Genomic DNA, 56,814 nt, shown 5'->3' on the forward strand with positions numbered 1-56,814 from the left:
CCCTACAATAGCCCCATGCAGATTGGCCCCTACACCATCGCACCGAACGTGGTGCTCGCGCCCATGGCCGGCGTCACCGACAAGCCGTTCCGGCAGCTGTGCAAGCGCCTGGGCGCGGGCCTGGCCGCCTCGGAGATGACCATCTCCGATCCGCGCTTCTGGACCACCCGCAAGTCGATCCACCGCATGGACCACGCCGGTGAACCGGCGCCGATCAGCGTGCAGATCGCCGGTACCGAGCCTGCGCAGCTGGCCGAGGCGGCACGCTACAACGTCGACCACGGCGCGCAGATCATCGACATCAACATGGGCTGCCCGGCCAAGAAGGTCTGCAACGCCTGGGCCGGCTCGGCGCTGATGCGCGACGAGGCGCTGGTGGCGCGCATCCTGCAAGCGGTGGTGGCCGCGGTGGACGTGCCGGTGACGCTGAAGATCCGCACCGGCTGGTGCGCGCAGGTGCGCAACGCCCCGGCCATCGCCCGCATCGCGCAGGACAGCGGCATCAAAGCGCTGGCCATCCACGGCCGCACCCGCGACCAGCACTACATCGGCACGGCCGAGTACGACACCATCGCCGCGATCAAGGCGATGCTGGACATCCCGGTGCTGGCCAATGGCGATGTGGATTCGCCGCGCAAGGCCGAGCAGGTGCTCAAACACACAGGCGCCGATGCGGTGATGGTTGGCCGCGCCGCGCAGGGCCGGCCGTGGATCTTCCGCGAGATCGCCCACTACCTGGCCACCGGCCAGGAGCTGCCGCCGCCCTCATTGACCGAGGTCCGCGGCATCCTGCTGGGGCATCTCACCGACCTGCATGCTTTCTATGGCGAACAACAGGGCGTGCGCATCGCCCGCAAGCATCTGGGCTGGTATGCCAGGGACCGCCCGGAGAACACGGCCTTCCGCGCGGTGGTCAACGCCGCCGAGACCGCCGATGCACAGCTGCGCCTGACCGGCGACTATTTCGACGCGCTGATTGCCGGCGAGCGGCCGGCCCTGTCGCCAGCGGCCTGATCCGGCGCAGACCACGTCAGCGCGGGGCGCCAGAGGTTCACCCATGAAAAAGCCCGCCAGCAGGACTGGCGGGCTTCCGGCAGGGACATCAGCGCGCGGGGGAGAGAAACGCGCTGCGGTCGATCAGCCGAACACCTTGAAGCGGGCTTCGTCCTCGATATAGCTCTTCTCGCCGAACGCGGCTTCATGGGAGCCGAACGGCATCTGCGCACGCAGGGTCCAGCTGGCCGGAATGCCCCAGTGCTCGCGCACCGCCTCGTTCACCAGCGGGTTGTAGTGCTGCAGGCTGGCGCCGATACCGGCGTCGGCCAGCGCGGTCCACACCGCGAACTGGGCCATGCCGTTGGACTGCTCGCCCCAGATCGGGAAGTTCTCGGCATACAGCGGGTACTGCGCCTGCAGGCCCTTGACCACGTCGCTGTCGACGAAGAACAGCACGGTACCGGCACCGGCGGCGAAGCTGTCGATCTTGTTGCTGGTGCCCTCGAAGGCCTCGGCCGGCACGATCTTGCGCAGCTCGTCCCGGGTCAGGTCCCAGAACTTCTGGCTTTCGGCACCGAACAGGATCACCGCCCGCGCCGACTGCGCATTGAACGCCGACGGCGCTTCACGCACGGCGTGCTTGATCAGGCTGGCGGTGTCGTTCTGGCTCATCGGCAGGGTCTTGCCGAGGGCGTATTGCGAGCGGCGCTTCTTGTACAGGGAGATGGCTTGGCTGTTCATGGTCGGTTCCTTGGGAGAAGCGGACCGGCACCATCGCCGATTCCTGCTTGATGGCCCCCATTTTATTTGCCAGCAAAATCAGAACAATCACCCTGAAAGGCATAATTTGTTTCAAATTCAGAACGCGAGCCAGTGAGTGGCTACCTGACACGCTCCGCCACCCCGGGGCCAGCCGCTTCCGCCACCGGTGGAGCCGTCCAGATCCGCTGCCACGCCTCGCCCAGTCGCTGTTTCAGCAGCGCACGCCCGCCCTGCTCCCGGTAGACGGGCCTGAGCTGGCGTGGCGCGATCGCCTGCCAGTCCTCCCCATCAATCCGGGCCACGGCGAACGTGAAGTTGTAGTCCGGCTCCAGGCCCATGCGCAGATCGCTGAGCACCAGCTCCCCGCCCTGCACCTGCGCGCGCATGAAGCCGCGGTTGAACCAGTTCAGGCGCTGCACCGCCGGCACCTCGCCGGCCTGGCGCAAAGCCTGCACGTTGGAGGGGTAACCGCTGAACTGCATCGGCCCGTGGTCGGCCCACAGCGAGCGGTCACCGACCACATAGCCGCCTGGGGTCATCGCCACCACCCGCCACAGCAGGGTGTTGAACGGCATCGGTACCGAGAACCTGGGCGCATCGGCGAGACCTATCGCCGCCAGCGCCTGATCTGCGGCCCGGTCCACCTGCGCCTTGGCCACCAGCGACCAGCCCAGATAACCGGTGCTGAGCAGCACCCCCGCCACCAGTGCCCGCTGTGCCAGCGGCCGCACCTGCGCGAACCAGGCGATCACGCAGGCCAGCAGCAGCCACACGGTGTACAGCGGATCGATGATGAACACGCTCGACCACATCGCCGGTGCCGGCGTCAGCGGCCACCACAACTGGGTGCCGTAGACGGTGAAGGCATCCAGCAGCGGATGGGTGACCAGCGCCAGCACGATCGCCCACCACCAGCGCACCGGGGCGACGGCCACCCGGCCCTGGCCGAAACGGCGGTACAACCACCAGATCAGCGTGCCCAGCAGTGGCAGCACCAGCAGCGAATGGCTGAAACTGCGGTGGACCGTCATCAATGTGACCGGATTGTCGGTGAACGCCGCGATGAACAGACCATCGAGGTCGGGCAAGGTGCCCAGTGCGGCACCGGCCAACAAGGCCGCGCGGCGATGGCCGGCGGGCGCGAGAGAGGCAGCGACAGCGCCGCCGAGAACGATCTGACTGAGCGAATCCATGTGCCGATCCTAGCAGCCGGTCACGGCCTATCATTCTCCCGGACACGCTGGCTTAACCACCGGCAACATCACACCCCGCACAATGCACAGGGCGGGCATGCCGTGTATCATGCGCGCCCATCTCTCCATCCGAATCAAGGGATATTGCCTCGATGTCCAGCTACCTGTTCACCTCCGAATCGGTCTCCGAAGGCCATCCGGACAAGATTGCCGACCAGATCTCCGACGCGGTGCTGGACGCAATCCTGACCCAGGACAAGCGCGCCCGCGTGGCCTGCGAAACCATGGTCAAGACCGGTGCGGCCATCGTCGCCGGCGAAGTCACCACCTCGGCGTGGGTCGATATCGAAGAACTGACCCGCAAGGTCATCAACGACATCGGCTACAACAATTCCGACGTCGGCTTCGACGGCCACACCTGCGCGATCATCAACATGCTCGGCAAGCAGTCGCCGGACATCGCCGCCGGCGTGGACGGTTCGGGCAAGAAGACCAAGAAGCCGGAAGAACAGGGCGCCGGCGACCAGGGCCTGATGTTCGGCTATGCCTGCAACGAGGCGCCGGAATTCATGCCGGCCCCGATCTACTACTCGCACCGTCTGGTCGAGCAGCAGGCCAAGGTCCGCAACAAGAAGAACTCGCCGCTGCCGTGGCTGCGCCCGGACGCCAAGAGCCAGGTCACCCTGCGCTATGGCGACAACGGCAAGATCGAAGGCCTGGACGCGGTGGTGCTGTCCACCCAGCACGACCCGGGCGTGAAGCAGAAGGACCTGATCGAGGCCGTGCGCGAGCACATCCTCAAGCCGGTGCTGCCCAAGGCGTGGCTGGACGCGCTGCCGAAGAACAAGATCCACATCAACCCGACCGGCATCTTCGTCATCGGCGGCCCGGTGGGTGATTGCGGCCTGACCGGCCGCAAGATCATCGTCGACACCTACGGCGGCATGGCCCGTCACGGTGGCGGTGCGTTCTCGGGCAAGGATCCGTCCAAGGTTGACCGTTCGGCCGCCTACGCCGCCCGCTACGTGGCCAAGAACGTCGTGGCTGCCGGCCTGGCGGACAAGTGCGAAGTGCAGGTCTCCTACGCCATCGGCGTGGCCGAGCCGACTTCGATCTCGGTCACCACCTTCGGCACCGGCAAGATCGCCGACGCGCAGATCGAGAAGCTGATCCGTGCGCACTTCGACCTGCGTCCGTACGGCATCATCAAGATGCTGGATCTGATCCACCCGATGTACCAGCAGACCGCCGCCTACGGCCACTTCGGGCGCAAGCCGAAGGAATTCAGCTACGTCGATGGCGAGGGCAAGAGCCAGACCGCGACCGCCTTCTCCTGGGAGAAGACCGACCGCGCCGAGGCGCTGCGCAAGGCCGCCAAGCTGAAGTAATAAACTGGCACTGCCAGTGACCGGAACGGGCCGCGCAAGCGGCCCGTTTTTTTGGCCCGCAACTGAACTGCCGTACAGGATCCCCCCGTGAGCGAATGCACCGACCCGCACCACCCGCCGACCACGCTGCCGCCCGCCAGCGATAGCGCCGTTCCCGACACGGACGGACTGCTGGCTGTGCTGGAAACCGTCGCCGAGGACCGTACCGTGCTTGATGCATGGCCGGCCGAGCAGCGCGCGCGGCTGTACAAGGCCGTGGCCAGCATCGCCAACCCGGCGCCGAAGTTCCGTCGCCAGAAGGCCAAGCTCGAACAGCGCGCGCAGCATGCCGAGAAATTGCGCAAGGCCGATGCCCTGCTGGAACAGACCGGCATCCGCACCCTGCGCAGCAAACCGGTGTTCAGCACGCCAAACTATTTCCCGCCGCAGAATTTCGACCAGCAGAACCGGCTGGCGCACGATCCGCGCGAGCCCGAGCGCGAGCCGCTGGAATCCCCGGAGCTGCGCCACTGCTATGTGTGCAAGCAGAAGTACACGCGGCTGCACCACTTCTACGACCAGATGTGCACACGCTGCGCGGACTTCAATTTCGCCAAGCGCACCGAGCTGGCCGATCTGGGCGGGCGCGTGGCGCTGCTCACCGGTGGCCGGGTCAAGATCGGCTTCCAGGCGGGTCTGAAGCTGCTGCGTGCCGGCGCGCACCTGATCGTCACCACCCGGTTCCCGCGCGATTCGGCCGCCCGCTATGCGCAGGAACCGGATTTCGCGGTGTGGGGCCATCGCCTGGAGGTGTTCGGGCTGGATCTGCGCCATACCCCCAGCGTGGAAGCGTTCTGCAGTGAAGTGGCCGGCAAGTATTCGCGGCTGGATTTCATCATCAACAACGCCTGCCAGACCGTGCGCCGCCCGCCGGAGTTCTACGCGCACATGATGGAGGCCGAAACCGCCAGCATGGCGCAGACGCCCGAACACGTGCGCAAGCTGCTGGGCAATTTCGAAGGGCTGCGCAGCCACGACCTGCTGCCCGAAGCCACCGCCCTGAGCTCGGCCGCGCTGCACGGCCTGTCCGACGCCCCGGGGCTGACCCACGCACCGGCGCTGTCGCAGGTGCCCTTGCTGGCCGAGGAACTGCTGGGCCAGAAGCACCTGTTCCCGGAAGGCCGGCTGGACAAGGACCTGCAGCAGGTCGATCTGCGCGGACGCAACTCCTGGCGCCTGCAGATGCACGAGGTCCCGGCGGTGGAACTGCTGGAAACCCAGCTGGTCAACGCAGTGGCGCCGTTCATCCTCAATGCGCGGCTGAAGCCGCTGATGCTGCGCACGCCCAATCGCGACAAGCACATCGTCAACGTCTCGGCGATGGAAGGCCAGTTCTACCGCAACTTCAAGACCACCAAGCATCCGCATACCAACATGGCCAAGGCCGCGTTGAACATGATGACGCGCACCGCGGCGGCCGATTACCACGGCGACGGCATCCATATGAACAGCGTGGATACCGGCTGGGTGACCGACGAGGATCCGATCGAGCTGGCCACCCGCAAGACCGCCGAGGAGCGCTTCCATCCGCCGCTGGATATCGTCGATGGCGCCGCGCGCATCGTCGACCCGATCATCCACGGCTTCAACACCGGCGAGCACGTGTGGGGCCAGTTCCTGAAGGACTACCAGCCCACGCACTGGTAAGCGGCCGCCGGCGCCACCGGCAATGGCCGTCGGGCACGCGGTCGCTGCGGATCGTGCAGCGCGGCGTCCCTGGCGGGTCGGCGCTCAAGCGCAGCCTCGACGCCAGGCACCGGAGACAGAGGATCGAAGGCCCGGGCGGCATGCTGGACCGGCGGGACCCGCTGCGGTTCGCCACGCCGGGGGCTTCCACGGGGTGCGCCGCCACTTCCAGTGACGGTGGCCGCTGCGTCGGGACAGGGGCAGTGACACCGCCCTCTTTCCGCGCCGGATTACCCGTCCCGCGCCCGGGTGGAGTAGCCTGCGGGCCCTGTCGTCGCGGTGCCCACCATGTCCGAACCCACCTCCCACCAGTTGTCGATGACCGTGCTGATGACCCCGGAGATGGCCAACTTCTCCGGCAAGGTGCACGGCGGCGCGGTATTGCGCCTGCTCGACCAGGTCGCCTATGCCTGCGCCAGCCGCTATGCCGGCAACTACGTGGTCACCCTGTCGGTGGACCAGGTGACGTTCCGCCAGCCCATTGCCGTCGGCGAACTGGTGACCTTCCTGGCCTCGGTGAACTACACCGGCACCTCGTCGATGGAGGTGGGCATCAAGGTGGTGGCCGAGGACATCCGCAAGGCCAGCGTGCGCCATGCCAACAGCTGCTTCTTCACGATGGTGGCGGTCGATGACCAGGGCCGGCCGACGCCGGTACCGCCGCTGCAGGTGCAAACCAGTGACGAGAAGCGTCGCTTCGCCGCCGCACAGCTCCGCCGCCAGCTGCGCCAGGAGATGGAACAGCGCCACCTGGAGCTGCTCAAACACAATCCGTCCGGCGCCGCCGATCTGGCGGTGGACGCGTAAAACCGGAACGCCGGCCGGAACTGCCGCCCGGCCGGCGCCTTCCGGCGATCGATCAGCCGGTGTTCTGCACGCCCTGCGAAACGCCGTTGACGCAGGCCACCAGCGCGCGCAACAGCGCCTCGTCCTCGCGCCCGCTCTCGCGCCAGCGCCTGAGCAGATCCACCTGCAAGGCGCTGATCGGGTCGATGTAGGGATTGCGCAGGCGGATCGACAGGGCCAGCCGCGGATCGTGCTCGAGCAGTTCCTGCTGTCCGCTCAGGCGCTTGACCCAGTGCGCGGTCAACGCCAGCTCCTCGCGGATCAGCGGGAAGAAGTGCCCGTGCAGCGGCCCGGCCAGCTGCGAGAACTGCTCGGCGATATGGATATCACCCTTGCTCAGCACCATCGCCATGTCATCGAGGAAGGTCTCGAAGAACGGCCAGTCGTGCGCCATCTCGCGCAGCCGCTCCTCATGGCCGGCATCAGCGGCGGCCTGCAGCCCGCTGCCCACGCCGAACCAGCCGGGAATCACCGCGCGCGCCTGGCTCCAGGCGAACACCCACGGAATCGCGCGCAGGTTGGACAGCGCCGCGTCCTGGCCCAGCCGCCGCGACGGCCGCGAGCCCAGCGTCATCCGCTCGATCACATCGATCGGCGTCGCATTGCGGAAGTAGTCCATGAAGCGCGCATCGCCAACGAAGGCGCGGTAGGCGCGCGAACTTTCAGCCGCGACGGTCTCCATCACCGGGATCCACTGCGCCTCGCGCGGTTCGGCCGCACGCGGGCGCAGGCTGGCGCGCAGCACCGCGCCGGCCGACTGCTCCAGCGAACGCAGCGCCAGCGCGCGGATGCCGTACTTGCGATGGATCACCTCGCCCTGCTCGGTCACCCGCAGGCGGCCATCGATGCTGCCGCGGGGCGAGGCGTTGACCGCATGCGTGGTCCTGGTGCCGCCGCGGCTGATCGAACCCCCACGGCCGTGGAAGAAAGTCAGCTTCACGCCGTAGGCGGCGGCCGCTTCGAGCAGGTCCACCTGTGCCTGTTGCAGGCCCCAGCGCGAGGCGGCGATGCCGCCGTCCTTGCCGCTGTCCGAATAGCCCAGCATCACCATCTGCACGTCATCACGTGCGGCCAGATGGGCGCGATAGACCGGATCGGCCAGCAGGTCGCGCAGTGTCGCGGTCCCGCGCTGCAGATCGTCCACGGTCTCGAACAGCGGCGCGATATCCAGCGGCACCGCATCTTCCGCATCGACCAGACCGCCGCGCCGGGCCAGTGCCAGCACCGCCAGCACGTCGCCGCGGTCGTGCGCCATGGAGATGATGTAGCTGCCCAGCGCATCGGCGCCATGGCGACGGCGCGCATCGGCCAGCGCGGCGAACACCTTGTCCAGACGCTGCCCGGCCTCATCACCGCCGCGCTCCAGTGAGGCACTGCCAGCCGCATACGGCGAGAGCAGCGCCGCGCGCGCGGCATCGTCCAGCGCATCGAAACGGTCTTGACCACCGAGCACGTCGGCCAGCGCGCGCGCATGCACGCTCGATTCCTGGCGCACATCCAGCCGAGCCAGATGGAAGCCGAAGGTGCGCACCCGCCACAGCAGCCGGCGCACCGAGAACCAGCCGGCGTGCTTGCCCTTGTTGGCCTCCAGACTATCCAGGATCAGCTGCAGGTCGGCGGCAAATTCCGCCGGCGACGCATAGGCGCCGGGTGCATCTTCCAGCGTGGCCTGCAGCCGCGCCCGCATGCGGTCGTTGAGCAGCCGGTACGGCATGTCGGCATGGCGCGGGCGCGACTGCACCTGCGGCAGCAGCTGGCGGTACTGCTCGACACGGGCCAGCACGTCGGCGCTGACGCCGACCAAGTCGGTGGACTGGCTGAGCAGGCTGGCCAGCGCCAGCATGTCCTTCAGATACAGGCCGAGCACGGCGCTGCGCTGCGCGTTCAAGGTGGCGGTGATGGTGGTCGCATCCACATTGGGATTGCCGTCCATATCGCCGCCGACCCAGGTGCCGAAGCGCACCAGCCGCGGCAGCGGCACCGTGCGGCCCCAGGTGTCCAGCAGCGCCTGTTCCAGGGATTCGTAGAACACCGGCATCACCCGGTACAACACCCGGGTGAGATAGAAGCCGACATGCTCGCGCTCGTCATCCACGCTCGGCCGCACCGGCGAGGAATCGGCGGTCTGCCACGAGGCGGTCAGCGCCATGCGGAAGCGCGCGGCATCGGCGGCCTGCTCGCCGGGCGTGCGCTGGCCATCGAGGTTGTCCACCAGCGCGGCCACCATCAGCTGTTCTTTTTCCAGCAGCGCGCGGCGCACCGCCTCGGTCGGATGCGCGGTGAACACCGGCTCGATATCGATCCGCGGCAACCACTGCGCCAGCTCCTCCAGCGACACGCCCTGCGCCTTGAGCTGCAGCAGCGCATCGTGCAGGCCATCGGGCTGCGGACGCTTGGTGCCGGCACGCTGGTAGTCGCGGCGGCGGCGGATGCGGTGTACGCGCTCGGCGATGTTCACCACCTGGAAGTAGGTACTGAACGCACGTACCAGCGCCTCGGCCTCGCGCGGTGCGCGGCCCTCCAGCTGCGTGCTCAGTGTTGCCAGCGGGCCCTGGCTTTCACGACGCGCGATCGCCGCCGTGCGCACCGCTTCCACTTCATCAAGAAAGTCCGGCGATACCTGCTCGGACAGAAGGTCGCCGACCAGGGCACCGAGGCGGCGCACATCGTCGCGCAACGGCAGATCGGGGGTGGCGAAGACAACGCTGCTGCGGTACTCGTTCATCCTGGGACGTGGAGCCTTGAGAGCGGAAACGCCCCAAGCCTACCCCAAAAAATCACCGGTTTTTGCAGTGCATCATGGCTGAAACAGTTGCATCTGCACCTTGTCCAGCCACTGTCCCGGCAGACAGCACAACGGGGCGCAAGCGCCCCGTTGTGGACATACCCTGTCGCTGGAACGTCAGCGTTTCTTGCCACCGGTACTGGCCGGCGCGGCCAGCCACTTGTCCAGCAACTCCTCGCTTTCCGCCAGCATGGTCATGATCGATTCGCGCGCGCGGTAGGCGTGCGATTCGTTGGGCAGCATCACCAGCCGCGAGGTGCCACCCAGCCCCTTCACCGCGGCGAACATGCGCTCGCTCTGCAGCGGGAAGGTGCCGGAGTTGTTGTCCTCGGCCCCATGGATGAACAGGATCGGGTCCTTGATCTGTTGCGCGTAGTTGAACGGCGACATCTTCAGATACACCTCCTGCGCCTGCCAGTAGTTGCGCTCTTCGGCTTGGAAACCGAACGGGGTCAGCGTACGGTTGTAGGCGCCCGAGCGAGCGATACCGGCCTTGAACAGGCGCGTGTGCGCGAGCAGATTGGCGGTCATGAACGCGCCATAGGAATGCCCACCGACAGCGATGCGTTCGCGATCGGCGACACCGCGTTTGACCACCTCGTCCACCGCCGCCTGCGCGCTGGCGACCAGCTGCTCGATATAGGTGTCGTTGGGTTCGGCATCGCCCTCGCCGATGATCGGCATGGTCGGTGCGCTGAGCACCACGTAGCCCTTGGCCAGGAACGCCTGCGGCCCCCAGTAGCTGACCGCGTTGAAGCGGTGCGGCGAGCCGGTGACCTGGCTGGCGTCCTCAGCCGATTTGAACTCGGCCGGGTAGGCCCACATCAGCAGCGGCCGCGGGCCATCCTTCTTCGGGTCGTAGCCCGGCGGCAGCAGCAGGTCGCCGGTCAGTGCCACCCCGTCGTTGCGCTGGTAGCGGATCTGCTCCTTCTTCACCCCCCGCAGGGCCGGCAGCGGGTGCGCGAAGCGGGTCAGCTGCCGCGGCGTGGCATCGGCGTCCAGGCCACGGGCGAACAGGTTGGCCGGCACGTCGTTGGATTCGCGGTAGCTCAGCACACGCGGGCTTTCACCGTCGATCAGCGCCAGCGGCATCTCGTAGTACGGCGCCTGCGAGTGGAACAGACGCTCGGCCTTGCCGCTATGCAGGTCCACCTTGTCCAGGAACGGGCGATCGCCCTCGGCCGAGGCGCCGGCACCGATGCGGTAGAAACTGTTGCCATCGGCGCTGAGCTGCAGCCGCGAGCGGCCGGCCGCATCGGCCTGCAGCACCGGCTCGCCCGGATCGCCATAGCGGTCATCGTCCGAACGCGCCGACAGCAGCACCGGGGCCTGTTCGGGATGGTCCGGGGCGATCTTCCACTGCTTGACCTGGCGGGTCTTCCACCACGATTCGTCCAGCAATGCCAGGTCGCCACGGCCCCAGGTGATACCGGCATAGCGCGAGCCCAGCTGCGCCAGCGTCACCGGCGGCTTGTCGAACGGCGCGGCCTGCATCAGCACCGCATCGCGGATCGCCGTGTCACGCGACGGATCACCGCCGTCCTGCGCCTCGGCCCACACCAGCGTGGCCGCCGCATCGGCGCGCCAGCTGATCGAGCGCACGCCGGTGGGCACCGCGTCATTGCCGGTGGGCAGGCCATCGACCAGTGGCAGCCGCGCCACGGTATGCACCAGCTTGCCCTGCGCATCGAGCACTTCGATGTTGCGCGGGAACCGGCTCACCGGCACCGCATAGGAGAACGGCCGCTGCACCCGCTGGCTGAGCAGGTAGTTGCCGTCCGGCGAGGCCGCCAGGCCCAGATAGATGCCCACCGCGCCGACCGGGGTGGCCTGGCCGTTGATCGCCACCCGCGTCGGCTGCGCCTGCAGGTAATACTCGAACAGGCGCGCGTCGTCCTCGTTCTTGAGCAGGTCCTGGTAGGTGCGCACCGAGCGCACGCCCTGCCCGGCCTCGGTCTGCTGCACCGCCGGGCCGGTCGGAACGCCATCACTGGCCGGCGGCGCGCCGCGCCCGGCCGGACGCTGCATCACCAGCAGTTCCGTGCCACCCGGCAACCACGCATAGCCGTTGCCGACGATGCTGTTCAGATCCTGCGCCACCCGGCGCGCGCTGGCCGTGCCGACATCCACCAGCCACAGCTCGTTGGCACCGCTGGCCGGATCGACCTGGTTGAACGCCAGATACTTCTGGTCCGGCGACCACGCCAGCGAGGCCACCGACAGCGGCTGCGGCAGACCACTGATCTGGCGCTCGGCGCCGTCCACGGTGGAGATCAGCCACAGCTTGCTGCCGAACGAGAAGCGGCTGTCAGACACCGTCTTCGGATTGATCCGCAGCCCGGCCAGCTTCAGCTCCGGGGCCGCCACCTGGGCGATGGACGGCAACGGCGGGGTCTGCAGCATCGCCGCCAGATCGCGCCTGGGCGACAGGCTCAGGGTCGGCGCACGCGGGGCATCCACCACCGCCTGCAAGGCGGCCGACGGGAGCCGGTAGCCCTCGCCCTGGGTGGCCTTCTGCGCCGGCGGAGGGGCCAACGCCATTACCGGCGGTACCGAGAGCAGCAGGCCGGCGCACAGCACCAGCACAGCCGAAGCGCGCTTGGCGCGGCGGGCGGGGGATTTGGTCATGACAATCCTTAACAACAGAGGCGATCAGACAACTTAACAATCTCTGTCGCCGTTCTCCCCTGCCTTTGGTTGGGCTGCCGGCGCGACGACCGCGCCGCGATATAATCGCCACCCCCGCTCCGAGGGGCGCTGCGACCGTACCGACCCCACCGGGGCTCGCGTCACGGCCAGGCTCGGGCGGCTTCCATGCAACAACGGCGCCCGGCGAACGCGAGCCTGCTCGCACCACACCGGAGCTCTAAATGAACGCTGTTGCCAAGACCTTCTCACAGGAAGGCGATTACAAGATTGCCGATATCGCGCTGGCCGACTGGGGCCGCAAGGAGCTGGATATCGCCGAGCACGAGATGCCGGGCCTGATGTCCATCCGCCGCAAGCACGCCACTACCAAGCCGCTGGCCGGCGTGCGCGTGACCGGCTCGCTGCACATGACCATCCAGACCGCGGTGCTGATCGAGACCCTGAAGGACATCGGCGCCGACGTGCGCTGGGCCTCGTGCAACATCTTCTCCACCCAGGACCAGGCCGCCGCGGCGATTGCCGCCACCGGCACCCCGGTGTTCGCGTGGAAGGGCGAAACCCTGGAAGAGTACTGGGACTGCACCCTGGACGCGCTGACCTTCACCCTGCCCGACGGCACCCTGACCGGCCCGCAGCTGGTGGTGGACGACGGTGGCGACGTCACCCTGCTCATCCACAAGGGCTATGAGCTGGAACAGGGCGATGACAGCTGGGTCAACTCGGCCTCGGGCAGCCACGAGGAACAGGTGATCAAGAACCTGCTCAAGCGCGTGGCCGTCGAGCGCCCGGGCTACTGGACCCGCGTGGTCGCCGACTGGAAGGGCGTCTCCGAAGAGACCACCACCGGTGTGCACCGCCTGTACCAGCTGGCCGAACAGGGCAAGCTGCTGATCCCGGCGATCAACGTCAACGACTCGGTCACCAAGAGCAAGTTCGACAACCTGTACGGCTGCCGCGAGTCGCTGGCCGATGGCCTGAAGCGTGCGATGGACGTGATGCTGGCCGGCAAGGTGGCCGTGGTGTGCGGCTACGGTGATGTCGGCAAGGGCTCGGCCGCCTCGCTGCGCAACTACGGCGCGCGCGTCATCGTCACCGAGATCGATCCGATCTGCGCACTGCAGGCGGCGATGGAAGGCTACGAAGTCAATACGGTCGAATCCACCCTGGGCCGTGCCGACATCTACGTCACCACCACCGGCAACAAGGACATCATCACCGCCGCGCACATGCAGGCGATGAAGGACCAGGCCATCGTCTGCAACATCGGCCACTTCGACAACGAGATCCAGGTCGATGCGCTCAAGGCCCTGCCGGGGCTGGTGCACACCAACATCAAGCCGCAGGTGGACAAGTACACCTTCGCCAATGGCAACAGCATCTTCCTGCTGGCCGAAGGCCGTCTGGTGAACCTGGGCTGCGCCACCGGCCACCCGAGCTTCGTGATGTCCAACAGCTTCGCCAACCAGACCCTGGCGCAGATCGACCTGTGGGCCAACAAGGACAGCTACGAAAACAAGGTCTACATCCTGCCCAAGCACCTGGACGAGGAAGTGGCGCGCCTGCACCTGGAAAAGATCGGCGTGAAGCTGACCACCCTGACCAGGGACCAGGCCGACTACCTGGGCGTGCCGGTCGAAGGCCCGTACAAGCCGGACCACTACCGCTACTGATCGGCCTGCCGGTCACTGCGTGAAACACGAAACGGGCGCCGTCAGGCGCCCGTTTTTTGTGCCTGTTTACCCGAACCGCGTCCCTGCCGGCGCCAGCTCAGGCGCCCCCGCAACGGACCGGTCAACCGCCGGACGCCGGACGCCGGACGCCGGACGCCGTTTCACTCTGCGCCCGTGCGTTGCCCCCAGACGCCGGGTCACCCGGGATGGCGCAGAAGTTCGAGCCGCTCCGCATCAAACGAACCGCGCTGCGCACAGCAGCACCCGCCACTTCCCAACCCGCCACGGCGTGGGGATACTCGAAGCCAGACCGTTCCGTCACCGACTGGGGAGTTTTGATGGCAAGGCGTGCTCGATATCTGCTGGCGGCGGCCTTGGTCGCTTTTTCATCCACGGCGTTCGCACAGAGTGACGCGTACAAAGCCGGTTACAGCGTTGGCCGGCAACTGGGGCGTTTCATGGGACTGGCCTTGCCCGGGGCGGCAGGCGCTGTCGGCGTCGTTGTCGCGCTGCTGGTCTTGCGCGCATGGCGCAAACGCCGCACTGCCGGTGACAGGCGGGCCTGACATCCCCCCGCCTGGATGGCGCATCCGCCACGGCAGCTATCGGCATGAGTACCGACCGCGACTTCATCGACTATGTCGCCGAGCAGATCGGCCTGGGCAGCCGCCTGAGCCACAGGAAGATGTTTGGCGAGTACGCGCTGTATGTCGATGGCAAGGTGGTGGCCTTCGCCTGCGACAACAGCCTGTTCGTCAAACCCTCCGCTGCCGCCACCGGACTGGCACCGCCGCTGCCGCAACGCCCACCGTATCCCGGCGCCAAGGACTATCCGGTGGCCGATGAGCTGCTTGATGACAGCGAGGCGCTGCGCCGGCTGATCCTGCAGACCGCCGAGCTGATGCCGCTGCCGAAGCCCAGGAAAGTCGCCGCCAGGCGTACGCCCCGCTCCGCAAAGCCCTGACGGCTCCCATCAGCGCACGGTGGATGGCCGCCACCACCAGCCGTCACACCGCCGCGTGGCTACCGTTTGAACAACGCCAGCCCTCCGGCCACCACCGCGCAGCCGATGGCGTAGCAGGCGATATCGGCCCACGAGAACGTGTTGCCGATCAGCGTGTGCATCACATCGCCGCGCACATAGCCCAGCCGTTCGGCCAGCGCGAAGTACTGGGCCACTTCCATCGCGCAGGCCAACCCGAACACGCCCAGCAGCAGCGCATGGTCATCGACCCGCACCACGCTGCGGATCGCCGCGTACAACAGCACCACCACCAGCACATCGCCCAGATAGGCGCGTATCCACGTCACCTGCGACAGCTGCGTGGCGATCACCACTTCCAGCAGGAACAGGGCGATGGCCAGCAGCATGTGCCACGGGCTGAACGCGAACACGCCCCACCCGGCACGCGCCTTCAGATAAAGGCTCATCGCCAGTTGGCGTTGTTGTCCCAGAACGCCACCGCGCGCGCATAGGCGGCACGGTCGATGGCCACGCCCGAGCCGCCCTCCTCCACGCCGAGTGCGTTGCGCATCATCGTGATCGGCGCCATCGGCACTTCCTCGGGCTCGGCGGTGTAGAGACAGCCGACCACGCCCCAGTCGGCCTCGATCGGCGCGCCCTCCCTGGCCAGCTGCTCGGCGCTGTACAGGATCACCACCAGGTACTCGGCCACCGGCGGCTCCACGCCCTCGAACCAGCGCACCAGCACCGGCAGCTCCTCGCGGGTGCGCGCCTCGTAGCCCGAGCGCAGCAGATGGCGGTTGTCCTCGGTTATCGGCACGGTCAGGCAGCGGGTGGAGGTCCAGTTGCGGTGCACATGCAGCTTGCAGAACGGCGCGTAGCCGTCGAGCACCTTGTACGGCGCATGGGCGTTGAGGTGCTGCTCGAACTGCTCCGGCGTGCAGTCCTGGATGGTGTTGGCGCGCGGCGTGCGCGGGAACAGCCGGGTGCGGGCGAAGGGGGTGAGATAGATCGACATCAGACCGCTCTTAACAAAGTTGAGCGCGCATTCTCCGCTATCGGCGCCACGCCGCGCCCGGCTTCCACGGCAGCGCGGGTCCTCGGCGGCGTGGGTGGCGCCGGACGGGCGGCCACCGGCCGGCACCGCGACGGGCACGGCGTTGGCCGGTATTCCCTGTCGGGGCGGGCAACTGCGACGGACATATCGCAGCGTTACCCCACGATTGAATACGTTTTCAGGACAATCGAGCAAAAAACGGTCGACGTCGAACATAAATCGCTCGTGCGTGACCAAAAATCGCTCGATGACGACCGGAAACTGGTCGGCACCGGCCGGAAACAGATCGTTGCGGGACAACTTGTGGCATCGGCCAGCGCAAAACGCTCGCCATCGACCGGGAAACGCTGATCGGCGCTCGTGCCCCGCGCCTGGCGATCAGCGGCAGCCGCTGCTCATCCACCGCCGCGCGCCTGCCGCCCGCGCTGTCGAACTCCCGCCCGCCGCGCGCCCGATCACGGCCCAGCGTCGGCCACCGACAATCTTCAGACCCGGACCGGCACAGCATTCCCCTCGATTCCACGTCAGGGCCACGCCCTGCCCGGTCCGACACGGAGAAGGCCATGCACCTGCGCGATAACACCCCCCGGGCACTGGCCAAGGTGCCGGCGCTCACCTTCGGCTTCTGGGTGATCAAGGTGCTGGCCACCACGCTGGGCGAAACCGGCGGCGATACGGTATCGATGTCGCTGGGGCTGGGCTATGCGGTCGGCACCGTGATCTTCATGGCGGTATTCCTGCTCGCGGTCGCCGCGCAGATCCGCACCAGCCGCTTCCGGCCGGCGCTGTACTGGCTGACCGTCATCGCCTCCACCACCGTGGGCACCACCCTGGCCGACTTCGCCGACCGCTCGCTGGGCATCGGCTATACCGGCGGCAGCACGCTGCTGCTGGGTTTGCTGCTGGCCACGCTGTTTACCTGGCACCGCACGCTGGGCTCGATCGATATCGGCACCGTGGCCAGCCCACGTGCGGAGGGGTTCTATTGGCTGACCATCATGTGCTCGCAGACGCTGGGCACGGCGCTGGGCGACTGGACGGCCGACAGCGCCGGAATGGGCTACCTCGGCGCGGCGGCGGTCTTCGGCGGTGTGTTGCTGCTGGTGGCCGCCGCCTGGCACTGGAGCCCGATCTCACGCGGAACGCTGTTCTGGACGGCCTTCGTGCTGACCCGGCCGCTGGGCGCGGTGGTCGGCGACTTCCTGGACAAACCGCTGGATCACGGCGGACTGGCCGTGAGCCGCTACGGCGCCAGCGTGGTGCTGCTGGTGGCCATCGGCGTATGCGTGGCGGTATTCCCACAGCGCGCGGCCGCGCGGCCGCACTGAACCCGGGGCGGCAGCGCGAGGGCGGGCTGTTGGTGGCCGGCCCGCCTCAAGGCCGGGCCACGGCATGGTCACAGGCGAAACTCTTGAACATCCATCTTGATGAAGAGATATAATGGCCCGTATTCCAGCATGCCCGGCGCCCCATGACCGCGATCAGCTTCGAGTTCTATCCCCCCAAGACCGATGACCAGCGTGCCCAGCTGGACCGCACCGCGGCCAGGCTCAAGACCTACGCGCCGGAGTACGTGTCGTGCACCTTCGGCGCGGGCGGTTCGACCCTGAGCTACACCTCCGAGACGGTGCGCCATCTGAACCAGCACCACGGCCTGCAGGCTGCGCCGCACCTGTCGTGCGTCGGCGGCACCCGCGAGGAGATCCGCGAGCTGCTCAAGCTGTACCGGGCCATCGGGGTCAAGCGCATCGTAGCCCTGCGCGGCGACCTGCCCTCGGGCATGGGCTTTCCCGGCGATATGCGCTATGCCTCGGAGCTGATCGCCTTCATCCGCGCCGAACATGGCGACGCCTTCCGCATCGAGGTCGGCGCGTATCCGGAAACCCACCCGCAGGCGTCCTGCGCGCTGGCCGACCTGCGCCACTTCAAGACCAAGATCGATGCCGGCGCCGATGCGGCGATCACCCAGTACTTCTACAACGCCGACGCCTATTTCCACTTCGTCGAGGCGGTGCGCAAGCTGGGCGTGGAGGTGCCGATCATTCCCGGGATCATGCCGATCTCCAACTTCAGCCAGCTGCGCCGGTTCTCCGAGCAGTGCGGCGCGGAGATCCCGCGCTGGATCAGCAAGCGCATGCAGGCCTTTGGCGATGATGCCGAGTCGGTGCGCACGTTCGGCGCCGATGTGGTGGCCGCGCTGTGCGAGCGCCTGATCGCCGCCGGGGTGCCGTCGCTGCACTTCTACACACTCAACCTGGCCCGGCCGACGCAGGCGGTGCTCAGGCGCCTCGGACACGCCTGAACCGGGCGGAAGCACCTCACTTCCGTCACTTCCTGCCCGCTGATCCAGCCACTACCCTTGGACGATGCGAATCGCCCTGCTGCTGTTGTTGTCCGCCATTGCCCTGGGGGCGCTCGATCTTCACGCGCAGCAGATCAACCGTTGCACCAATGCGCAGGGCCAGACGGTGTACGGCGACAAACCATGCGAGGCGATGGGCGCGCGCGCGCGGCTGCTGCCCGGCGGCCGGGCCACCGGTGGCAGCGGCCTGTACCACGACAGCTGCGCGCGCCGGCTCAGCGAGGTAGTCGCACAGATCCAACGTGCAGTGGACGCCCGCGATGCGAACCGGCTGTCGGGCATCTATCTGTGGAACGGGCTTTCTTCGGCGGCGGCTACCCATGTGATGGACCGCCTGGACGCCATCGTGCAGCGGCCACTGGTGGATATCGCGCCGGTGTTCCCCCCCGAACCCGCGTACGAGCCGGCACCGCCGCAACCGTTCACCTATACCGATGGCAGCCCGGTGGATCCGCAACAGGCCCCTGTCCCGGAAGTGGGGGTCAGTCCCCCGCCCGCGCCGCCGCGTCGCCCGATCGGACTGCGGCTGGAGCAGACCCTGGCCAACAGCGCCACGCCTTCGCGCACCGTGTTCAACCTGCGCCGCCAGTACAACTGTTTCTGGATCACCCTGTAACCGGACGCGGCCACAGCCCGCGGATCGCAGCGATGCCCTGCGCGCCGGCGCGCCGGGCGCGACCGATATCCTCCGCGGTCAGCCCACCAATGGCGTAGATCGGCAGCGACACCTGCTCACGCAGGTATTCGAACTGCTCCCAGCCGATACCGGCCGCCTGCGGATGGCTGGCGGTGACCTGCACCGGACCGAGCACGGCAAAATCGCAGCCCAGCGCCTGGGCGGCGCGCAGCTGCGGCAGGTCGTGGCAGGAGGCACCGACCAGCAGATGCGGCGGCAGCGGCCGGGTATCCAGCTGCAGCAATTGCTCGGCGCCCAGATGCACGCCGATCTCCAGCGCACGCGCCAGTTCGATATCGCGGTTGAGCAGGAAATCGGCATCACGGCCGAAACGCGCCACCGCCTGCCGGGCTAGCGCGGTGCGCTGCGCGCAGGCCGGGGTGCGCAGCTGCACGCGGCGGATGCCGCTGTCCAGTGCGTCTTCCAGCCCGCCGAGCCAGGCCTCGGCATCGTCCGCGGGCTCGGGCGTGACCAGGTAGCAGTCGGGCTGGCGCAGCGCCGCCACCACCGGCAGATCGGCCGGCGGCATCGAATACCGGGAGAGTTTGTCCGGGGTCACCCAGGTGATGGCCTGGCCTTCGCGGCCACGCGCCACACCTTTCCAGTGCCGCACCCTGCGCACCTCCAGACGCAGGCGCTTGTCCGGATACAGCTGCGGCACGTCCATCACCCACTCGCCGATCTCGGCCTCGATGCCGAGCTCCTCGTGCAGCTCGCGCGCCAGCGCCTGTTCGGAGGTCTCGCCGGGCTCGCGCTTGCCACCGGGGAACTCCCACAACCCGGCCATGTCACTGTCGCCGCTGCGGCGATTGAGCAGGATACGGCCGCGCGCGTCGGTGATGACGGCGGCCACGACGTGGATCGAGCGCAAGGGGGAAGTCATGGGCTGAGAATGCCGAAAACCCGCCCTTCGGCGCAACATTCCGGTGCCGGCCGCACCCGCGTGCCGGGGCGGAGACCGGGCCAGAAAAAAGCCCCGCACGGGGCGGGGCTTTGATCGATCAGCTCAGCTGGCCGTGGCAGTGTTTGAACTTCTTGCCACTGCCGCACGGGCACGGATCATTGCGGCCAACCTTGGGCTCCTCGCGGGTGATCTGGGCCACGCCCTGCGGGCCGGCCTCCACCTGCGCGGCTTCCTCATCGGCGCTGTAGCCACCGCTGTCCTGGTGCTGGAACTGCGACATCTGCAGACGCGCTTCGGCCTGCTGGCGTTCCAGCGCCTCCATCGCGGCCACTTCCTCCTCGCTGCGCACGCGCACGCGCGAGAGCATGGTGATCACTTCGCGCTTGACGTCTTCGAGCATCTGCGAGAACAGCTCGAAGGCTTCCTTCTTGTACTCCTGCTTGGGCTGCTTCTGCGCGTAACCACGCAGGTAGATGCCCTGGCGCAGGTAATCCATACGCGCCAGATGCTCCTTCCAGCTCTGGTCGAGCACGGTCAGCATCACGTGCTTTTCCAGCGCGCGCATGGTTTCGCTGCCCACGGCCGCTTCCTTCTGCGCGAAGTGCTCGTCCATGAAGTCGATCACCTTCTGCGCGATCGCCTCGGCATCGAGTTCCTCGTGCGCCTTGACCAGGCCGACCACGTCCATCTGCACGCCCAGCTCCGATTCCATCGTCGCCTGCAGACCGGCCAGATCCCATTGCTCGTCCACCGAGTTCGGCGGCACGAAGCGGGTCACCAGGTCATAGATCACATCGCCACGGATGCCGTCGATGTTGTCCTTGACCGACTCGGCGTCCAGCAGCTCGTCGCGCTGGGCGTAGATCACCTTGCGCTGGTCGTTGTTGACGTCGTCGAAGTCCAGCAGGTTCTTGCGGATGTCGAAGTTGTGCGCCTCGACCTTGCGCTGCGCCTTCTCGATCTGACGGCTGACCATGCGGTCTTCGATGACGTCGTCTTCCTTCATACCCATCATGCGCATCGCCTTCTGCACCCAGTCCGAGGCGAAGATGCGCATCAGGTTGTCTTCCAGCGACAGGTAGAAGCGGGACGAACCCGGATCACCCTGACGGCCGGAACGGCCACGCAGCTGGTTGTCGATACGACGCGATTCGTGGCGTTCGGTGCCGACAATGTGCAGGCCGCCGGCCGCCTTGACCGCTTCGTGACGCGCCTGCCAGGCGGCTTTCACGGCGGCCTTCTGCTCGTCGCTGATCTCGTCGCCCAGCTCGTGCAGCTCGGTTTCCAGCGAACCGCCGAGCACGATGTCGGTACCGCGACCGGCCATGTTGGTGGCGATGGTCACCGAGCCCGGACGGCCGGCGTTGGCGACGATGGTCGCTTCGCGGTCATGCTGCTTGGCATTGAGCACCTCGTGCTGCACACCGGCCTTGCGCAGGTGCTCGGACAGCATCTCCGAGGTTTCGATCGAGGTGGTACCCACCAGCACCGGCTGGCCGCGCTTGGCGCATTCCTCGATGTCGGCCAGCACCGCGTTGAACTTGCCGGTGCGGTTGAGGAACACCTGGTCGGGGTGGTCCTTGCGCACGGTCGGCTTGTTGGTCGGGATCACCACCACTTCCAGGCCGTAGATGCTCTGGAATTCGAAGGCTTCCGTATCGGCCGTACCGGTCATGCCGGACAGCTTCTTGTACATGCGGAACAGGTTCTGGAAGGTGATGCTGGCCAGCGTCTGGTTTTCCCGCTGGACCGGCACGCCTTCCTTCGCTTCCACCGCCTGGTGCAGGCCGTCGGACCAGCGGCGGCCGGCCAGGGTACGGCCGGTGAATTCGTCGACGATCACCACTTCGCCATCGCGCACGATGTAGTCCACATCGCGCTGGTAGATGGCGTGGGCGCGCAGCGCGGCGTTGAGGTGGTGGACGACGGTCAGGTTCTGCGCGGCATACAGGCCGCCTTCGTTGTCGGCACCGATGATGCCGGCTTCGCGCAGCAGTTCCTCGGCGTGCTCCATGCCCGCTTCGGACAGGTGCACCTGCTTGCCCTTCTCATCGACCCAGTAGTCGCCCTCGCCGTCCTCGGCTTCCTGCTTGATCAGGCCCGGCACCACGCGGTTGACGCGGATGTACAGCTCCGGGGAATCGTCGGCCGGGCCGGAGATGATCAGCGGGGTACGCGCCTCGTCGATCAGGATCGAGTCGACCTCGTCGACGATGGCGTAATGCAGGCCACGCTGGTAGCGATCCCCCCTGGTCAGCGCCATGTTGTCGCGCAGGTAATCGAAACCGAACTCGTTGTTGGTGCCGTAGGTGATGTCGGCGGCATAAGCCTCGCGCTTGTCGCTGTGCGGCATGCCCGGATAGACCACGCCCACACTCAGGCCCAGCCAGTTGTACAGCTTGCCCATCTGCGCGGCGTCGCGGCGGGCCAGGTAGTCGTTCACCGTGACCACGTGGACGCCCTTGCCTTCCAGCGCGTTGAGGTAGACCGGCAGCGTAGCCACCAGGGTCTTGCCCTCACCGGTGCGCATTTCGGCGATCTTGCCCAGGTGCAGGACCATGCCGCCAATCAGCTGCACGTCGTAATGGCGCATGCCCAGCACGCGGGTGGAGGCTTCACGGCAGACCGCGAAGGCTTCCGGCAGCACCTTGTCCAGGGCTTCGCCGCCGGCGATGCGTTCACGGAATTCGGCCGTCTTGGCCTTCAGCGCGTCATCGGAGAGCTTCTGGATCTCCGGCTCCAAGGCATTGATCTTGGCGACGATACGGTTGAGCTGGCGAAGCTGGCGCTCGTTACGGCTGCCAAAAACGCGGGTAAGCAGGCTGTTGATCATTGAAGGAACCGGTTTGAATGAAATGCCGTACGACCGTACCGCCCCCTGGGACTGCCGGTCACAAACAGAACAGGGCGCAATGCGCCCTGTCGATGGCAACGCCTATTGTAGCTTGGGGCGGGGGCTTGGCGATTCAAGCGTCCGCCCCAAGCCGGTCAACCGCGGCTGCGACGCCCCACCGGGGTGTTGCCGCCTTCACCGAGAAACTTGCGCGGATTGACCGCATTACCGCGCTCCCAGACCTCGAAATGCACGTGCGCACCGGTCGAACGGCCGCTGGAACCGGCCTTGGCCACTTCCTGCCCGGCGCGCACCAGATTGCCTTCGCGCACGGTCAGGCGCGAATTGTGCGCATAACGCGTCACATAGCCATTGCCGTGATCGACGTCGACCACGTTGCCGTAGCCGCCCTTCACGCCGGCGAAGCTGACCACACCATCGGCCACGGACATCACCGGATCACCGACACGGGCGTGGAAATCCATCCCCTTGTGCGTCGCCCGGCCGCGACCGAACGGATCGGCGCGGGTGCCGAAGTTGGAGGTGATGTAGGTGTTGCTGATCGGCATGCGCGAAGGCACGGCGTTCTGCTCCAACTGGTGGTCGAACAGCAGCGACTCCAGCACCGAGAGCTGCTTGCCTGAAGCAGCGAAGCGCTGCTCCAGCATCTGTAAGTCGGTGTTGACCGCACTGACCGGAATGTCCTGGGTCGGACCGGGCTCGCCGTCACCCATACCCGGGGTTTCATTGAAATCGAACTCGCCGTCTTCCAGCTTGCCCATCTGGGTCAGGCGTTCGCCCAGCGCATTGAGCCGCGTGGCCTGGGCCTGCAGTTCGCCCAGTCGCGCTGCCAGCGCGTTGACCTGGGTCTGGGCGTCGGCGCGGACCTTGGCCAGTTCCTGTTCCTGCCGATCCACCTTGGCTTGCAGGGCCGAATCGCCCACCATGCCGATGGCCAGGCTCAACGCCACGCCCATCAGGCAACCGATGCCAAGCACACTGCCCAGCAGGGCCTGCGGACGATCCTCGAAAAACATCTGAACGCGGGCAAACGGCGTCTTGGCCTTTTGTTCACGCGTTTTGATTACGATCTTTTTAAATGCCATTGAAAATTTCTTATGTCTGAGCCGAAATCCAGTGTTCGATCCCGCTCCGTGCCCAAACTGGCACTGGAGACGGTGATGGCGGACAAAGCAGGAAATCCGTTGCGCCGGGCTCTCTGGCTCGATGCGATGGACCGGCAATTGCGCCCCCATTTGCCGCCTGCGCTGGCAAACCGTTGCCGGCTGGCCAATGTGGACGGCGAACACCTCGTTTTTCTCGTCGATTCCCCGGTCTGGCATGCCAAGGTGCGGCTTGCCGAAGACCAGTTGCTCGACGCGGCCCGATCCATCGGGCTGAAGGCCACGCGGGTGACCGTCAAGACTGCAACCGCACCGCCGCACTCCCCAGTGCGTGAAAATCAGCGCAGTACCGCAGTTTCGGCAGCCACGCACAAAGGTCTGCGTGATGCCTTGGATGCCCTTCAGGATGTGAAATCCACCCGCTCCTGAGCGCAAACGGGGCGTCCCCGCCCCAGCTGTCCTGAAGCGACCGGCGACGGTCACCACAGGAGGCCGGCAGGAATCCTAGCCGCGTACGAGGTCGCAGGAGTTAGCGTTTTGTTAATTTAAGGTTAAATTAAGGCTGGGACCCACTGCGGATTCACATTTTCATGACGCAGCCGACAGTTGCCGGCGCAAGGCGCCAGCCCCTCTTACGGTCAAACTTCGGTTCCGCTCAGGCGTACGCCGGGGTTCCATAGACCACCGGATCGGTGGCTGCCGGGGAGTCATAGCTCGCCCATTCCCATGCGCTTTCATCGGCCAGCAGCGCACGCACCAGCTTGTTGTTGAGCGCGTGGCCGGATTTGTAGCCTTCATAGGCCGCCAGCACCTGGCCACCGGCCAGATACAGGTCACCGATCGCGTCGAGGATCTTGTGGCGCACGAATTCGTCGGTGTAACGCAGGCCGTCGTCATTGAGCACGCGGAACTCGTCCAGCACGATGGCGTTGTCCATCGAGCCGCCCAGGCCCAGATTGCGCTCGCGCATGTATTCCAGATCGCGCATGAAGCCGAACGTCCGTGCGCGCGCGATTTCCTTGATGTAGGCCGTGGTCGAAAAGTCGATCTCCACGCGCGACTGCTTGGCCGGGATCATCGGATGGTCGAACTGGATGGTGAAGCCCAGCTTGTAGCCTTCATAGGGCTCGAAACGGGCGACCTTGTCGCCATCGCGTACTTCCACCGTCTTGAGGATGCGCAGGAAGCGCTTGGGTGCGTCCTGCTCCACTACGCCCGCGGACTGCAGCAGGAACACGAACGGGCCGGACGAACCATCCATGATCGGCAGCTCGGCCGAGGACAGCTCGACAATGCAGTTGTCCACCCCCAGCCCGGCCAGGGCCGACATCAGGTGTTCAACGGTCTGGATCTTGGCGCCTTCGCAGGTCAGCCCGGTGCACAGGGTCACCTCGGTGACCAGATCCGCACGCGCCGGCACTTCCACCACCGGTTCCAGATCCACCCGCCGGAACACGATGCCATGGTTCACCGGCGCAGGGCGCAGGGTCATGTAGACCTTGTCACCGCTGTGCAGGCCGACACCGGTGGCGCGGATCGTGTTCTTGAGGGTGCGTTGCTGGATCATGGATGTGCAGTTCGAAGCTGCCGCGCAGACGCGGCTCTGAGCAAACAAGAATAACACGCGTTAACAGCCGACCCGGCCCACATCCAGGGCGGGGCTGTGCAACAGTCCGGTGCGGAAAATGCCGCCGGGCCGATCCTGGCCCGGCGACAAAGGACATGGCATTCCCCCTGGAGTGGACAGCTCCAGGGTCACTTGCTGCATCGATTACCGTCCGCCCGGAGCCCCCGCGACCGGTGCGCCCGGGACGCGTTGGCACTGGCCTCCGGCAACGAGGCCGCTCAGTCCGCCTGACGGCGCAGGAACGCCGGGATGTCGAGGTAATCGCTGGGCAGTTCGGCGGCAACGGTGGACGAGGCCGTCGGCGCCGAAGCCCCCACGGTGTCCGAGCTCGGACGACGCAGGCCCATGCCCATGGTATTGCCCACGGCCTTGGCCACGGCGTCGGCCGGGCTTTCGTAGTCGTCGAACTCGGCCTGGCCGGTGGTGGCGTTGCGCACCAGCTTGATCGGACCCCGCTCGCCCGGACGCTGGGCGTTCTTGGACACGGCGCGGTTCAGACCGGTGGCGACCACGGTCACCTTGATCTCGTCGCCCAGATCCGGATCGATCACAGTGCCGATGACCACGGTGGCGTCTTCCGAGGCGAAGGCGTGCACGGTGCGGCCGATCTCGTCGAACTCGCTCATGGTGATGTCGGTGCCGGCGCTGATGTTGACCAGAACGCCATTGGCGCCGGCCAGGTTCACATCATCCAGCAGCGGATTCTGGATGGCGGCTTCGGCGGCAGCCTGGGCGCGGTCATCGCCGCGGGCGGTGCCGGTGCCCATCATTGCCAGACCCATTTCCGACATCACGGTACGCACGTCGGCGAAGTCGACGTTGATCAGACCCGGACGCACGATCAGGTCGGCGATGCCCTGCACCGCGCCCTGCAGCACGTCGTTGGCGGCGCGGAACGCCTGCACCATGGTGGCGTTGCGGCCGAGCACGGTGATCAGCTTCTCGTTCGGGATGGTGATCAGCGAATCGACATGCTGGCTCAGCTCCTCGATGCCCTTCAGCGCGACCTGCATGCGGCGGCGACCTTCGAACGGAAACGGCTTGGTGACAACGGCCACGGTCAGGATGCCCATTTCCTTGGCCAGCTGCGCCACCACCGGTGCCGCACCGGTGCCGGTGCCACCGCCCATGCCAGCGGTGATGAACACCATGTCCGCGCCCTGCAGGGCATCCATGATGCGCTCGCGGTCTTCCAGTGCCGCCTGGCGGCCGACTTCCGGGTTGGCGCCTGCGCCCAGGCCCTTGGTCACGTTGGTCCCCAGCTGCAGCTGCAGCTTGGCACCACAATTCTTGATGGCCTGCGAATCGGTGTTGGCGGTGATGAACTCCACGCCATCCACATTGGTGTTGACCATGTGCGCCACGGCGTTGCCGCCGCCGCCGCCCACGCCCACCACCTTGATCACCGCGTTGGGTGCCATCTTTTCAATCAGTTCGAAATGCGCCATGTCCATGTCCTCTCTATTGCCGTGATTGGTCTGGGCATTCGGGAGATCCGTTCTCCTTCCGTGCCCACCCGCACCGGCGAGTTTTAGTTGGTGTACCGGTTCGGGATATCCCTCACCGGCGGTTGTTGCCTACTTCAATGACCGCGTTACTGCACTTCGTCTTGCCCTGCTGTTTGTCGCACTGCACTTGCTGTCCCGGTCCGGCGGTCAGAACTCCCCGCGGAACCAGGTCTTCAACTTCTTGAACAGACTGCCGGCGCGACCGGCCGGCAATGACGGCCGCCGCGGGTGTTCGATCTGGCTGCCCATCAGCAGCAGGCCCACGCCGGTGGCATGCACCGGGTTGCCGACCACTTCGCCCAGCCCGGTGACGTGCTGGGGAATACCCACGCGTACCGGCATCTGCAGCATTTCCTCGGCCAGCTCGACCACACCTTCCATCTTCGACGCGCCGCCGCTGAGCACCATGCCGGCGCGCACCATTTCCTCGAAACCGGAGCGGCGCAGTTCGGCCTGTACCATTTCGAAAATCTCCTCGTAACGCCCCTGCACCGCTTGCGCCAGCGAATGGCGCGGCATGCGACGCGGCGGGCGATCGCCCACGCTGGGCACCTGGATGCTTTCTTCGGCCGTTGCCATCTGCGCCAGCGCGCAGGCGTAACGGACCTTGATCTGCTCGGCTTCGGGCGTCGGCGTGCGCAACATGTGCGCGATATCGTTGGTGACGTGATCACCGGCGATCGGCAACGAGGCGGTGTGGCAGATCGCCCCCTGTACAAACACCGCGATGTCGGTGGTCCCGGCGCCGATATCGACCATCACCACGCCCAGCTCGCGCTCGTCGGCGGTCAGCACCGCCACACTCGAGGCCAGCGAAGACAGCACCAGGTCGTCCACCTGCAGGCCGCAACGCTGCACGCACTTGCTGATGTTGGCGGCGGCCGACTGCGCGCACACCACCAGGTGGGCATGTACTTCCAGACGCACGCCGGTCATGCCGACCGGGTTGCGGATGCCTTCCTGCGAGTCATCCAGCACGTATTCGCGCGGGATCGCATGCAGGATTTTCTGGTCGGCCGGAATCGCCACGGCCTTGGCCGCTTCCAGTACCCGGTCCAGATCGCCCCAGCTGACTTCACCCTCGCGGATCGGGGTGATGCCCTGCGAGTTGCGACATTGCACATGGTTGCCGGAGATGGAGGCGTAGACCGAACGGATCTCGCAGCCGGCCATCAGTTCGGCTTCCTCGATCGCCCGCTGGATCGACTGCACGGTGGATTCGATATCCACCACCACGCCGCGCTTGAGCCCGCGCGATTCATGCGAGCCGATGCCGATCACCTCGATCGGGCTGCCTGGCGAGTACTCGCCCACCAGCGCCACCACCTTGGAGGTGCCGATATCGAGACCGACGATCAGTGATTTGTCACCCTTGCGATTCATGTCCTGTCCTGCGTCTGCTTTGTTGCCGGCGGTGGGGTTCCCCAGCTCAGCGTGAAACCGTTGGTGTAGCGGAGATCGGCGCGCACGATCGGCACCTGGGTGCGGGTGAGCTGCGGCAGCACCCGCACGAAGCGGGCAAGGCGCGACCGCGCATCGGTGCGGCCGATGACCACTTCGGTGCCGTTGTCCAGCGCCAGCAACCAGCTGCCGCGCGCATCCAGCACCACTTTTTGCACGTCCACGCCGGCTGGCGCGAACAGGGCGCGTGATTCGTTGTAGAGCTCGACCACTTCGCCGGTCATCGCTTCCGGGCCTTCCAGCTCCGGAAGCAGCGCGCTTTCCAGCCCGTGGGGCACGGCGAACAGACGCCCCTGCTCGGACAGCAGCCGGTCGTTGCCCCAGCGCGCGAAGGGCTTGTGCTCGACGATGTGCACTTCCAGCACATCCGGCCACTGCTTGCGCACCTGGGCACTCTCCACCCACGGCAGCGCTTCGATCGCGCGCTGCGCATCCTGCAGTTTCACCGCGAAGTAGCCAGAGCGCGCATACGGCAACAAGGCTTGTTGCAGATCCTCGGCCGGCACCCGCTTGAATTCGCCGTGCACGCGCAGCTTGGCCAGCGGCCAGCGCTCGGTTCCCACCCAGCCGTTGAGCACCGCCACTACCGGCAGCACCACCAGGGAGAGGGCCAGCAGCCAGGCGAGCATCCGCAGCAGCGCGTTCATCGTGCCACCTCCACCGCAGCCCACGCACGCGCTGACGCCGCTGCCGAAAAGGCAACCGCGCGGGCATCAGCAGACGGGAGCACGATGAGGATCATTTGTCCGCCGTCTCCTTGAAGCCGTCGGTGATGATCTGCTGGGCGATATGGCCGATATCACCGGCGCCCATCATCAACAGCAGGTCGCCGTCCTGCAGCACATCGGGCAGCACCGAAACCAGATCGGCCGCACTGCCGACCACCACCGGCTCGCTGCGACCGCGCGCGCGGATCGCGCGGGCCAGCGATCGGGAGTCGGCACCGGGAATCGGCGCCTCGCCGGCGGCATAGACCTCGCTGAGTACCAGCGCATCGACTTCGGACAGCACTGCCGCAAACGCGTCGAACTGGTCGCGGGTACGGCTGTAACGATGCGGCTGGAAGGCGACCACCAGACGCTGGGTCGGCCACCCCCCGCGCGCGGCGGCGAACACCGCTTCCAGCTCACGCGGATGGTGACCGTAGTCATCGATCACGCGGACCTTGGCGCCCTTGTGGGTGGTGACTTCGCCCAGATCGTTGAAACGGCGGCCCACACCTTCAAATTTCTCCAGTGCGATGGCAATCGTCTCCGGCGCGACCCCCAGCTGCCAAGCCACCGCCGCGGCGGCCAGCGCATTGAGCACGTTGTGCCTGCCGGGCAGCGCCAATGTCACTGGCACGCTGCTGCCTTCGGGCAGGCGCAGGGTGAAGCGCATGCGCGGGCCATCCTGCACCACGTCTTCGGCGCGCACATCGGCATTGCTGCTCAGGCCGTAGCTCATCACGTGACGCGGCGTCTTCGCCGCCAGCGCGGCGACTTCCGGATCATCGATGCACAACACCGCCAGGCCATAGAACGGCAGGCGCTGCAGGAACTCGGCAAAGGCGGCCTGCACGCGGGCGAAGTCGTTGCCGTAGTTTTCAAGATGGTCGGCGTCGATGTTGGTAATCACCGCCACCAGCGGATTCAGGCGCAGGAAGCTGCCATCGCTCTCATCGGCTTCGGCCACCAGCCATTGGCCACTGCCGAGCCTGGCGTTGGCGCCGGCGGCCAGCAATTGACCGCCGATGACGAAGGTCGGATCCATTCCGCCTTCGCTCAGCACCGCGGCGGTCAGCGAGGTGGTGGTGGTCTTGCCATGGGTACCGGCCACGGCGATGCCACGACGGAAGCGCATCAGCTCGGCCAGCATCGCCGCACGCGGCATGATCGGAATGCGCTGGCTGCGCGCTTCCATCAGTTCCGGGTTGTCTTCACGGATGGCGCTGGACACGACAATGCAGTCGGTGCCGAGCACGTTGGCCGCCGAATGGCCCCGCATCACGCGCGCGCCCAGCCGGGCCAGACGGCGCGTGGCGGCGTTGTCGGCATTGTCCGAACCGGAGACCTCGTAGCCCAGCGTCAGCATCACTTCGGCGATGCCGCTCATGCCGGTGCCGCCGATGCCGACAAAATGCACGCGCGGGAACGCGCGCACCAGATCGGTGGTGTCGTGAAGGCGGCGGATCATGCCCGGCCTCCGGTGTGGCGGGCGCGGGGGCGCGATGCCGTTTTCATACTGCTTCCTCAAGAATGATGTCTGCGATGCGTTCGGCCGCATCGACCTTGGCCAGCGCACGCGCGGCGTGCGCCATCTGCATGCGTCCGGCGGGATTGGTGGCCAACGTGCGCAGCACGTCCTCCAGATTGATCGCCAGCGCGTCGTCCTGCCTGAGCAGCTCGGCGGCACCGCGTTCGACCAGGTATTCGGCGTTGTGGGTCTGGTGGTCGTCCACCGCGGCGGCAAACGGCACCAGGACGCTGCCGATCCCCACCGCGCACAATTCGGCCAGGGTCGAGGCGCCGGCACGGCACACCACCAGATCGGCCCAGCAGTAGGCGGCCGCCATGTCCGTGATGAACATGTCGACGCGGCCTTCCACCCCCGCTGCGCGATAGGCGTGCAGGGCTTCTTCGTGCAGCTTCTCACCGCACTGGTGCCAGACCTCGAGGGCGACGCTGTTGCCCAGCGCGGCCAGGGCCTTGGGCATGGCATTGTTCAGCGCGCGCGCCCCCTGGCTGCCACCCAGTACCAGCACCCGCATCGGTCCGATGCGGCCGGTCAGACGCTGCTCCGGCGCCGGCAACGCGGCGATCTCGGCACGCACCGGATTGCCCACCACTTCTTCCCGGCCACCGGCGAAGCTGCCCGGGAAACCCGACAGCACACGGCGCGCAAAGCGCGATAGGATGCGGTTGGTCATACCCGGTGCGCGATTCTGTTCGTGCACCAGCAGCGGCAGGCCATGCAGGCGCGCGGCCATGCCGCCCGGGCCGGAGGCGAAACCACCAAAAGCCACCACCGCGCGTGGATTGCGGTCACGCAGCACGTAGCCGGCACTGCGGATCGCACGCATCACCCGCAGCGGCGCGCCCAGCAGAGCCAGCTTGCCCTTGCCGCGCAGGCCACTGATGGCCAGCGTATCGATAGGGATAGCGTGCTGCGGCACCAGCCGGGTTTCCATCGCGCCCTCGGCGCCCAGCCAGGTCACCGGAATCCCGCGCTCGCGCAGCACTTTGGCCACCGCAAGACCCGGGAAAATATGACCACCGGTGCCGCCGGCCATGATCATCACCGGGCGTGCGTCCTGCGAGGCGTTCGGCGCGACCATCAGGCGATCCTCCCGAAGGTCGGTTCGACCCGCTGCGGCATGCGGCTGGTACCGCGCGAGGCACCGGTCTGCATGGCCGCGGCAATGGCCGTTGCCGTGGCCGGTTCGCCGGCCGGTGGCGCTTCAGTCATGACGGCATCGGCCAGATCGATGTCCTCGCGCACTTCCTGGCGACGCACCGCGCGGTTGTATTCATAGGACACGCGCAGCAACAGGCCCATCGCCACGCAGGTCATCATCACGCTGGAACCACCGGAAGAGATCAGCGGCAGCGTCAGTCCCTTGGTCGGCAGCATGCCCAGGTTCACGCCGATCGAGACGAACGTCTGCAGGCCGATCCACAGCGCGATACCGAAGGCGATATAGCCGGCGAAATGACGGCGCATCTCGATGCAGCGCATGCCCAGCCAGAACGCACGCCCCACCAGCAGCGCATACAGCACGATGATCGTGCACACGCCCAGGAAGCCCAGTTCTTCGGCGATCACCGAGAAGATGAAGTCGGTGTGTGATTCGGGCAGATAGTTCAGCTTCTGGATCGAGGCGCCCAGACCGACGCCGGTCCATTCGCCGCGGCCGATCGCCATCAACGCGTTGGACAGCTGGTAGCCCGAGCCGAGCTGGTCCACCCATGGATCCATGAACGAGGTGACGCGGCGCATGCGATACGGCTCGAAGATCACCAGCAGCACCAGCGCCGGCAGCATCAGCAGCACCGGCAGGATGATGCGCTTGATCTGGGCGCCACCGAGCAACAGCATGCAGGTGGTGATGCCCAGCAGCAGCATCGAGGAACCGAAGTCCGGCTGCAGCAGCAGCAGCACCACCAGCACGCCGACCACGCCCACCGGCTTGAGCATCGCCAGCCAGGTGGCGTTGACCTCGTCGCGGAAGCGCACCAGATAACTGGACAGCCAAACGATGTAGAGCACCTTCACCGCCTCCACCGTCTGGAACTTGGACACGCCCAGGTTGATCCAGCGCTGCGCGCCGTTGACGCTGCTGCCCAGGCCTGGAATGAACACCACGATCAGCAGGGCGAAACAGCCCAGCAGCAGCAGCTGGTTGTACTTCTCGATTTCCTTCAACTCCACCCGCAACACCACCGCCGCCAGCACCACACCGATGCCGATGAACAGCAGGTGGCGGGTCAGGTAGTAGAACGGACTCTGCGTCAGCGCGATGGAGCTGGACGCCACCATCACGATCCCGATCGACGCCAGCGCCACGGCCGCGCCCAGCAGCCACTTGTCGTAGCTGCCGCCGATGGCTTCGAGCCGGGTTGCCTGACGCGAGTGGTCGTCCATCAGCGCACCTTCAAGGTTGCCAGGCCGATCAGCACCAGCACCACCGAGATGATCCAGAAGCGCACGATCACGCGCGGCTCCGGCCAGCCCTTCAGCTCGAAGTGATGATGGATCGGCGCCATGCGGAACACGCGCTTGCCGGTGAGCTTGAACGAGGCCACCTGGATCATCACCGACAGCGTCTCGATCACAAACACGCCGCCCATGATCACCAGCACCAGTTCCTGGCGCACGATCACCGCGATGGTGCCCAGCACCGCGCCCAGCGCCAAGGCGCCGACATCGCCCATGAACACCATCGCCGGATAGGTGTTGAACCACAGAAAACCCAGACCGGCACCGGCGATCGCCGCGCAGATGATGACCAGCTCACCGGCGCCGGGGATCTGCGGAATCTGCAGGTAGCTGGAGAACACCGCGTTGCCCGAGGCGTAGGCGAACACGCCCAGTGCACAGGCCACCAACACCGTCGGCATGATCGCCAGGCCATCCAGGCCATCGGTCAGATTGACCGCATTGGAGAAGCCGACAATCCAGAAGTAGGCGATGGTCACGAAGCTGACGCCCGCCAGCGGCAGCGCGATCGACTTGAACATCGGGATGTAGAACGTCAGCGCGGCCGGCACGTCGGCGGTGTAGAACAGGAACAGGCCCGCGGCCAGACCGAAAATGGATTGCAGCAGGTACTTCCAGCGCGACTTCAGGCCATTGGGATCGCGCCTGGCGATCTTGATCCAGTCGTCGTACCAGCCGATCGCGCCGAAGCATAGCATCACCGCCAGCACCAGCCACACGTAACGGTTGCGCAGATCGCCCCACAGCAATACCGAGATCAGCACCGTGGTCAGGATCAGGCCGCCGCCCATGGTCGGCGTGCCAGCCTTGGAGAAATGCGACTGCGGGCCATCCTTGCGGATCGGCTGCCCCCCCTTGAGCTGTGCCAGGCGGCGGATGGCCGCCGGTCCCAGCCACAGTGACAGCGACAGCGCGGTCAGCGCCGCCAGGATGCCGCGGAAAGTGATGTAGTTGAACAGCCGGAACAGATCGTCCAGCTGCTGCAACCAACGGGCCAGTTCAAGCAACATGCGGTGTGTCCTCGCCACGCTGCAGCAGCGTGGTCACAATCTTGTCCATGGCGCTGCCGCGCGAGCCTTTGACCAGGCAACGCACGCCAGCATGAAGTTCGGTTTGCAGCGCGGCAGCCAGCGCAGCATGGCTGTCAAAATGACGCCCGCCCTCGCCGAACGCCTTCGAGGCCGCCTCGCTCAGCGGTCCCAGCGTGTACAGCCGCTTGATGCCGGCCTCGCGGGCGCGCTGCCCGGCCTGCGCGTGCAGCGCCTGCGCGCCCTCGCCCAGTTCGCGCATGTCGCCCAGCACCAGCCAGCCCTCGTCCTTGCCGGCGGCCAGCGCGGTGATCGCCGCAGCCAGCGAGCCGGGATTGGCGTTGTAGCTGTCATCGATCAGCACCGCACCCGTGGCCAGCGTGTGGGCGATCTGTCGGCCGGCCACTGGACGCGCCTGCGCCAGGCCTTCGACCACCTGGGGAAAGGCGATGCCGGCGGCCAGCGCCAGCGAAGCGGCGGCCAGCGCGTTGAGCACGTTGTGGCGACCGGGCAACTGCAGTGCCACCGCAGCCTGGCCCTGCGGTGTTACCAGGGTGAAGCGCGAACCCTCGGCGGCCAGCACGATCTCCGTGGCACGCACTTCGGCACTGTGTTCCAGGCCGAAGCGCAGCACCTGGCAGCGCACCGGGGTACCGAGGAAATGCTGCTCGAAGAACGGTGCGAACGCATCGTCGGCATTGATCACCGCCACGCCCGCTTCCGGCAGCGCCGCGTAGATGGCGCCCTTGGTGGTAGCCACGCCGAGCAGGCTGCCCATGCGTTCCAGGTGGGCGGCCGCCACGTTGTTGACCAGCGCGTAGCGCGGACGGGCGATGTCGGTGAGATAGGCGATATCACCCGGCTTGCCGGCACCCATCTCGTAGACGGCGTAGTCGGCATCTTCCGGCGCATCGATCACCGCCAGCGGCAGGCCGATCTCGTTGTTGCGGTTGCCGGGAGTGGCGTAGACCTGACGCTGTTCCACGGCCTGGACATGCTGCAGGATCGCCAGCAGCAGTGCCTTGACGCTGGTCTTGCCGTTGCTGCCGGTGATGGCGAACACGCCGGTGTCGCGCCCCTGCTGCATGGCCGCGGCGATTTTCGCCAGCGCCAGCTCGGTGTTGGCAACCACGACCTGCGGCACGTCCAGCGGCTGCAGGGTGTCGACCAGCAGCGCGCCGGCCCCGGCGGCCAGCGCATCGGCCGCAAACGCGTGGCCGTCGAAACGCTCGCCGCGCAGCGCCACATACAGGCTGCCCGGCGCCAGCGTACGGGTATCGTTGCCGACAGCGTCGATGCTCACGTCATCGCCATGGATTTCGCCGCCGGCCCAATGGGCGATCAGCGACAGCGGGGTGCGCTTCATGCGTTCACCTCCCCGTTCGCCGAACGTGCCTGCAGCGCGCGCGAAGCCACTTCGGTGTCATCGAAAGGATGCTTGATGCCCGCGATCTCCTGATACGGCTCATGGCCCTTGCCGGCGACCAGCACGATGTCGCCGGGGCCGGCCTGCGCGACCGCGGCGCCGATGGCGCGGGCGCGATCGCGCACCACGTTGATCTCGGCAAGGCGTGGTGCTCCTTCGCGTCCTGCGACCGCACCACTTGTGCCTCCGTGCACGGCGAACCCGGCCATGATGTCGGCGACGATCACGTCGCCATCTTCGCCGCGTGGATTGTCGTCGGTGACGAACACCACGTCGGCCAGTTCCTCGGCAATGGCCGCCATCTGCGGCCGCTTGCCGGTATCACGCTCGCCACCGCAACCGAACACGCACAGCAGGCGGCCATCGAGATGGCCATGCAGGCTGCGCAGCGCCTGTTCCAGCGCATCGGGGGTGTGGGCATAGTCGATGACCACGGTCGGCTCGCCCTGGCTGCCGAGGCGGTTCATGCGGCCATGGATCGGCTGCAGCTGGCCCAACACGCGGGCGATGGTCGCCGCCGGCTGGCCCAGACCATGCAGCGCACCGGCCACCGCCAGCAGGTTGTCGACGTTGAAGCGGCCCAGCAGCGGCGAGCGCAGCGCATGGCGTTCATTGCCGATGAGCAGATCGAAGCCCAGCCCCTGCCCGTCCAGCACAAGGTTTTCGGCACAGACCGTGGCACCGGTCTGGCCGGTCGAGCTCAGGCCAATGGCCTGCACGCCGGTCGCCAAGGTGCTGATCAGTTCGCGGCCGAACGCGTCGTCCAGATTGATCACCGCCGCCTTCAGGCCCGGACGATGGAACAGCTTGGCCTTGGCCGCGCCATAGGCCTCCATGCTGCCGTGGTAATCCAGATGGTCGCGGGTGAGATTGGTGAACACCGCCACATCGAAATGCACGGCATCCACACGGCCCTGGTCCAGGGCATGCGAGCTGACTTCCATCGCCACCGCCCTGGCACCGTCATCGCGGAGCTGGGCCAGCACTTCATGCATCTGCAACACCAGTGGCGTGGTGAAGCCGGTCGGCACCACATCACCGTACAGGCCCACGCCCAGCGTGCCGATCGAACCGCTGACAATGCCCAGCAGCTGCCAGGCTTGGCCCAGCAGCTGCACGGTCGAGGTTTTGCCATTGGTGCCGGTGACACCCACCATCGTCATCGCCCGCGACGGCTGGCCGTGGAACTGGTCGGCCATCGCGCCCAGGCGCGAACGCAGGTCGGGCACGGCGATGGCATCGGCCGGGGCCGGCAGTTCGGCCGGCGCCGGTGGATCGAACAGGATCGCGGCCGCACCGGCGGCCCTGGCCTGTTCGACAAAACCCAACCCGTGCGCGCCGAAACCGGCAATGGCCACAAACGCATCGCCAGCGCGCACATGGCGCGAATCCAGCACCAGACCGCTGATCTGCGGGTCCTGTGCCAGGGGCAGATCGGGCAACAACTGCGACAGCTTTATGGTGCGGCTCACTGGCGTACCTCCGTGGTGGCAGGTACCTGGGCACTGGCGCTGGGCAGTGCGGCGTCGAATTCGGCGGTGGCGTTGGGAGTATCGGCGGCATCCTGCGGGATGGGTAGGGGCACGGCGCTGCTGCCCGGCTTGCCACCGACCTTGCCGGCGGCCTGCGCGGCCAGCCACGACTGGATGTCGTCCGGCGGCACGTCCATCAGCCGCAGGGTGCCCTCCATCACATGGTGGAATACTGGGGCGGACACCAGTCCACCGTATTGCAGCGCGCCGCGTGGGTCGTTGACCACGATCACCGCGGCAAAGCGCGGTGCGGTGGCCGGCACCACGCCGGCGAACAGAAGGTTGTAGTGCCCGCGCTCGTAGCCGCGTGGACCGTTCTTGCGCGCGGTACCGGTCTTGCCGGCGACGTGGTAGCCCAGGATCGCCGCCTGCTTGGCGCCGCCGTTGGTGACCACCGTTTCCATCATCCGCACCACTTCCTGCGCCACGTTCGCATCCAGCACCTGCCGTGCCTCGTTGCGCTGACCTTTGACGAAGGTCGGTGTGATGACCTGGCCGCCGTTGGCCAGCGCCGAATAGGCCTGCGCGATCTGCAGCGGCGTCACACTCAGGCCATAGCCGTAGGACATCGTGGTCTTGGTGGTGCCATACCAGCCGGGGCTGCCCGGCACCGGCACCAGCCCGGAGGATTCGCCGGGGAAACCACTGCCCGGTGCCGCGCCGTAGCCAAAGGCACGGACCGAGTTGTAGAACACCTGGTCCGGAATCTGCGCGGCGATCTTGGCCGCGCCGATATTGGAGCTGCGGGTGATCACGCCGGTGACGTTGAGCACGCCGTTGTTCCGCGGCACGTCCCGGATGGTGTAGCGGCCCAGCGACATGTAGCCCGGATTGGTGTCGATGACCGTATCGGGTGTCACCACCTGGTTCTGCAAGGCGGTGGCGATGGTCAATGGCTTCATCGTCGAGCCCGGTTCGACCAGATCCGTCACCGCCCGGTTGCGCCGGGTGTCCGGGGTCGCGCCGCCGACCGAGTTCGGGTTGTAGGTGGGCAGGTTGGCCATGGCCAGCACTTCGCCGGTGGCCACATCCATGACCACGATCGAGCCGCCAGCCGCCTTGTTCTGGGTGACCGCATTGCGCAGCTCGCGCATGGCCAAAAACTGGATGCGGCGGTCGATGCTCAGGGTCAGGTCCTTGCCCGGCTCGGCGGCGCGCACCAGATCGATGCTCTCCACGATCGCGCCCTTGCGGTCGCGGATCACCTTCTTGGCGCCGGGCTTGCCACGCAACCATTCGTCGAAGGCCAGCTCCAGGCCTTCCTGGCCGTGGTCGTCGATATTGGTGAACCCCAGCACATGCGCCATCGCCTCACCCTGCGGGTAATAGCGACGGAACTCGCGCTGCGAGAACACGCCGGGAATCTTCCGCGCGACCACCTGCTCGGCCACGTCCGGATTCATGCGCCGGCGCAGGTACATGAATTCCTTGTCGGCCTTCTGCGTCAGTTTGGAGGTCAGCTCGTCGGCCGACAGCGACAACGCCTGCGCCAGCTCGGGGATGCGTTCGGGCGCGCGCAGCAGCTCCTGCGGATTGACCCAGATCGAGGCTACCGGCGTGGACACCGCCACCGGCTCGCCATTGCGGTCGGTGATCATGCCGCGCGAGGTGGCGATCGGCACTTCGCGCAGGAACCGCGCCTCGCCCTCGCGCTGGTAGAACTCGCTGTTGACCAGCTGCACATAGGCCGCACGGCCCACCAGCGCCACCGCGCAAAGACCCAGGCCAGCGCCCACCATCAACATGCGGGTACGCAGGTTGAACTGGCTGCGATTGCGGTTGCGCACGGGCGGGTTCATGGGCGGATCACCACGATGTCGGTGGCTTCCGGAAATTTCATGCCGAGACGGCCACGCGCCTCCTGGTCCACCCGCGTGGCCTGGGCCAGCGTGGCCTGCTCCAGCTGCAGACGGCCGAACTCGATGTTGAGCTCGTCGCGGGCGTGTTCCAGCCGCGACAGTTCCACAAACAGCTGCCGATGGCGGTGGCGCATGAACACCACCCCGATCGCCGAAGCGATGGTGCAGGCCAGCAGCACGATCAGCAGCAGGCGGCTCATGCGGCCACCTCACGTTTTTCGGCCACGCGCAGCACCGCGCTGCGCGCGCGCGGATTGACTGCCAGCTCGTCGTCCTCGGCCTTGATCGCACCACCGATCAGATCCAGCGTCGGCACGAACACACTGGCTTCGGGCAGACGGCGATTGGCCGGCGGCGCCTTGGCGTGGTGGTTCATGAACTGCTTGACGATGCGGTCTTCCAGCGAATGGAAGCTGATCACCGCCAGCCGGCCACCGGGTTTGAGCCGCGCCATCGCCGCCTCCAGCCCGGACTCGAGGTCGGCCAATTCGCGGTTGATGTGGATGCGGATGGCCTGGAAGCTGCGCGTGGCCGGGTGGATCTTGTCCTTGCCGCGTGGCATCACCGAGGCGATCAGCTCGGCCAGCTCGGCGGTGCGGCTGAACGGCTGAGTCGCGCGGCGGGCCACGATCGCACGGGCGATGCGGCGGCTCTGCCGCTCATCGCCATAGTTGAACAGCACATCGGCGATTTCGCGCTCTTCGGCGCGGTTGAGCCACTGCGCCGCGCTCTCGCCCGAATCGGGGTCCATGCGCATGTCCAGCGGACCGTCCTTGCCGAAGCTGAAACCGCGTTCGGCCACGTCCAGCTGCGGCGAGGACACGCCCAGATCGAACAGCACACCGTCCAGACCGGCGGCGGTTTCGTCCCAGTTCAACAGATCGGCGAAGCTGCCACGGTAGATCGCCACGCGCGGGTCCGGCGCGAAATCGCGCTGTGCCACGGCGATAGCATCGGGATCCTTGTCCATCACCAGCAGGCGTCCATTCGGACCGAGCAGGCGCAGCACGCCGCCGGCGTGACCGCCGCGACCGAACGTGCCATCCAGATACGTACCATCTTCGATCACCCTCAGGCCCTGCAGGACCTGGGTGTACAGCACCGGCAGATGAGCCGCCGGCGGCTGCGACACCGGAGGGTGACCGGCTTGCGCTTGACCGCGCACCCGGGCACCCCGGCTCACAACTTCAGGTCGAGCAGCCCATCGCCCAGATCCTCGTCAGACAACGTCTGCTGGATCAGTGCGCGATGCGCTTGCTCGCTCCACAATTCGAACTTGTCACCCATTCCCATCAATACCGCCTTCTTTTCAATGCCCACCGCGCTGCGATGGCTCGACGGAAGGCTGATGCGGCCGTTGCCATCCAGTTCCAGATGGGCAGCGGAACCGACAAGTTTCTGTTGCAGGGTGCGCACCACGCGCTGGGTATTGGGTTTGGCCATCACATCGTCCCGCACCCGTTCCCACTCCTGCTCTGCGTACAACCACAGGCAACCGGCCTCGAACGGGTTGTAGGTCAGCACAAGACGGTTGCCGCTGGCACGCGCGACCAGGTCGCGGTAGGCGGTGGGCACCGCCATGCGTCCCTTGTCGTCAACCGTGATGGCCGTCTCACCCTGAAACACCCGAATGCACCCGTTCGTCTGCTTGCGTATGGGGAAATCATTGAACCACGAAAAACCACAAAAAACCCGGTTTTCCCTCTGATGCCCACCTTAGCAGTGGCCATCCGGTTGTCAACAACTTTCCACACACAAAATCGTCAGCCGCATCAATGGTTTGCGGCGATGTTTAGAGACTTGTTCAAGGTTTATCCACAAGTGGCTGTTTCATTTCAAATTTTAAGATTTTCATAAAATTCAGCACTGTAGAGATCGCGTGAAAAGCGACCGCCAACTACACCACCATTCAGCCTGGGATGGCTGGAAACTGCGCGACGCGGCACACTGGCGCCATGTGCCTTGTCGCCCTTGCCTGGAAATGCCATCCCCGCTGGCGCCTGCTGATGGCCGGCAACCGCGATGAATTCCATGCACGCCCGGCCGCCCCCCTGCAGCACTGGCCGGAACCACAGGCCGACGTGATCGCCGGACGCGACCTGCGCTCGGGTGGCAGCTGGATGGGGGTCAACCTGCACGGCCATGCCGCCGTGGTCACCAATGTGCGTACCCCCAGCGCCCAGGCCGATGGACCTTCGCGCGGCGAGTTGATTGCCGGTTATCTGGCCGATCCCCGAAACGCCAGCCATTACGCGAACGCGCTTGCCGCCCGCGCCCCGGCCTTCGCCCCGTTCAACCTGCTGGTGGCAGATGCCGACACCTGCTGCTATCTGGGCAACCATCCGCCGGCGGCACGGATATTGACGCCCGGCATCCACAGCATGTCCAACGGCGCCCCGGACACCCCTTGGCCGAAGACCCGGCGCCTGGCCAATGCCGTTGAAGGATGGGTGGCCAGCAGCGGCACCACGCTGGACCCGATCTGGAGCGCACTGGGCGACGAGCATCAGCCCGCCGATGCCGAGCTGCCGGCAACCGGGATGCCACTGGAGCTGGAGCGGCGCCTGGCGCCCGCCTTCATCCGCGGCCAGGACTACGGCACACGCGCCAGCACCGTGATCGCCATCGACTATGACGGCCGCGGCTTCATCCACGAGCGCCGCTTCGGCCCGCACGGCCGGTTCACCGGGGAAACGCGACTGGAGATTCCGCTCGCCGGAGAATGACAAAACCGGCACGGGGAGGGCCGCATCCGCCGGCATTCCGTATATATGGAATGCCGAAAGACGACCAAGAACTGTGTCGACGGGCAAGCCTCACCGGCAGAATCACAGCGGCACCTGGATGCCGGTGCCATGCGCAGCCCGCCAACACGGACGCCGCGGATCGGGCAGAGCCGAGCTTGCGCAGGCACGAGAGGAAAGTGGCGGAGCCGGCCGATAAGCCGGGTTCTGTCGTGGACAGTCATTCCTCTAGGCGCACCGTCACCGATACGCTCAAGCAACCTACCCGGACCCGACGCGGGCCACGCCATTAGGTCCCTATTTGGTCTTGCTCCAGGTGGGGTTTGCCGTGCCGGTCTGTTGCCAGACTCGCGGTGCGCTCTTACCGCACCATTTCACCCTTACCACGCATCCCGAAGGACCGTTCGGCGGTATCTTTCTGTTGCACTTTCCGTCGGCTTGCGCCGCCCAGGCGTTACCTGGCACCTTGCCCTGTGGAGCCCGGACTTTCCTCGGCATCCCCGAAAGGATGACGCGACTGTCTGGCCGACTCCGCCGCGCGCATTGTCGCACGTTCAAGCATCCACACACATTGACCGCTCAAGGCGAAAGCACCTGCGGTTCACCCAGCGAGTCCACGAATCTGAGCATTGTCTCGCGAAACTCGACCGTCCGAGTGACGGACTGATGTGAGGCGCCCGCCACTTCAAGAAGTGTCTTCTGTGAAGCAGGCAGCGGACACAGATCAAAAAGTCGCCGCGAAAAAGCTGGCGCGGTCACGGTGTCTGCTGCACCGACCGCGAACAGCACCGGCTCATTCAACGCCGACACCACACCGAGGTTGCCCCGCCCGGCCAAGCTCCCCTCAGGCACCACACGCCACACCAGCGCCTTGGCCCACCACGGCTGCCTGGAGCGTAGAAAGCGCGTCCAGTCCTCCGTTGTCGTCACGGTGGACTCCAACACCAGCCCCGCGAGCGTGCGCTCACTGGCCACATGACCGGCCATGAAGCTGCCCAGCGAGTGCCCATGCACGACCACCGGCAGCGCGGACAACGCCGCCTCCGCAATCACGTGATCGTAGACCCGTACCGCATCCGCCATCAGATCGTCCATCGACGGCACGCCGCTACTGGCGCCATAACCGCGATGGTCCACCAGCACCAGATTGACCGGCAGCGACCCATAGGCCTGAATAGTGTTTTCCGCATCCTTGGCAATGCGATAGCCGTTGCCGCCGAAATAGAGCACCGTTGCCCTGGCGTCCGGCCGCAACAACATCACCCCATACAACCGGGCGTCAGGTATCTGCAAATAGAACTCTTCCGGCGTATAGACCGGGAAAGCGTTCTGCAGCGCCGCGACGTCGGCACCTGCCGATGCACGGGGGAACAGAATGTTGGATTCACGCACCCGCCACGTGCATCCGGTGGAAACCAGCGATGCGGCGATCAATGCGAACTTCAACCAAGCCAACCACATACTCCCTCCTTGACATGCGTGAGGAACCCAAAACCTAGGCTAGCTCATTGGCCGTACAGCGCCTTGCGCGGCGCACCGCTCAGTTCGGCGGCCAGCTTGGCGGCGGTGGACGGCGGCAGGTGCTCGTTGAGCTTGGCGTACAGGCGACGGCCTTCGGCGATCTTGCCCGCCTCATCGTCACCGACGCCCTGCACCATCACCACGAACTCGCCCTTGCGCTGGTTGGGATCGGCCTGGACCTGCGCCAGCAGATCAGCCAGATCGCCATCAAGCACGGTCTCGAACAGTTTGGTCAGCTCGCGGGCGATCACCGCCGGACGCTCGGCACCAAAGACGGCAACCATGTCGGCCAGCGACTCTTCGATACGGTGCGAAGACTCGTAGAACACCAGCGTGGCGGTTTCACCGGCCAGCCGCTGCAGACGATCGCGCCGCGCCGCCCCCTTGGCCGGCAGGAAGCCCTCGAACAGGAAGCGGTCGCTGGGCAAGCCGGCCACGCTCAGCGCGGCGATCGCCGCGCAGGCACCCGGCACCGGGCTGACCTTGATTCCCGCCGCGCGCGCGGCGCGCACCAGCCGGAAACCCGGATCGCTGACCAGCGGCGTGCCGGCATCGCTGACCACCGCCAGCGATTCGCCGCCCTGCAGACGCGCCACCACGCGCTGCGCCATCGCCTCTTCGTTATGGTCGTGCAGCGCCACCAGCGGCTTGCTGATCCCGAAGTGCGACAGCAGCTGGCCGGTATGGCGCGTGTCCTCGGCGCAGATCGCGGCCACCGTGCGCAACACCTCCTGCGCGCGCGGGCTCAGATCGGCCAGATTGCCGATCGGCGTGGCAACGACATACAAGGTGGCAGCAGCGGTACTCATCATCGGTATTTCCATGGGCCAAGGTTAGAATCGTACCGTTTCCCCAGCCCGGCACTGCCGCGCCCTGTCGAACGGACCCCAAATGAACAAGCCAGTCGCACGGATTTCCGCCCTGTCATTGTCGATGCTGCTGTTCGTGGGCTGCGCCACCACCAGCGTGGCCCCCACCAGCTCACCGGCCCAGCAGGCGGCCATCGCCCTGCTGGAACAGGGCAAACCGCGCGAGGCGGCGCAGCAGCTGGAAGCCCAGGCCGGCGCAGCCCGCGGTGCGGCCAAATCACAGCTGCTGGCCGACGCCGCCTTCGCCTGGCACGAAGCCGGTGACAGTGCCCGCGCACGCATGCTGATGGCGCAGGTGCAGATGCGCCAGCTCGGCGGTGCCAGCCGCCAGCGTTTCAGCCTGCTCGGTGCCGAACTGGCATTGCAGGACAAACAGCCGGCCGCCGCGCTGCAGGCGCTGGGCGAACGCCCGGAACAGCTGCCGGTCGCGCTGCAGGCGCGCTGGCACCTGGCCCGCGCCCAGGCCTTTGAAGCCTCCGGTGACGCCTTCAATGCCGCGGCCGATCGCGCACGCGCGGCAGTGGCACTCAGCGGCAGCGCACGCGCCGACAACCAGCGCGCCATCACCCGCCTGCTGGCCGGCCTGGACGATGCCACCCTGGGCAGCCGCACCGCCGCACTGCCGGCCGGCGATCCGCTCTACAACTTCGCCGGCCGCGCCCTGATCGCCCGCGGCCTGCCGCTGCCGCGCCCGTTCGACCGCGATGCCGCCTGGCAGCTGGATACCGGCAAGCGACCGCCGGCCGAGGCCGATGGCTACCGGCCGCCGCTCAAGCTGGCGGTGCTGCTGCCGCTCAGCGGCAACATGGCCACCGCCGCCGCACCGGTGCGCGACGGCCTGCTGGCCGGCTACTACGGTGAAACCCGGCGCCGTCCGCAGATCGATTTCCTAGACACCAAGGGCACGGCCGCGGGCGCCAGCGCCGCCTATGACAAGGCGGCAGCAGACGGGGCCGATTTCATCGTCGGCCCGCTGGGGCGCGAGGAAGTCGATGCACTGTTCCAACGTGACCAGCTGCCGGTGCCGATGCTGGCCCTGAACCGCGGCAAGGACACCCCGCCGCCGGGCAACGCCGCCTTCTCGCTGGCCCCGGAGGACGACGGCATCATCGCGGCCGAATACCTGCTCGGCCGCGAGCGCGGCAACGTGCTGATCATCGCCAGCAACGACGATGCTGGCCGTCGCGCCAGCGCCGCCTTCAAGGAGCGCTTCAACGAGCGCGGCGGCAAGGTCGCCGCCAGCATCAGCGTGGGTGATGTCCCCGGCGATATCGGCGCCCAGCTGCGCCAGGCCAACGGCGTGGACGCGGTGTTCCTGGCGGTCAAGGGCAACCAGGCGCGCGCCCTGTCGCCGCAGCTGGCGCTGGCCGGCCTGTCGGCGGTGAGCCGCATCGGCACCTCGCAGCTGCTCAGCAACACCGGCAAGGCCGAGGAAGACAGCGCGCTGGATGGCATCGTGTTCCCGGGCGAAGCCTGGACCGCACGCGGCGTGGCCGGCCTGCCGGCCGCCAGCAGCCTGGCGGCCACGCTGCCCACCGCCCGCGGCGGCGCCGCGCGCCTGTTCGCCTTCGGCCATGACGCCTGGAAGATCAGCGCCTATCTGGAGAAGCTGGCCAACGCTACCCAGGGCGGACTGCAGGGCGCCACCGGCAGCCTGCTGCTGGACGGCTTCGGCAATGTGATCCGCACCCCGGCCTGGTCGAGCTTCAGCGGCGGACGGCCGGTCGCAATCGGTGATGGCCGCTGAGCCGTCGCAACGCGGCGCGGCGGTCGAAGCCGCCGCCCGGACGCTGCTGGAGAGCACCGGCCTGCGCTGGCGGGCCAGCAACGTCCGCTTCCGCGGCGGCGAACTGGACCTGGTGATGCACGACCCGGTCGGCGACAGCGTGGTGTTCGTGGAAGTGCGCTATCGGCGCTCGGCCGCCTTCGGTGGCGGCGCGGCCTCGGTCGACACCGGCAAACGCCGCAAGCTGCTGCATGCCGCACAGCTGTATCTGGCCAGCCAGCCGGCCTTGGCCCAGGCAGCCTGCCGCTTCGACGTGGTTGATGCCAGCGGCGAGCCACCCCAGCTGCACTGGATCCGCGACGCTTTCCGCGCCGACGACTGCTGATGCCCAGCGTTTTCACCCATGCCGCAGTTCCGTTGGCGCTGTGGTGCGCCAGTGATCTCGGCCGCCTCCCGCCACGGCTGCTCGCGGCCGGCCTCGTCGCGGCGATGCTGCCCGATGCGGACGTGCTCGCCTTCGCGCTGCAGATCCCCTACGCCGATGCGCTCGGCCATCGCGGCGCCAGCCATTCGCTGCTGTTCGCAGCCCTGTTGGGTTTCCTGGCTCTGTTGGGCGCACGCGGATTGAATGCCGGGCGGTTGCAGGCCGCTGCCTTTGTCCTCATCTGTGCGCTGTCGCATCCACTGCTGGACGCGCTGACCTCTGGCGGCCTGGGCGTCGCCCTGTGGTGGCCGTGGAGCGACGCGCGCCTGTTCGCGCCGTGGCGACCGATCCGGGTCTCACCCTTCGCCAACCAGTTCTTCAGCGCCCGGGGTCTGCAGACCGTACTCTCGGAGCTGCGCTGGGTGTGGCTGCCGCTGTTTCTCTGCGTGTGCGGCTGGCGCCTGGTCCAGCAGCGCGCCCCCGATTTGAGCCAACGCCCATGAACTCGCTGCCTGCCGCCTTCCACCAGATCCTGACCCAGCTGCTCGGCGAGGCCTGGCGCACCGATGCCGCCGCACTGGAAGCTCATGCCCGGGACAACTCCTGGCGCCACGCGCTGCCACTGGGCGTCGCCCTGCCAAGCACGCGCGAACAGGTACAGGCCATCGTCCGCGCCTGCCGCGAGCACGGTGTGCCGCTGGTCGGGCGCGGCGCCGGCACCGGCACCACCGGCGCGGCGGTGCCCACCGCCGGCGGCATCGTGCTTTCGTTCGCACGCATGAACCGCATTCTCGAGATCCGTCCCGGCGACCGCTGCGCGGTGGTCGAACCAGGCGTGCTCAACGGCGACCTGCAGCAGGCGCTGATGCCGCACGGCCTGTTCTGGCCGCCGGACCCGTCCAGCGCCGAGATCTGCAGCATCGGCGGCAACCTGGCCTGCAATGCCGGCGGTCCGCGCGCGGTCAAATACGGCACCAGCCGCGACAACGTGCTCGGGCTGGTGGCCATCACCGGCAGCGGGGAGTTGATCCAGTGCGGTGGCGCCTATACCAAGGACGCCACCGGTTACGACCTGACCCATCTGATCGTCGGCAGCGAGGGCACGCTGGCGCTGATCGTCGAAGCCACGCTCAAACTGGCCCCGCGCCCGCGCGCGCAGGCCGGGCTGCGGGTGCTCTATCGCGATGCCAGTGCGGCCGCGGCCGCGGTGTCGCGAGTGATGGCGCAGCCGGTCACCCCGACCATGCTCGAGTTCATGGATGCGCGAAGCCTGGAGCTGCTGCGCCGCAATGGCGCGCAGGTGCCCGAGGCCGGCGCGATGCTGCTTATCGACGCCGATGGTGATGATGACACCCTGCCCTACCTGCTCAATGCCTTGGCCGAAGCCGCCGAAGGCGATGGCCTGCTGGCACTGGATGTCGCCACCGACGGCAGCGCGCGCGACAAACTGTGGGCCGCGCGACGGGCACTGTCACCGGCGCTGAAAAGCATCGCCCCGGGCAAGATCAACGAGGACGTGGTGGTGCCGGTCTCGCGCATCCCCGACCTGGTGGAAGGTGTGCAACGGCTTTCGCTCGAGGCCAAGCTGCCGATCGTCACCTTCGGCCATGCCGGCAACGGCAACCTGCACGTCAACATCCTCTACCACCCGGACGATGCCGGCGAGAACGCGCGCGCCCATGCCGCCCTGCCCAAGGTCTTCGCACTGGCACTGGAACTGGGCGGAACGCTGTCCGGCGAGCACGGCATCGGCGTGGCCAAGCGCGACTTCATGGCCCAGGCGTTTTCACCGGCCACGCTGGCGACAATGCGCGCGATCAAGCAGGCCCTGGACCCGGACGGCATCCTCAATCCGGGCAAGGTGCTGCCGCTGTAGGCGCAGTGCAGGAGCAGGCTACCCGGTGAAATGCCGGTAGCCACTGGCGCGCGCGCCGTTGGCATCACCTTCGCAGCGGACACCCTGGCCTGCGACGATCACACCGATACGCGTCAGCGGCAGCGCAAGCCGCGATGCCACCGCTTCCAAAGCCAGGCGCTGTTCCGGCGCGGCGGTGAAGCACAACTCGTAGTCGTCGCCGCCACGCAACGCGCAGTCCAAGGCGGCAGCGGCGCCAAACGCGCGGCGCAGGGCGGACGACAACGGCACCGCCTCGCCCTTCACTACAGCCTCCACGCCGCTGCGTGAGGCGATATGGCCGAGGTCGGCCAGCAGGCCATCGGACACATCGGCCGCCGCATGGGCCAGCCCGCGCAGCGCCAGCCCCAACTGCAGCCGTGGTGCCGGCCGCTGCAGGCGCTGGCGCAGCCGTTCGAGATCGCCGTCGACCGCGGCGGCGCGCACGTCCAGACCGCCCTGCTGCCAGAGCTGCAGCGCAGCGGCGGCCTCACCGGGATGGCCACTGACCCAGACATCGTCGCCCACCCGGGCAGCGTCGCGCCGCAGCGCCTGGCCTGCCGGCACCCAGCCCATCGCGGTGATCGAGATCGACAGCGGACCGCGCGTGGTATCGCCGCCGATCAGGGCGATGCCATGGGCATCGGCCAGAGCGAAGAAGCCATCGGCAAACGCCTCGATCCAATCCGGATCGGCCTCTGGCAGCGACAGGGCCAGCGTGCACCAGGCCGGCTGCGCGCCCATCGCGGCCAGATCGGACAGGTTCACCGCCAGCGCCTTCCAGCCGATATCGGCCGGCAGCGTCTCGGGCGGGAAATGCACGCCGGCGTTGAGCGTATCGGCGGTCACCACCAGCTGCTGCCCGGGCGGCAGCTGCAGCAGCGCCGCGTCATCGCCGATGCCCAGCGCGATGTCCGCGCGCGCACGGGTACGCGCGGCGATCCGCTCGATCAGGCCAAACTCGTCAAGGCTCACTTCATCAACTCCCGCAAACGACAACGCCGGTGCCGATGATGCCGGCCCCGGCGCGTTCAGGGTGAAACGGCGGCACCGCCGCCGTCGGCTTACTGGCCCGATTCGGTCTTGCGCCATTCCAGCGCGGCACGGTCGAGCACGCCGTTGACGTAGGTGTGGCCGTGTTCGGAACCGAAACGCTTGGCGGTTTCGATCGCCTCGTTGATCACCACCCGGTACGGCACGTCCAGGCGGTAGCGCAGCTCGTAGGCCGCTACGCGCAGCACCGCACGTTCGATCGCATCGACTTCTTCCACCCCACGGTCGACAAACGGCGCCAGCGCCTCATCGATGTCGCGGCGGTTGTCCAGCACGCCACGCAGCAGGTTCTCGAAGTACGCCAGATCGGCGATTTCATGGGCCTGCTCGTGCGCGAACTGCGCCAGCAGCGAGTCGGCGTTGCCACCGGAAATCTGCCAGGCGTAGATCGCCTGCAGGGCGCGGCGGCGTGCGCGCGAACGCAGCACCGGATCGATACCGTCGCGACGGACCGGCTTTCCGGCGGGCCTGCCGTTGTTCTTGTTGTTCATGGCAGCTGTTCCAGAAGATTGACCATTTCCAATGCCGCCAAAGCGACTTCCTCCCCCTTGTTGCCGTGGCTGCCGCCGGCGCGCGCCTCGGCATCCTCCACCCGCTCCACCGCCAGCACGCCATTGAGCACCGGTACGCCAAAGTCCAGCTGCGTGCGCATCAGGCCCTCGGCACAACGGTCGGCTACGTGTTCGTAGTGGCGGGTATCGCCGCGGATCACACAGCCCAGTGTGATGATCGCCGCATGCTGGCCGGCGGCGGCCAGCCGCGCGGCCACCAGCGGGACTTCCCACGCGCCCGGCACCCGCACCACATCGATGGCGTCCTCGCCGATACCGTTGCCGGCCAGGCTCTGCCGCGCGCCGGCCACCATCGCATCGGTGATGCGGGCGTTCCAGCGGCTGGCGATGATGGCAAAACGGGCCGATCCGGCCGGGCGGAGGTCGCCTTCGTAGTGGCTCATGGGGTGCGGGGGTCCAAAAGGTGGGTAAGTTTAACGCGTCAGTACCGCTTGCCGGCCGTTACGGGACCGGCACCTGCACGGTTTCGACGATTTCCAGGCCATATCCGGCCAGTCCGATCTGCCGGCGCGGGGTGCCCAGCACCCGCAGCTTGCCCAGGCCAAGGTCGGCCAGGATCTGCGCGCCGGCGCCATTGCGCCGCCACTGGCCGACATCCTTGCTCTTGCCTGCGGTTTCATCCTGGGCGCGGATCCGGGCCAGCAGCGCATCGGTATCGCGCGGTGCCGAGAGCACCACCATCACCCCGCTGCCGGCCGCATCGATCGCGCGCAGCGCGTCGGTATTGGCCACGCCGAAGTCCTCCCGCCGCCAGTGCAGCAGATCGGCCAGCGGGTTTTCCACCTGCACCCGCACCAGGGTCGGGGTGGCCTTGTCCGGGGTGCCGCGGACCAGCGCGAAATGCAGGTCGTGGGCGATCCGGTCACGGTAGGTGATCAGCTGGAACGGGCCGAACTCGGTGCTGATGCCGCGCTCGTCCACGCGCTCGACGGTGTGCTCGGTGGCCAGCCGGTAGGCGATCAGGTCGGCGATCGAGCCGATCTTCAGGCCATGCTCGCGGGCGAACACCTCCAGCTCCGGGCGGCGCGCCATGGTGCCGTCGGCATTGAGGATTTCCACCAGCACGCCGGCCGCTTCCAGCCCGGCCATGCGCGGCAGGTCACTGGCCGCCTCGGTGTGGCCGGCGCGGGTCAGCACGCCACCGGGCTGGGCGGTCAGCGGGAAGATGTGGCCCGGCTGGGTCAGGTCCGACGGCCTGGCGTTGGGCTGGATCGCGGTGCGGATGGTGTGGGCGCGGTCATGGGCGGAAATACCCGTGGTCACGCCTTCGGCCGCCTCGATGCTGACGGTGAAATTGGTGTGGAACTGGGCGGTGTTCTTCTGCACCATCGGCGTCAGACCCAGCTGCGCGGTGCGCTCGCGGGTCACCGACAGGCACACCAGGCCACGGGCGTGGGTGACCATGAAGTTGATGTCCGACGGCCGGACCAGCTCGGCGGCCATGATCAGGTCGCCCTCGTTCTCACGGTCCTCGTCATCGACGATCACGACCATGCGGCCGGCGCGGATTTCTTCCAGCAGTTCGGGGATGGGGGCGAAACTCATGACGTGGCTCCTTGGCCCAGCAGGCGCTCGACATAGCGGGCGACCAGATCGATTTCCAGATTGACCGCACTACCCACGGTGGTGGCAGAAAAAGCGGTATTGGCGACGGTGTGCGGGATCAGCGCGACTTCGAAGCCTTCGTCATCGGCCTCGTTCACCGTGAGGCTGACGCCATCGACACAGATCGAGCCCTTTTTGGCGATGTACTTGAGCAGCGCCTTGGGCGCGGCAAAACGCCAACGCAGCGCGCGCGCGTCCTCGTGGATGGACAGCACCTGGCCCAGACCATCGACATGGCCGCTGACCAGATGCCCGCCGAGTCGGTCGGTCGGGCGCATGGCCCGTTCCAGATTGATCACGGCCCCCTCGGTCAACACACCAAGCGTGGTCAGCGCCAGGGTTTCGGTCGAGGCATCGGCCTTGAAACTGCTGCCGTCAAAGTCGATCACAGTCAGACACACGCCATTGACGGCAATGCTCTCGCCCAGCTGCACGCGATCGAACGGCAGAGTGCCCACGCTGAAGGTGAAGCGGACATCGCCGCCGAGGGGTTCGCGTGCGGCCAGCCGGCCGACGCCTTCGATGATTCCAGTAAACACTAACGTTCTCCGCGAAAAGTGAGCGAAAAACGCCGCAAGGCATGCAGGCGCACGGACCCGTCAGGGCCCGCGACACCGTCTTCTTTCATCCGGACTATGACCGTCGGCTCCGGCATCTGACCGGATCTGCTGACCTTCAACGCATCTATCTGGAGGACAGATGGACAAAGCGCTCGCGGGCTCGGGCTTGCACCCCTACCGCCGGTGGGGAATTGCACCCCGCCCTGAAGACGTTTGTGAGTGCCGGAAAGTCCGGCGTGCGCATTGTACCAGCCCGGCCTGAAGCTCGACCTTTGTAATATGAATGTTAAAATCTGCGTGCACGACACGACGTCGCGCGATCGGCCCGCAACCGGCCGACTGAAACGGACATCACTTCTTAGAGAGGAATTCCATGCGCAAGACCCTGATTCTGGCTGCCCTGCTGGCGGCCACCCCGTTCGTCGCTTCCGCTGACGAGATGAGCTACACCTATGTGGAAGGTGGCTGGACCCAGGTCCAGATCAACGACGATTTCCTGGACGACCCCAAAGGCGACGGCGGCTATATCCACGGCTCGTTCGCGATCGCTCCGCAGGTCCATGTGTTCGGCGGCTATTCGACGGTTTCCAAAAGCTATTCCGCTGCCGGCGCGCGCCTGAAAGTCGATCTGGCCCAGCCGGAACTCGGTATCGGCTACCACATGAACATGAGCGAGCGTGTGGACTTCACCGCCGACATCGCCGCCGTACGGGTGAACGCCAAGGTGAAGATCTCCGGCCTGCCGGGCTTCAACGGTACCGGCAAGGATCACTCCACCGCCGGACGCGCCACCGTCGGCGTCCGCGGCAAGCCCTCGGCCCGCACCGAGGCGTGGCTGAAGGCCGGCGTCATGGATGGCAGCGACATGGATAGCACCTTCGTCGGCAACCTCGGCGGCCAGGTCAGCTTCAACAAGACCTGGGGTGTGGTGGGCGAAATCCAGTTCATCGAAGACACCACCCAGTACCTGGCCGGCGTCCGCGCCAGCTTCTGATCCGCGTTACAGCGCCTCAGATCCAGCGGGAGCCCTCGGGCTCCCGTTTTCATTCGCAACGGCCGCGCTGGTTACGCCTGCTCAGACCGGACGCAGCAACAGCCGCAGGTCCTTGCCCAGCATGCGCACATCGGCCAGCTCCAGCGGCACGGTCTGGGCCATCGTCGCGATCCCCAGCCCGGCCAGCAACGGCCGCGCGGCATCGCCCATCAGCAATGGCGCGATGTAGAGCAGCAGTTCGTCGACCAGCCCGGCCTGCAGCAGGGCACCACACAGGGTCGGCCCGGCTTCGACATGCACCTCGTTGATACCCCGGGCAGCCAGCAGCGCCATCACCGCCGCCAGATCGAAGCGGCCATCGGCCTGCAGCGGCGAGGGCACGAACTCGACCCCGGCCAGCACCGGTGCGGCCAGTGCCGGGTCATGCAGATACAACGTCGGCGCCCCGCCCTCACGCACCCGCACGCAATCCAGGGTGCGCAGCCGCGCGTCCAGCACCACCCGCAGCGGCGGCAGGAATTCGCCGTGTTCGGGCCGTGCGGTCAATGCCGGATCATCGGCCAGCACGGTCGCCGCACCGGTCAGGATGGCACCGGCCCGCGCCCGCCAGTGCTGCACGTCGGCCCGCGCCGCCTCGCCGGTGATCCATTTGGATTGGCCATCGGCCATGGCGGTGCGCCCGTCCAGACTGCCGGCCAGTTTGACCCGCACCAGCGGCCGGCCACGTTCGATCCGCGACAGGAAGCCGGCATTGAGCACGCGCGCCTGAGCGGCCATCAAACCTACCTCGACCGTGATGCCGGCCTGCCGCAGCAGGGCGAAGCCGCCGCCATCCACATCGGGAAACGGATCGGCCATCGCCGCCACCACCCGCGACACGCCCGCCTGGATCAGCGCCAGCGCGCACGGCGGCGTGCGCCCGTAATGCGCACAGGGCTCCAAGGTCACGTAGGCGGTGGCACCGCGTGCGCGCCCGCCGGCCTGGCGCAAGGCGAACACTTCCGCATGCGGCCCGCCGGCGCGCTGGTGCCAGCCCTCGCCCACGACCTCCTCACCCTGCGCGATCACACAGCCGACCATCGGATTGGGCCGTGTCGTCCACGCAGCGCGTTCGGCCAGACGCAGCGCGCGGGCCATCAGCAGGTGATCGTTGGCGGTGAAGTGGCTCATCGGGGACCTCATTACGTCAGCGGCCCATTGCCAGATGCGACAACGGACGAGGTGGCAGTGTATGCGCCGGCAGACCGTACTTGCAGTGCGGCACGTCTAGCGGCGACCGGTCTCCACCGCCATCACCGTGACCGCGAGCGGGCCCAGCGGCAGGCGGGCATGCACCTGCCAGCCCAGCGAGCGGTACCACGCCACCATCGGTGCTTCGCAGTACAGGTACAGCTCCGCAACGTCGAAAGCGGCGGCCTGGACGATGGCATGTTCCACCAGCGCCGCACCTACACCCCTGCCACGCGCCTCGGGTTTCACATACAGCGAGGCCAACCACGGCGACCAGCCGCGGATCTGCTCGTGATCGTCGTGCAGCAGGCTCACCGAGCCGAGCCAGGTTCCGGCGTCCATCGCCAACCAGGTGCAGGGAATGGCGTCGCGTTGCTGCGCCCGCAACTCGGCTTCGGCCTGGGCCACGCTCCAGTCCGGCAACAGATTGCCAAAGGCCTGGACGTGCGCGGCGGCCAGCGCCGGCACCAGAGCGGGGTGATCACGCAGATTGACGGTCAGCATCCGGATTCACGACCCGCCGTGACGCGCGGCCACTGCCACACCAGCGCTACGCCGCCTGGCACCGGATTCAACGCTTGGCGGGCTTCGCTGGGCGTCCATCCGCCGATGCGCCGTCTTCCAGCAGCGGGAGCTGGCCGTCAGCGGCCGGCATATCGCGTTCGAGCTTCTCGATCTCGTCGCGGAAATCGGCCACATCCTCGAAGCTGCGGTAGACCGAGGCGAAGCGCACATAGCCGACATGGTCGAGCTTGCGCAGCTCATCCATGACGAAACCACCGACCTTGATCGACGGCACTTCGCGCTCGCCACACATGCGCAGCTGATGCACCACGGCACGGACCGCCGCTTCGATCCGCTCCTCCGAGACCGGCCGCTTCTGCAGCGCGCGGTCGAACCCCACCCGCAACTTGCGTGCATCGAACGCCTCGCGCCCGCCATCGCTCTTGATGATGACCGGCAGTTTCAACTCGATGGTCTCGATCGTGCTGAAACGTTCACCGCACGCCTCGCAACCGCGGCGACGGCGGATGGTCGCGCCGTCTTCGGAAACGCGTGAATCGATCACGCGGGTGTCGTTGTGCTGGCAGAACGGGCAATGCATCTCTCTGGCCTTCAACATCGGGCGCCGGCAACGCGGCGCGGGAACCACTACAACGCAGATACAGCAAACCCCGGGATGGAGCAAGGCTGCCGGGCCCGGGGTTTGGCCACCATCACAGTGGCGATCCCTGCAATGACACAGCGCCGGCAAACCGCCGGCATCGGCGGCGCATCAGCCGTAGACCGGATACTTCTTGCACTGCGCGCTGACCGCATCGCGCACGCGGGCGATCACCGTCTCATCGGCCGGGGCATCGAGCACGTCGGCAATCCAGTTGGCCAGATCCACGCAGTCCTGCTCGAGGTAACCGCGGGTGGTCACCGCCGGGGTACCCAGGCGCAGGCCCGAGGTCACGAACGGCGAACGCGGGTCGTTGGGCACCGAGTTCTTGTTGACGGTGATGTGCGCCTTGCCCAGTGCGGCCTCCGCATCCTTGCCGGACACGTCCTTGCCGATCATGTCCACCAGCATCAGGTGGTTCTGGGTGCCGCCGGAAACGATCTTGTAGCCGCGCGCGATCAGCGTGGTCGCCATGGCCTGGGCATTCTTCACCACCTGCTGCTGGTAGGCCTTGAATTCCGGCTCCAGCGCTTCCTTGAAGGCCACCGCCTTGGCGGCGATGACGTGCATCAGCGGACCGCCCTGGATGCCCGGGAACACGATCGACTGCAGTTTCTTCTCGATCTCCTCGCCGGCGCCCTTGGCGATGATGATGCCGCCGCGCGGGCCGCGCAGGGTCTTGTGGGTGGTGGAAGTCACCACGTGGGCGTGTTCGATCGGATTCGGGTACACACCGGCAGCGACCAGACCGGCGACGTGCGCCATGTCCACGAACAGGTAGGCACCGACCTTGTCGGCGATAGCGCGGAAGCGCGCCCAGTCGACGATCTGCGAATAGGCGGAGAAACCGGCCACCACCATCTTCGGCTTGTGCTCCAGCGCCAGGCGCTCGACTTCGTCGTAATCGATCAGGCCCTGCTCGTTCACACCGTACTGGACGGCATTGAAGATCTTGCCCGAGGCATTGACCTTGGCCCCGTGGGTCAGGTGGCCACCGTGGGCCAGGCTCATGCCCAGGATGGTGTCACCCGGCTGCAGCAGCGCGAAGTACACGGCCTGGTTGGCCTGCGAGCCGCTGTGCGGCTGCACATTGGCGTAATCGGCGCCAAACAGCTGCTTGAGGCGGTCGATCGCCAGCTTCTCGGCGATATCCACGTACTCGCAGCCACCGTAGTAGCGCTTGCCCGGGTAGCCCTCGGCGTACTTGTTGGTCAGCTGGCTGCCCTGCGCTTCCATCACCAGCGGGCTGGCGTAGTTCTCGCTGGCAATCAGCTCGACATGGTCTTCCTGACGCTGGCACTCATCGGCGATGGCCTTGGCCAACTCGGGATCATAGGACTCGATACGGGCATCACGCGGGAACATCACAGCTCCTGGTACGGGG

The 56,814-nt window shown here is 66.9% G+C and carries 50 protein-coding genes, 1 other RNA gene, 1 pseudogene and 2 riboswitches; of the genes and pseudogenes, 17 read left to right on the top strand and 35 right to left on the bottom strand.

All coding sequences use genetic code 11. The features are described from left to right. Nucleotides 1-15 precede the first annotated feature (15 nt). Complete coding sequence (gene dusB, locus ARC78_RS08300; protein WP_057506078.1) at nucleotides 16-1,014, top strand: tRNA dihydrouridine synthase DusB; 999 nt, start codon at nucleotides 16-18, stop codon at nucleotides 1,012-1,014. A 123-nt stretch (nucleotides 1,015-1,137) separates the two neighbouring features. Here dusB and ARC78_RS08305 read toward each other — a convergent pair whose 3' ends face one another. Together ARC78_RS08305 and ARC78_RS08310 are read right to left on the bottom strand one after the other, a co-directional pair. After that, a complete protein-coding gene (locus ARC78_RS08305) occupies nucleotides 1,138-1,737 on the bottom strand; it encodes a nitroreductase family protein (RefSeq protein ID WP_054659095.1) in 600 nt (199 codons plus the stop codon). A 140-nt stretch (nucleotides 1,738-1,877) separates the two neighbouring features. Then, the gene (locus ARC78_RS08310) at nucleotides 1,878-2,951 is read right to left on the bottom strand and encodes a metal-dependent hydrolase (RefSeq protein WP_054659093.1); all 1,074 of its coding nucleotides are present in this window, start codon (nucleotides 2,949-2,951) and stop codon (nucleotides 1,878-1,880) included. Nucleotides 2,952-3,103: 152 nt separating this feature from the next. Between ARC78_RS08310 and metK the strand changes: the two genes are divergently transcribed. From metK to ARC78_RS08325, 3 genes are all read left to right on the top strand, one after another. Beyond that, a complete protein-coding gene (gene metK, locus ARC78_RS08315) occupies nucleotides 3,104-4,339 on the top strand; it encodes a methionine adenosyltransferase (RefSeq protein ID WP_054659091.1) in 1,236 nt (411 codons plus the stop codon). Nucleotides 4,340-4,426: 87 nt separating this feature from the next. Then, nucleotides 4,427-6,025 carry an SDR family NAD(P)-dependent oxidoreductase gene (locus ARC78_RS08320; protein WP_425478334.1) on the top strand — a complete coding sequence of 533 codons (1,599 nt, stop codon included), beginning with the start codon at nucleotides 4,427-4,429 and terminating at the stop codon, nucleotides 6,023-6,025. A 327-nt stretch (nucleotides 6,026-6,352) separates the two neighbouring features. Continuing rightward, nucleotides 6,353-6,871, top strand: a complete 519-nt coding sequence (locus ARC78_RS08325; RefSeq protein ID WP_054660875.1) for an acyl-CoA thioesterase — start codon at nucleotides 6,353-6,355, stop codon at nucleotides 6,869-6,871. A 52-nt stretch (nucleotides 6,872-6,923) separates the two neighbouring features. Here the strand turns inward: ARC78_RS08325 and ppc are convergent, their stop codons facing one another. Both ppc and ARC78_RS08335 read right to left on the bottom strand, forming a co-directional pair. Further along, nucleotides 6,924-9,635 carry a phosphoenolpyruvate carboxylase gene (gene ppc, locus ARC78_RS08330; RefSeq protein WP_057506079.1) on the bottom strand — a complete coding sequence of 904 codons (2,712 nt, stop codon included), beginning with the start codon at nucleotides 9,633-9,635 and terminating at the stop codon, nucleotides 6,924-6,926. Between the two features lie 177 nt (nucleotides 9,636-9,812). Beyond that, nucleotides 9,813-12,323 carry an alpha/beta hydrolase family protein gene (locus ARC78_RS08335; protein ID WP_057506080.1) on the bottom strand — a complete coding sequence of 837 codons (2,511 nt, stop codon included), beginning with the start codon at nucleotides 12,321-12,323 and terminating at the stop codon, nucleotides 9,813-9,815. 115 nt (nucleotides 12,324-12,438) lie between these two features. Beyond that, a riboswitch (S-adenosyl-L-homocysteine riboswitch) is annotated at nucleotides 12,439-12,533 on the top strand. A gap of 32 nt (nucleotides 12,534-12,565) precedes the next feature. On the opposite strand from ARC78_RS08335, the gene ahcY reads away from it, so the two are divergent. The 3 genes from ahcY (at nucleotide 12,566) to ARC78_RS08345 (ending at nucleotide 14,978) form a co-directional block, all read left to right on the top strand. Beyond that, complete coding sequence (gene ahcY / locus ARC78_RS08340) at nucleotides 12,566-14,014, top strand: adenosylhomocysteinase (RefSeq protein WP_057506081.1); 1,449 nt, start codon at nucleotides 12,566-12,568, stop codon at nucleotides 14,012-14,014. A 206-nt stretch (nucleotides 14,015-14,220) separates the two neighbouring features. Continuing rightward, entirely contained in the window at nucleotides 14,221-14,580 is a 360-nt protein-coding gene (locus ARC78_RS16605; protein WP_145974301.1) for a hypothetical protein, read from the top strand. Between the two features lie 44 nt (nucleotides 14,581-14,624). Continuing rightward, a complete protein-coding gene (locus tag ARC78_RS08345) occupies nucleotides 14,625-14,978 on the top strand; it encodes a TfoX/Sxy family protein (protein WP_054659659.1) in 354 nt (117 codons plus the stop codon). A gap of 59 nt (nucleotides 14,979-15,037) precedes the next feature. Here the strand turns inward: ARC78_RS08345 and ARC78_RS08350 are convergent, their stop codons facing one another. Next, on the bottom strand, nucleotides 15,038-15,445 hold the full coding sequence (locus tag ARC78_RS08350; protein ID WP_054659657.1) for a ribosomal maturation YjgA family protein: 408 nt from the start codon (nucleotides 15,443-15,445) through the stop codon (nucleotides 15,038-15,040). Further along, a complete protein-coding gene (locus ARC78_RS08355) occupies nucleotides 15,442-15,996 on the bottom strand; it encodes a DUF3228 family protein (protein WP_054659655.1) in 555 nt (184 codons plus the stop codon). Before ARC78_RS08355 ends, ARC78_RS08350 begins: the two co-directional genes overlap by 4 nt. 602 nt (nucleotides 15,997-16,598) lie before the next feature. On the opposite strand from ARC78_RS08355, the gene ARC78_RS08360 reads away from it, so the two are divergent. The 3 genes and pseudogenes from ARC78_RS08360 (at nucleotide 16,599) to ARC78_RS08370 (ending at nucleotide 19,013) form a co-directional block, all read left to right on the top strand. Further along, nucleotides 16,599-17,363: a COG4705 family protein gene (locus tag ARC78_RS08360; protein ID WP_241772705.1), complete on the top strand. Its 765-nt coding sequence runs from the start codon at nucleotides 16,599-16,601 to the stop codon at nucleotides 17,361-17,363. 131 nt (nucleotides 17,364-17,494) lie between these two features. Beyond that, a pseudogene (metF, locus tag ARC78_RS08365) lies at nucleotides 17,495-18,337 on the top strand (methylenetetrahydrofolate reductase [NAD(P)H]); the annotation flags it as partial. 64 nt (nucleotides 18,338-18,401) lie between these two features. Beyond that, entirely contained in the window at nucleotides 18,402-19,013 is a 612-nt protein-coding gene (locus ARC78_RS08370; RefSeq protein WP_057506082.1) for a DUF4124 domain-containing protein, read from the top strand. Here the strand turns inward: ARC78_RS08370 and ARC78_RS08375 are convergent. The 3 genes from ARC78_RS08375 to ARC78_RS08385 form a co-directional block, all read right to left on the bottom strand. Next, complete coding sequence (locus tag ARC78_RS08375) at nucleotides 19,003-19,956, bottom strand: Nudix family hydrolase (protein WP_054657653.1); 954 nt, start codon at nucleotides 19,954-19,956, stop codon at nucleotides 19,003-19,005. The genes ARC78_RS08370 and ARC78_RS08375 overlap by 11 nt on opposite strands. A gap of 118 nt (nucleotides 19,957-20,074) precedes the next feature. Beyond that, nucleotides 20,075-22,810, bottom strand: a complete 2,736-nt coding sequence (gene secA, locus ARC78_RS08380) for a preprotein translocase subunit SecA (protein ID WP_054657655.1) — start codon at nucleotides 22,808-22,810, stop codon at nucleotides 20,075-20,077. A gap of 155 nt (nucleotides 22,811-22,965) precedes the next feature. Then, the gene (locus tag ARC78_RS08385; protein ID WP_054657657.1) at nucleotides 22,966-23,916 is read right to left on the bottom strand and encodes a M23 family metallopeptidase; all 951 of its coding nucleotides are present in this window, start codon (nucleotides 23,914-23,916) and stop codon (nucleotides 22,966-22,968) included. Nucleotides 23,917-23,928: 12 nt separating this feature from the next. On the opposite strand from ARC78_RS08385, the gene ARC78_RS08390 reads away from it, so the two are divergent. Then, a complete protein-coding gene (locus ARC78_RS08390) occupies nucleotides 23,929-24,363 on the top strand; it encodes a DciA family protein (RefSeq protein WP_057506083.1) in 435 nt (144 codons plus the stop codon). A gap of 226 nt (nucleotides 24,364-24,589) precedes the next feature. On the opposite strand, the gene lpxC is transcribed toward ARC78_RS08390, so the two are convergent. The 14 genes from lpxC to mraZ all read right to left on the bottom strand — a co-directional run bounded on the left by lpxC (nucleotide 24,590) and on the right by mraZ (nucleotide 40,699). Next, complete coding sequence (lpxC, locus tag ARC78_RS08395) at nucleotides 24,590-25,501, bottom strand: UDP-3-O-acyl-N-acetylglucosamine deacetylase (RefSeq protein WP_054657659.1); 912 nt, start codon at nucleotides 25,499-25,501, stop codon at nucleotides 24,590-24,592. Between the two features lie 278 nt (nucleotides 25,502-25,779). Then, nucleotides 25,780-27,009 carry a cell division protein FtsZ gene (gene ftsZ / locus ARC78_RS08400; protein ID WP_054657673.1) on the bottom strand — a complete coding sequence of 410 codons (1,230 nt, stop codon included), beginning with the start codon at nucleotides 27,007-27,009 and terminating at the stop codon, nucleotides 25,780-25,782. A 207-nt stretch (nucleotides 27,010-27,216) separates the two neighbouring features. After that, entirely contained in the window at nucleotides 27,217-28,452 is a 1,236-nt protein-coding gene (gene ftsA, locus ARC78_RS08405) for a cell division protein FtsA (protein WP_054657661.1), read from the bottom strand. Next, the gene (locus ARC78_RS08410; RefSeq protein WP_054657663.1) at nucleotides 28,449-29,177 is read right to left on the bottom strand and encodes a cell division protein FtsQ/DivIB; all 729 of its coding nucleotides are present in this window, start codon (nucleotides 29,175-29,177) and stop codon (nucleotides 28,449-28,451) included. Before ARC78_RS08410 ends, ftsA begins: the two co-directional genes overlap by 4 nt. Before the next feature lie 91 nt (nucleotides 29,178-29,268). Continuing rightward, on the bottom strand, nucleotides 29,269-30,705 hold the full coding sequence (gene murC / locus ARC78_RS08415) for a UDP-N-acetylmuramate--L-alanine ligase (protein ID WP_054657665.1): 1,437 nt from the start codon (nucleotides 30,703-30,705) through the stop codon (nucleotides 29,269-29,271). Between the two features lie 43 nt (nucleotides 30,706-30,748). Continuing rightward, nucleotides 30,749-31,846 (bottom strand): undecaprenyldiphospho-muramoylpentapeptide beta-N-acetylglucosaminyltransferase, encoded by a 1,098-nt coding sequence (gene murG / locus ARC78_RS08420; RefSeq protein ID WP_054657667.1) that lies wholly within the window; start codon nucleotides 31,844-31,846, stop codon nucleotides 30,749-30,751. Then, nucleotides 31,846-33,153 (bottom strand): putative lipid II flippase FtsW, encoded by a 1,308-nt coding sequence (ftsW, locus tag ARC78_RS08425; RefSeq protein WP_054657669.1) that lies wholly within the window; start codon nucleotides 33,151-33,153, stop codon nucleotides 31,846-31,848. The genes murG and ftsW overlap by 1 nt, the downstream gene beginning before the upstream one ends. Next, a complete protein-coding gene (gene mraY, locus ARC78_RS08430) occupies nucleotides 33,153-34,238 on the bottom strand; it encodes a phospho-N-acetylmuramoyl-pentapeptide-transferase (protein WP_054657671.1) in 1,086 nt (361 codons plus the stop codon). Before mraY ends, ftsW begins: the two co-directional genes overlap by 1 nt. Further along, entirely contained in the window at nucleotides 34,228-35,622 is a 1,395-nt protein-coding gene (locus tag ARC78_RS08435; protein ID WP_057506084.1) for a UDP-N-acetylmuramoyl-tripeptide--D-alanyl-D-alanine ligase, read from the bottom strand. Before ARC78_RS08435 ends, mraY begins: the two co-directional genes overlap by 11 nt. Then, nucleotides 35,619-37,154, bottom strand: coding sequence for a UDP-N-acetylmuramoyl-L-alanyl-D-glutamate--2,6-diaminopimelate ligase (locus ARC78_RS08440; RefSeq protein ID WP_057506085.1), 1,536 nt, complete (start codon nucleotides 37,152-37,154; stop codon nucleotides 35,619-35,621). The genes ARC78_RS08435 and ARC78_RS08440 overlap by 4 nt, the downstream gene beginning before the upstream one ends. Then, complete coding sequence (locus ARC78_RS08445; RefSeq protein ID WP_057506086.1) at nucleotides 37,151-39,013, bottom strand: peptidoglycan D,D-transpeptidase FtsI family protein; 1,863 nt, start codon at nucleotides 39,011-39,013, stop codon at nucleotides 37,151-37,153. Before ARC78_RS08445 ends, ARC78_RS08440 begins: the two co-directional genes overlap by 4 nt. Continuing rightward, nucleotides 39,010-39,273 (bottom strand): cell division protein FtsL, encoded by a 264-nt coding sequence (ftsL, locus tag ARC78_RS08450; protein ID WP_054658861.1) that lies wholly within the window; start codon nucleotides 39,271-39,273, stop codon nucleotides 39,010-39,012. The genes ARC78_RS08445 and ftsL overlap by 4 nt, the downstream gene beginning before the upstream one ends. Beyond that, entirely contained in the window at nucleotides 39,270-40,238 is a 969-nt protein-coding gene (gene rsmH / locus ARC78_RS08455; protein WP_054658863.1) for a 16S rRNA (cytosine(1402)-N(4))-methyltransferase RsmH, read from the bottom strand. The genes ftsL and rsmH overlap by 4 nt, the downstream gene beginning before the upstream one ends. Before the next feature lie 14 nt (nucleotides 40,239-40,252). Continuing rightward, a complete protein-coding gene (mraZ, locus tag ARC78_RS08460) occupies nucleotides 40,253-40,699 on the bottom strand; it encodes a division/cell wall cluster transcriptional repressor MraZ (protein ID WP_054658865.1) in 447 nt (148 codons plus the stop codon). A gap of 329 nt (nucleotides 40,700-41,028) precedes the next feature. Here mraZ and ARC78_RS08465 point away from each other — a divergent pair, with 329 nt between their 5' ends. Next, nucleotides 41,029-41,799, top strand: coding sequence for an NRDE family protein (locus ARC78_RS08465; protein WP_054658867.1), 771 nt, complete (start codon nucleotides 41,029-41,031; stop codon nucleotides 41,797-41,799). 198 nt (nucleotides 41,800-41,997) lie between these two features. On the opposite strand, the gene rnpB is transcribed toward ARC78_RS08465, so the two are convergent. The 3 genes from rnpB to rsmI form a co-directional block, all read right to left on the bottom strand. After that, an RNA gene (rnpB, locus tag ARC78_RS08855) (RNase P RNA component class A) lies at nucleotides 41,998-42,350 on the bottom strand. A 46-nt stretch (nucleotides 42,351-42,396) separates the two neighbouring features. Further along, nucleotides 42,397-43,278: an alpha/beta hydrolase gene (locus tag ARC78_RS08470; RefSeq protein WP_054658868.1), complete on the bottom strand. Its 882-nt coding sequence runs from the start codon at nucleotides 43,276-43,278 to the stop codon at nucleotides 42,397-42,399. A 44-nt stretch (nucleotides 43,279-43,322) separates the two neighbouring features. After that, nucleotides 43,323-44,147, bottom strand: a complete 825-nt coding sequence (gene rsmI, locus ARC78_RS08475; protein ID WP_057506123.1) for a 16S rRNA (cytidine(1402)-2'-O)-methyltransferase — start codon at nucleotides 44,145-44,147, stop codon at nucleotides 43,323-43,325. Between the two features lie 82 nt (nucleotides 44,148-44,229). On the opposite strand from rsmI, the gene ARC78_RS08480 reads away from it, so the two are divergent. Genes ARC78_RS08480 through ARC78_RS08495 form a run of 4 tightly spaced genes read left to right on the top strand, consistent with a single transcriptional unit; the run spans nucleotide 44,230 to nucleotide 48,233 of the window. Further along, nucleotides 44,230-45,954 carry a penicillin-binding protein activator gene (locus ARC78_RS08480; protein WP_057506087.1) on the top strand — a complete coding sequence of 575 codons (1,725 nt, stop codon included), beginning with the start codon at nucleotides 44,230-44,232 and terminating at the stop codon, nucleotides 45,952-45,954. Continuing rightward, entirely contained in the window at nucleotides 45,944-46,318 is a 375-nt protein-coding gene (locus ARC78_RS08485; RefSeq protein WP_057506088.1) for a YraN family protein, read from the top strand. The genes ARC78_RS08480 and ARC78_RS08485 overlap by 11 nt, the downstream gene beginning before the upstream one ends. Further along, on the top strand, nucleotides 46,318-46,860 hold the full coding sequence (locus ARC78_RS08490) for a metal-dependent hydrolase (RefSeq protein WP_057506089.1): 543 nt from the start codon (nucleotides 46,318-46,320) through the stop codon (nucleotides 46,858-46,860). The genes ARC78_RS08485 and ARC78_RS08490 overlap by 1 nt, the downstream gene beginning before the upstream one ends. Further along, nucleotides 46,857-48,233, top strand: a complete 1,377-nt coding sequence (locus ARC78_RS08495) for an FAD-binding oxidoreductase (protein ID WP_057506090.1) — start codon at nucleotides 46,857-46,859, stop codon at nucleotides 48,231-48,233. Before ARC78_RS08490 ends, ARC78_RS08495 begins: the two co-directional genes overlap by 4 nt. A gap of 18 nt (nucleotides 48,234-48,251) precedes the next feature. On the opposite strand, the gene thiL is transcribed toward ARC78_RS08495, so the two are convergent. From thiL to ARC78_RS08520, 5 genes are all read right to left on the bottom strand, one after another. Continuing rightward, on the bottom strand, nucleotides 48,252-49,226 hold the full coding sequence (gene thiL / locus ARC78_RS08500) for a thiamine-phosphate kinase (protein WP_057506091.1): 975 nt from the start codon (nucleotides 49,224-49,226) through the stop codon (nucleotides 48,252-48,254). A gap of 89 nt (nucleotides 49,227-49,315) precedes the next feature. Next, the gene (nusB, locus tag ARC78_RS08505) at nucleotides 49,316-49,795 is read right to left on the bottom strand and encodes a transcription antitermination factor NusB (protein ID WP_054660513.1); all 480 of its coding nucleotides are present in this window, start codon (nucleotides 49,793-49,795) and stop codon (nucleotides 49,316-49,318) included. Further along, a complete protein-coding gene (ribH, locus tag ARC78_RS08510; protein WP_054660515.1) occupies nucleotides 49,792-50,259 on the bottom strand; it encodes a 6,7-dimethyl-8-ribityllumazine synthase in 468 nt (155 codons plus the stop codon). Before ribH ends, nusB begins: the two co-directional genes overlap by 4 nt. A gap of 58 nt (nucleotides 50,260-50,317) precedes the next feature. Further along, complete coding sequence (ribB, locus tag ARC78_RS08515) at nucleotides 50,318-51,421, bottom strand: 3,4-dihydroxy-2-butanone-4-phosphate synthase (RefSeq protein ID WP_057506092.1); 1,104 nt, start codon at nucleotides 51,419-51,421, stop codon at nucleotides 50,318-50,320. Beyond that, nucleotides 51,418-52,020: a riboflavin synthase gene (locus tag ARC78_RS08520; RefSeq protein WP_054660396.1), complete on the bottom strand. Its 603-nt coding sequence runs from the start codon at nucleotides 52,018-52,020 to the stop codon at nucleotides 51,418-51,420. The genes ribB and ARC78_RS08520 overlap by 4 nt, the downstream gene beginning before the upstream one ends. A gap of 73 nt (nucleotides 52,021-52,093) precedes the next feature. Continuing rightward, nucleotides 52,094-52,256, bottom strand: a riboswitch (FMN riboswitch). A 158-nt stretch (nucleotides 52,257-52,414) separates the two neighbouring features. On the opposite strand from ARC78_RS08520, the gene ARC78_RS08525 reads away from it, so the two are divergent. Next, on the top strand, nucleotides 52,415-53,035 hold the full coding sequence (locus ARC78_RS08525; protein ID WP_054660394.1) for an outer membrane beta-barrel protein: 621 nt from the start codon (nucleotides 52,415-52,417) through the stop codon (nucleotides 53,033-53,035). An 81-nt stretch (nucleotides 53,036-53,116) separates the two neighbouring features. Here ARC78_RS08525 and ribD read toward each other — a convergent pair whose 3' ends face one another. The 4 genes from ribD to glyA form a co-directional block, all read right to left on the bottom strand. Further along, nucleotides 53,117-54,205, bottom strand: a complete 1,089-nt coding sequence (gene ribD, locus ARC78_RS08530; RefSeq protein ID WP_425480559.1) for a bifunctional diaminohydroxyphosphoribosylaminopyrimidine deaminase/5-amino-6-(5-phosphoribosylamino)uracil reductase RibD — start codon at nucleotides 54,203-54,205, stop codon at nucleotides 53,117-53,119. Between the two features lie 96 nt (nucleotides 54,206-54,301). Then, the gene (locus ARC78_RS08535; RefSeq protein WP_054658773.1) at nucleotides 54,302-54,769 is read right to left on the bottom strand and encodes a GNAT family N-acetyltransferase; all 468 of its coding nucleotides are present in this window, start codon (nucleotides 54,767-54,769) and stop codon (nucleotides 54,302-54,304) included. Between the two features lie 67 nt (nucleotides 54,770-54,836). Further along, nucleotides 54,837-55,370 (bottom strand): transcriptional regulator NrdR, encoded by a 534-nt coding sequence (gene nrdR, locus ARC78_RS08540; RefSeq protein WP_054658776.1) that lies wholly within the window; start codon nucleotides 55,368-55,370, stop codon nucleotides 54,837-54,839. A 171-nt stretch (nucleotides 55,371-55,541) separates the two neighbouring features. Continuing rightward, complete coding sequence (glyA, locus tag ARC78_RS08545) at nucleotides 55,542-56,795, bottom strand: serine hydroxymethyltransferase (RefSeq protein WP_054658778.1); 1,254 nt, start codon at nucleotides 56,793-56,795, stop codon at nucleotides 55,542-55,544. Nucleotides 56,796-56,814 lie beyond the last annotated feature (19 nt).

The sequence above is a fragment of the Stenotrophomonas pictorum JCM 9942 genome, from assembly GCF_001431585.1.
GTDB classification, from domain to species: Bacteria; Pseudomonadota; Gammaproteobacteria; order Xanthomonadales; family Xanthomonadaceae; genus Stenotrophomonas; species Stenotrophomonas pictorum.

Coding starts and splice junctions, on each gene's coding strand:
- ARC78_RS08495 (WP_057506090.1), top strand. CDS start 46,857: ATGAACTCGCTGCCTGCCGCCTTCCACCAGATCCTGACCCAGCTGCTC.
- ARC78_RS08480 (WP_057506087.1), top strand. CDS start 44,230: ATGAACAAGCCAGTCGCACGGATTTCCGCCCTGTCATTGTCGATGCTG.
- metK (WP_054659091.1), top strand. CDS start 3,104: ATGTCCAGCTACCTGTTCACCTCCGAATCGGTCTCCGAAGGCCATCCG.
- ARC78_RS08410 (WP_054657663.1), bottom strand. CDS start 29,177: ATGAACGCGCTGCTGCGGATGCTCGCCTGGCTGCTGGCCCTCTCCCTG.
- rsmI (WP_057506123.1), bottom strand. CDS start 44,147: ATGAGTACCGCTGCTGCCACCTTGTATGTCGTTGCCACGCCGATCGGC.
- glyA (WP_054658778.1), bottom strand. CDS start 56,795: ATGTTCCCGCGTGATGCCCGTATCGAGTCCTATGATCCCGAGTTGGCC.
- ribD (WP_425480559.1), bottom strand. CDS start 54,205: ATGAGCCACTTCACCGCCAACGATCACCTGCTGATGGCCCGCGCGCTG.
- ftsZ (WP_054657673.1), bottom strand. CDS start 27,009: ATGGCGCATTTCGAACTGATTGAAAAGATGGCACCCAACGCGGTGATC.
- ARC78_RS08435 (WP_057506084.1), bottom strand. CDS start 35,622: ATGAAGCGCACCCCGCTGTCGCTGATCGCCCATTGGGCCGGCGGCGAA.
- ARC78_RS08490 (WP_057506089.1), top strand. CDS start 46,318: ATGCCCAGCGTTTTCACCCATGCCGCAGTTCCGTTGGCGCTGTGGTGC.
- lpxC (WP_054657659.1), bottom strand. CDS start 25,501: ATGATCCAGCAACGCACCCTCAAGAACACGATCCGCGCCACCGGTGTC.
- ARC78_RS08325 (WP_054660875.1), top strand. CDS start 6,353: ATGTCCGAACCCACCTCCCACCAGTTGTCGATGACCGTGCTGATGACC.
- ARC78_RS08485 (WP_057506088.1), top strand. CDS start 45,944: ATGGCCGCTGAGCCGTCGCAACGCGGCGCGGCGGTCGAAGCCGCCGCC.
- nrdR (WP_054658776.1), bottom strand. CDS start 55,370: ATGCATTGCCCGTTCTGCCAGCACAACGACACCCGCGTGATCGATTCA.
- ftsA (WP_054657661.1), bottom strand. CDS start 28,452: ATGAATCGCAAGGGTGACAAATCACTGATCGTCGGTCTCGATATCGGC.
- nusB (WP_054660513.1), bottom strand. CDS start 49,795: ATGAACAACAAGAACAACGGCAGGCCCGCCGGAAAGCCGGTCCGTCGC.
- ARC78_RS08385 (WP_054657657.1), bottom strand. CDS start 23,916: ATGGCATTTAAAAAGATCGTAATCAAAACGCGTGAACAAAAGGCCAAG.
- ppc (WP_057506079.1), bottom strand. CDS start 9,635: ATGAACGAGTACCGCAGCAGCGTTGTCTTCGCCACCCCCGATCTGCCG.
- ftsW (WP_054657669.1), bottom strand. CDS start 33,153: ATGGACGACCACTCGCGTCAGGCAACCCGGCTCGAAGCCATCGGCGGC.
- ftsL (WP_054658861.1), bottom strand. CDS start 39,273: ATGAGCCGCCTGCTGCTGATCGTGCTGCTGGCCTGCACCATCGCTTCG.
- ribH (WP_054660515.1), bottom strand. CDS start 50,259: ATGAGCCACTACGAAGGCGACCTCCGCCCGGCCGGATCGGCCCGTTTT.
- dusB (WP_057506078.1), top strand. CDS start 16: ATGCAGATTGGCCCCTACACCATCGCACCGAACGTGGTGCTCGCGCCC.
- ARC78_RS08360 (WP_241772705.1), top strand. CDS start 16,599: ATGCACCTGCGCGATAACACCCCCCGGGCACTGGCCAAGGTGCCGGCG.
- ARC78_RS08310 (WP_054659093.1), bottom strand. CDS start 2,951: ATGGATTCGCTCAGTCAGATCGTTCTCGGCGGCGCTGTCGCTGCCTCT.
- ARC78_RS08445 (WP_057506086.1), bottom strand. CDS start 39,013: ATGAACCCGCCCGTGCGCAACCGCAATCGCAGCCAGTTCAACCTGCGT.
- ahcY (WP_057506081.1), top strand. CDS start 12,566: ATGAACGCTGTTGCCAAGACCTTCTCACAGGAAGGCGATTACAAGATT.
- ARC78_RS08375 (WP_054657653.1), bottom strand. CDS start 19,956: ATGACTTCCCCCTTGCGCTCGATCCACGTCGTGGCCGCCGTCATCACC.
- ARC78_RS08355 (WP_054659655.1), bottom strand. CDS start 15,996: ATGTCGATCTATCTCACCCCCTTCGCCCGCACCCGGCTGTTCCCGCGC.
- ARC78_RS08465 (WP_054658867.1), top strand. CDS start 41,029: ATGTGCCTTGTCGCCCTTGCCTGGAAATGCCATCCCCGCTGGCGCCTG.
- ARC78_RS08305 (WP_054659095.1), bottom strand. CDS start 1,737: ATGAACAGCCAAGCCATCTCCCTGTACAAGAAGCGCCGCTCGCAATAC.
- ARC78_RS08535 (WP_054658773.1), bottom strand. CDS start 54,769: ATGCTGACCGTCAATCTGCGTGATCACCCCGCTCTGGTGCCGGCGCTG.
- ARC78_RS08525 (WP_054660394.1), top strand. CDS start 52,415: ATGCGCAAGACCCTGATTCTGGCTGCCCTGCTGGCGGCCACCCCGTTC.
- ARC78_RS08370 (WP_057506082.1), top strand. CDS start 18,402: ATGCGAATCGCCCTGCTGCTGTTGTTGTCCGCCATTGCCCTGGGGGCG.
- murG (WP_054657667.1), bottom strand. CDS start 31,846: ATGGTCGCGCCGAACGCCTCGCAGGACGCACGCCCGGTGATGATCATG.
- ARC78_RS08335 (WP_057506080.1), bottom strand. CDS start 12,323: ATGACCAAATCCCCCGCCCGCCGCGCCAAGCGCGCTTCGGCTGTGCTG.
- ribB (WP_057506092.1), bottom strand. CDS start 51,421: ATGAGTTTCGCCCCCATCCCCGAACTGCTGGAAGAAATCCGCGCCGGC.
- ARC78_RS08345 (WP_054659659.1), top strand. CDS start 14,625: ATGAGTACCGACCGCGACTTCATCGACTATGTCGCCGAGCAGATCGGC.
- murC (WP_054657665.1), bottom strand. CDS start 30,705: ATGATCCGCCGCCTTCACGACACCACCGATCTGGTGCGCGCGTTCCCG.
- mraY (WP_054657671.1), bottom strand. CDS start 34,238: ATGTTGCTTGAACTGGCCCGTTGGTTGCAGCAGCTGGACGATCTGTTC.
- ARC78_RS08350 (WP_054659657.1), bottom strand. CDS start 15,445: ATGAGCCTTTATCTGAAGGCGCGTGCCGGGTGGGGCGTGTTCGCGTTC.
- ARC78_RS08390 (WP_057506083.1), top strand. CDS start 23,929: ATGTCTGAGCCGAAATCCAGTGTTCGATCCCGCTCCGTGCCCAAACTG.
- ARC78_RS08470 (WP_054658868.1), bottom strand. CDS start 43,278: ATGTGGTTGGCTTGGTTGAAGTTCGCATTGATCGCCGCATCGCTGGTT.
- secA (WP_054657655.1), bottom strand. CDS start 22,810: ATGATCAACAGCCTGCTTACCCGCGTTTTTGGCAGCCGTAACGAGCGC.
- ARC78_RS16605 (WP_145974301.1), top strand. CDS start 14,221: ATGGCGCAGAAGTTCGAGCCGCTCCGCATCAAACGAACCGCGCTGCGC.